Raw genomic sequence first — 49,103 nt, forward strand, 5'->3', positions numbered from 1 at the left:
TTGAGAGGCGGCGATTTGGGACGGATTTTAATAGACAGCCACATTTGGCTAGATAAATAGTGATCATTAGCTGGGAAGAGGTAATTGAATATCTGAGGTATTCGCTTTAGTTAGGCGTTGTTATCAGTTTGTCTAGTTCTTGCCACAATTCATCACACAGCCCTTGACGGTAAGCTGATGCGCGAAATACATCGTGCTCTCGACAGTACATGATAAACATTTTGGTATTCTGATCTTTAATGCTGTTTTTTACATTTGATAGGCGGTCACACACTTTTACGATTAACGCCAGTTCCGTTACGCCAGTCACATTTGCCATTTTTTGGTAGGTTTTCTTTTTTCGCTCCCGACGTGTTTCGCCTTTTTCGTCTGTAACAACGGCTACACAATCTGCAATTAATTTTCCAAACTGCGCTTCAATATCTTCAATAGTAACAGACGTATCTTCCACCACATCGTGAAGATAAGCGATGATTTCAGCGTCCTCTCCAAATGCTTTTGCTTTGGAAGCGACCTCATCTAAATGATAAGAATAGGGATGCTTTCCATACCGTTGATTACCATGGGATTTCACAGCAAACTCCCTAGCTTTAACTTGTTCGTAGGTCATTAATAAATTCTCCAGTTAAAGTTAGATATGCAAACTGCGCCGCTTTAGCGATTTCGATATATTATTGTTTATTCAGTTAAATAGTGTTGAATTTAGTATAAAGCTATTTCACTTTAGAAATATAGCCTTATTGAGAAGTAAAATTTTTGTAAGGGCGAATTTGTTTAACAGATAAAAAGGTAAAGAAGCAGTCTCACAAGTTAAAATAAGTTGCTTCGTTACCTATATGTATTTATTGCCAAATGACACTTGGAACGACGAGTTTTAAGCCGTTAGTTTAGGCAAAAGACTTTCTACCCATGGCACAACTTCCGCTTCCGGCTCTAAAGTCTCCATCACATCAACTATCAACAAATCCGCAACCGCTTGCCCTTGCAGTTCAACAAGCACTTCAAATATTTGTTTGCCTGCCCCACAAAAACTATCACTGTAACTGCTATCTCCAAGCCCTACTACCGCAAAGGGTTTTTGCTCCATCAATGGCATAGTATCTTTCAAATCCATGATTAAAAATTCTAAATTTGGCGGTAAATCGCCTTGGCCGGTTGTAGAACTGATAAAAAGAACCGACTTGGTTTCTTTAAAATTATCTAAGGTACCGTCAATAAAAAGTTCTACGCTGTGTCCCTTTTCGGCAATCATTTCCTCCACTTGCTCTGCAACGTGCTGAGCGTTACCGTATACAGAACCCACAAAAATTCCCACATCTACCATCGTAAAACGTTCCTCAGATTGATTAACTGGCGCTTAGACCAGTTAGTTGTTGTAGTTGATTGAGGTCTAGGCCCCATTGTTCAATTAACCCTGCCATTCTTATATCAAATTGACAGCAAATTTTCAGCGAATTTTGTGTAATTGGATGAGTAAAGGTCATTTCACTGCAGGTCAAACCCAAACCAACAAAAGCATATTGCTGCCGTATAAACGCATTTTGTTTACCGTCGCCATGGGAAGTGTCGCCCACAATAGGATGCCGTATATGAGCCATATGTCTTCGTAACTGGTGTTTACGTCCCGTCAAAGGATGCAATTTAACAAGGGAATAGCGAGCAGTTTGATAACGCCCTACAGCGAAGGGTAATTCAAACTGCTGGATACATTCATACTCCGTCACGGCATCTTGTGCTGGTTTATCTTGGCGTGCTTTTTTGTCAGCTATTTTGTCCAATTTTTCTTTTAGCGGATAATCAATGCTGCCGCGATCAGGACAATAGCCACGCACAATTGCAAAGTAAGTTTTAGCAATGTGCTTGTTGCTGAATTGCTCAGTTAGTGATCGGGCAACCTCAGAGGATAAAGCGAACAGCAACACGCCAGAGGTGGGTTTATCAAGACGGTGAACGGGAAAAACATGTTGTCCTAGCTGGTCACGCAGAATTTGCATAGCAAACTGTGTTTCGTGACGGTCAATCATACTCCGATGAACGAGTAGACCGGCGGGTTTATCGATTGCCACTAGATATTCATCTTGATATAAAATGGTTAGTGTCATATTTACGGCTGACCTACATTGAATAATAAATCGATTTTATTTATCGCGTTAATTACCAAAGGATAATCTTCTTGTGCCAGCGTGTTTTGTAGCACGGGTGAAATGGCCAATGCATTAGGCAACATCTGCCCCCTGTTAATTAATTCTTTCATTTTAGGAATAAAGACAAACTGCAACCACTGTTCGATTCTGAGTGTGTCAATGGCGAAAGGTAATTCACTTTTTAATGCTTCTGGAGAAGGTTGCCTAGCCGACCACAATTGCTCACTTCGCATTACGACTTCCAAATCGTTTAGTCGGTTTAATAATTCATTATGGGAGATTGTCATTACTCTTTATTCAATATTACCTTAAACGAGATTCTTTTGAGACGCTTATTTATGCCTGATTTCTTTTTAATAGCCACACAAAAAGATATACTCTGCCACTTCACATTTAGCACTTTCAACATATTACCTTAAACTGATTATGAGCAAGCACGAAATTTCTTCTATTAGTGAATTTTTACTTCACGCAGGTACTGATTATCGCGTGTTCGATATGGGAAGAACCATTCGAGAAGTTCCAAGCCAACAATTCTTAGAGCAAGAAAACGGCCAAATTAAACCGCCTTTCACACGGGCGCAGCACGCTTGGTTTGGGATCGTTTTTTGGGATAAAACTCGCTCCGAACAACAATATATTTGGTTTGTAAAGCTACCCACTGATGAAAATGGGTTAATTGTTTCAGCCTGCCGCAATCACTTTTTACAGATAATTGTTGATGCTTTAGGGGCTGAATTAGAAAACGCCGATAAGAAAAATGGTCAGCTACCAGATAACCCCTACTCTTTTATTCCTAATCAAAATCAAATCGCCGATTTCAATAGTAAAAGTAGAGGTGTTTTATCCTTAGGTAAATCGCAATATTTTGAAGCTGCTAAAGCCTACATTAACTCACCAATGGTAATTGATTGGCAGAGCATCGCACTGCAAGGTTTAACAGATCTAGTTGCCGATATAGATGCAGCGGAAATACATAACAGTATATGTCGACATTTTTCTCACTTCCCGGAACAAGTACAATGTCAGTTACTCATCAGTATGGAAAATTACCCCTTACCTGACACTTGTATGCACACCATTTTATCGTGGATGAACCAACATTCAGAAGATGAAGTTAAATGGCAACATGGCCTGCGTTCTCTATCTCAGACGGCTGATTCAGACAAGGTGTTGGCACTACTTACCCAGACCTTGGAAAGTAACCTGTCGAAGAGACACAATATATTGGTGATTATTTCAGGCCGCCTTTGGCACTACCTGTCAACACCGGAACTGTTACTTAAGTTTTTCGAAAAAGTGGCAGAAGCAGATCCCAATTTCGACTTATTCTTGGGAATTTTTCAAGATTTAGTGCAACTACCGGATTTACGAGAACAGGTTTTAGCCATGTTACGCAACCCAAGTAAATCTGACACATTATCTGCCGCCGTTGGCCGTTTATTTTCAGCCCATAAAAGCTAGGACTAATGAATGAATTTTAATCTTACCGATATATTGGTCCTTTTTATTATTGCTGCAATTGTTTTTCAGTTTTGGCGAATACGTGGAATATCAGAGCAAGCTAAAGCGTATTTAGATAAGTACTGCGAAACGAATGGCCTGCAATTAATTAGTATTGCCCGTAGTAAAACTAAAGTAATTTTTCACAAAGCCAAGCTCGATTGGTACACCGAGTTTTCGTTTGAATTTTCCAGCACAGGTGAAGAACGGTATTTAGGATTACTTAAAATGCGCGGTATCAACATAGATGGAGTCGAACTACCTGCTTATAGAATAAGTTAAGTCATCTGCCTTATTCTTCATTCATTTATAATTGGAAGGTTTTGTAGAGATACCTTCAAGTTATTCTTAGCTCGGCATTTGGGTTTGTTGTTGATGATTATCTACCATTATCTTGTGTAGTGCTTGTCGAAACCAACTTAGCGCTGAATCTTGTTCCGTGTTTTGATGCCAATACATATGAGTAGATATAGGTGGCATATCGAAAGGAAGCGTCACAGTCACTAAATCGTCATCCACCAATTGAGCTCCGAAAGAGCTAGGTAAGGTAAGTAAAAACGGCGAACCTTTTAAAATTTCTTTTGCTGCATAGTAGTTTTGACAACGAACCGATACGGTGCGGGTAAACCCTTGCTGATGTAGCATAAAATCTTCTAACACCGCCCCCGTTGGACGATGGGAAACGCTAATATGTTGCGCCTTAAAATACTGCTCATGTGTAATGGGCAGTTTTGCACAGCCCGCATTTTTCAGTAAAAAGTGAGATCTGTCCATTAAAACAATAAATTTATCGTTGCGAACATTTTCATGGCGGATTGGCGGTTTCAGCGGCAAGGCAATATCAAAAGCTAAATCAAACTGCCCCGAAGTTAATCCCTTAGCCAGCTGGTTTCGTTCTACTTTAACACTCGCAAATGTGATATTCGGCGCTTTCTCAAACAGCACTTTGGCGATACTTGGTAAGATGGTTGGTTCAAGGGCATCGTGCATAGCAACACGGAAATGATGTTTGCTCGTTAAGGGATCAAATTCTCCCCACTGTTGCAAAATTTGTCGTAGGCGGCTTAGATTATCAATGATTAACGGTGCCATGCGTTTACAAGCAGGAGTGGGTACCATTTTATTTTGACTGCGCTCAAATAAGGGGTCTTGCAGACAATCCCTTAGTCGCTTTACCGCATGGCTCACCGCAGAAGGAGTGATATTCATCCTCTCTGCGGTTTTAGTCATATTTTGTTCCAGATATAAACTCTCAAATACTTTCAGTAAGTTTAAATCTAGTCGTTGAATTTGTTTTATTTCCGCCACAAAACACCATGAATATTATTCATACAAGCCGTTAAGTATATTTCATTTCATTCAGATAACAACTATGGTTATGCTAGATGTTAAGTTAATTATTCGGAGACCATTATGCATTTCGAACACAGTCAAAAGGCACAAGATTATCTTTCTCAGGTGAAAGCCTTTATGCAAGAGCATGTTTATCCCATAGAGAGCAAAATCTACGCTGAAATGGAAGAAATGAATCCCGCTGGCGATTGGAAGAACTGGAAGCTTCACCCCGAAGTCGAAAAATTAAAGATCAAAGCTCGTGAGCAAGGATTATGGAACCTGTTCTTACCCGACGAAAAGTTAGGCAAAGGACTAAGCTGCATAGAATACGCCCCTTTAGCGGAAGAAATGGGGCGCGTTCCGTTCTCCCCTGAAATTTTTAACTGTAATGCCCCAGACACTGGCAATATGGAAGTACTTTATCATTTTGGTTCTGAAGCCCAAAAACAACAATGGTTAACGCCTTTATTAGCTGGTGAAATCCGCTCTGTTTTTGGTATGACTGAGCCTGAAGTTGCATCTTCGGATGCAACCAATATGGCTGCAACCATAGAGCTGGACGGCGATGAAGTTGTGATTAATGGCAAAAAGTGGTGGAGCACGGGATTAGGTCACCCTAATGCTAAAGTGACTATCTTTATGGGGTTATCTAATCCTGAAAATGAACGACATGCGCAGCACAGCATGGTGTTAGTGCCCCTTGACAGTAAAGGCATCGAAATTAAACGTATGTTAACCGCCTATGGCGACTACGATGCACCTTATGGTCACGGTGAAATGCACTTTACCAATGTTCGCGTACCTAAAGAAAATATCATTATGGGCTTGGGTAAAGGCTTTGCCATTGCCCAAGGTAGACTTGGTCCTGGCCGCATACATCACTGCATGCGTGCAATCGGTATGGCCGAAAAAGCCCTTGAACTAGCAATATTACGTGGACAGGCACGTCAAGCCTTTGGCAAACCACTGATAAAGTTAGGCGGTAATCAAGAACGCATTGCAGAAGCACGCATGGCAATAGATCAAGCTCGCCTGCTAACGTTAAACGCAGCGTGGAAAATAGATGCAGTAGGAGTAAAGAATGCCATGACAGAAATCTCGGCGATAAAAGTAGTTGTGCCTAGAATGCTGCAAAATGTGGTTGATATGGCTATCCAGTTCCATGGTGGCGCGGGTATGTGCAGTGACTTCCCTCTCGCCCGATTTGCCGCAGGCGCGCGTTCACTGAGGCTTGCAGATGGCCCAGACGAAGTCCATCAGGGTATGGTGACTCGCATAGAGCTGAAAAAGTATGTAAACAAGTAAGCTTACCTGAAACTTTGAACAACGATTTAGTAGGATAAAATTTGACAGCCATTTATTTAATTAGACATGGCCAAGCTTCTTTTGGCCAGCAAAATTACGATAAGCTTTCGGATATCGGACATCAGCAAGCTAAGCTGTTAGGTCATTCACTGCAGACTCGGATTGGCAAATTTGATAACGTTTTTTTAGGCAGCATGTTGCGGCATAAACAAACCTTGCAAAATTGCTTATCCGCGATGTCTTCCGTTGTTGATGAATCAAACTGGAATATCGATGCCAATTGGAACGAATACGATCATAACGACATCATTGCCCAAATGGGGCCAGAATTTGCTGATGCACCTTCCGTTAAAAACTGGATATTAGCCCAGCAAAATCCCAAAGTAGCCTTTGAGCAATTATTCAATAATGCCATGAACCGCTGGATGTCAGGTCAACATTGTAACGAATATGTTGAGTCATGGCAGCAATACCTGAATCGTGTAAAAGGGGCGCTAGAAAATGTGTTAGACAAAGCAAAAGGTGCCAAAAAAGTAGCTATTTTCACCTCTGGCGGCCCCATTTCAGTGATTAGTCAATACTTGTTAGGGGTTCCCGCTGACAATGTAATGCAAGTAAATTGGACCTTAGTCAATTGTGGTATAACTAAATTAATTCATACCCAATCTAGAGTGTTTCTATCTACCTTAAACGATCACAGTCATTTCGAAGGTGAACATAAATCTTTGATTACCTATAAATAACTTTTCAAACATGAAACTTAAAAGCGTAGCCCAATGATGAGCAGAAAAAACATATTAATTACCGGAGCCAGCTCAGGCTTGGGTAAAGGGATGGCCATTGAATTTGCTAAAATGAACAGAAACTTAGCCCTATGTGCTCGGCGCATTGAGCGTTTGGATGAGTTGAAACTAGAATTGCTCAGCATCAACCCTGAGATTAAAGTATCCATTAAATCTTTAGATGTAGATGACCATGAGCAAGTATTCAACGTATTTAACGAATTCCATCAAGAGTTTGGCCAGCTAGACCGGGTTATCGTAAATGCGGGCATGGGAAAAGGTGCTCCAATTGGTACAGGGTATTTCTACGCCAATAAGCAGACAGCCATCACTAATTTTGTATCCGCTATCGCCCAGTGTGAAGCGGCAATGACAATATTTAGGCAACAAAATGCAGGTCATTTAGTCACAATATCATCCATAAGTGCCCTTCGCGGGGCAAGAAGAGCTATGAACGTTTATGCCGCCACAAAGGCCGGACTAACGTCGCTTAGCGAAGGAATGAGAATTGATGTCATGGATACCCCTATTAAGGTCTCTACTGTACACCCGGGTTTTATTCGCAGTGAAATTAACGAAAAAGTGAAAAAAGTCCCCTTTATTGTAGATACCGAAACAGGCTGCAAGGCAATGGTAAAAGCTATCGAAAAAGAAGGGGCAAACAGCTATGTGCCAAGCTGGCCTTGGGCAGTCATCCGGCCAATTCTGAGTATAGCTCCACTGAACTGGTTAAAGAAAATGAGTTGAGGCTTTAGCTAAAGCCCTCCCCTTTTACACTAGCTAAACTCAACCTATACTGGCTGTGGTGTATATTTTTAATTTGGGTATACAGGTATTAGTTAATCATCTCTATTGTCTTTTTTCGGAATGTACTTATAACCATTTATCATAGCGGAAACCAACGCCGTTTTCTCTCTACGCTCGGCAACTATCACCCCAACGATATGCAACGGGATCAAGAATAACAAGGTATAAAAAGCATAAACATGTGCAGTGATAAATGGTTTTCGAATATCGCGCATCTCTAAGTAGGCCTGATCATCAACATTTTCTTTAGAATAAGGCTCAATGAGATCAAGTTTACTGCTATCAATGGCAATACTTTTCGCAAAATATTGGCCGAACGGTGGATAATAAATATCCGTACCGGCGATTATTAAACCGCTGATCATTTGAATGCACATTGACAATAATAATGCCCCCACCATCAACTTTCCGAGAGGGTTGTGCCCCTTGTATTTTTTATGGGGTTGCTGTTTGAATTCAGCCAACTCTTGGCTAAAACCTTTAGTAAAGGGTAAGGTTTTTTTCCAGCGCTCGTAACCTTTGCCGAAAAAGCCCATCACTAGCCTTAACAACAAATTGATCGCAAACACATACCCGGTAATGACATGCAGGGTTTTAAGTAGAATTTTACCATCAACACTTACGCCCAACGTTTTCGCATTAAAAATTATTAAGCCTAACCCCAGTAGTATTGTAATTGCTAAAACATTTATCCAATGAAAGAGTCTTAAATACCGACTCCATACATACACTTGTTGGTATTGGTTGTTCATGTTTTCCCCAAAGTATTTGTCAAATAAGCTACTTATTAGAATAAACGATAACGCAGTTGAAAAATATTCCTCCAATCAAAACTAGGCAGCACAAAGCAGATTTCATTGATCAAGGTCATTAATTGGTCGTTTAACAGTATTAACCTTGGTATCTTTATGGTTATATTATCTACCCACACTTATCATTTCTAAGCGAAAGTGTGTTTTGGCTTGAATGATAAATACACAAAGGAATGGGACCAAATGAAATATAAAGATTATGACGTTCTTATTGTTGGAGGTGGCGGGGCTGGTTTGCGAGCAAGTATTGCCGCAGCTCAACAGGCACAGCAAACAGGCTGTGATCTTAGTATTGGTTTAGTATCCAAAGTGTATCCTATGCGTTCCCATACCGTTGCAGCGGAGGGAGGCGCTGCAGCAGTCACCCGTGACGATGATAGTTTTGCTGCACATATTGAAGACACAGTCGCAGGGGGAGATTGGTTAGCTGAGCAATCAGTTGTTGATTACTTTGTAAGGCATGCCCATCAAGAACTCGTGCAAATGGAACAGTGGGGCTGTCCTTGGAGCCGCAAAAACGATGGTTCTGTGCAAGTTCGTCGTTTTGGCGGCATGAAAATAGAGCGCACTTGGTTCGCCGCCGATAAAACCGGTTTCCACATGTTACATACATTATTTCAAACGTCGTTGCGTTATGATGCGATTCAGCGTCTTGATGAGTTTTTTGTGCTCGACTTGTTAGTCAATAATGGACAAATCTCTGGCATTGTAGCGTTAGAGATAGCCACAGGTGAATTACACCTTATTCGTGCCAAATCCGTTATTTTAGCCACCGGTGGAGCCGGCAGACTATTTCGTTTCAATACTAACGGTGGCATTGTCACTGGCGATGGTATGGCACTAGCCTTCCGCCAAGGTGTGGCACTGCGCGATATGGAATTTGTACAATATCATCCCACCGGACTGCCAGGTTCAGGAATATTAATAACCGAAGCCTCCCGGGGGGAAGGTGGCTTAATGCTCAACAATCAGGGCTATCGGTACTTACAAGATTACGGTTTGGGACCCGAAACACCCGTGGGTGAACCTAAAAATAAATATATGGAGCTGGGACCCAGAGACAAACTGTCACAGGCGTTTTGGCAAGAACAGCAGGCTGGACGGACTGGTCGTTTCGGTGACAGCGATGTGGTCTATTTAGATTTGCGACACTTAGGAAAAGCTTATTTACACGAACGTCTTCCGTTTATTTGTGAGCTGGCAAAATCCTATGTCAATGTAGATCCCGTCAAAGAACCCATACCTGTGCGTCCGGCTGTGCATTACACCATGGGCGGAATCACCACTAACGCTCAGTGCGAAACATCGATAAAAGGACTGTTTGCCGCTGGGGAATGTGCTTCTGTTGGCCTCCACGGAGCAAACCGTTTAGGTTCCAATTCCCTCAGTGAACTATTGGTGTTTGGCCGTTTAGCAGGCGAACAAGCCGTTATATTCAGTCAACAGCAAGAACTCACGCCAAAAGCTGATCTAGAAGAGCATTTTCAAGCGCAACAACAACGTATAAACACATTGCGCAATCAACAAGGTCGAGAAAATTGGGTCGCTATTAAACGGCAGTTAATTAAATCCATGGAGGAGGGTTGCGGAATCTATCGTGAACAAGCTGGAATGCAAAGTACGTTGAATACCATACGTGAGCTTAAAATTCGCTATCAACAGATTAGCTTAAAGGATAAAAGCTTAGGATATAACACCGAGCTTTTACAATGTATTGAGGTGGGATTTGGTCTAGATGTGGCGGAAGCAACCTGCTTAGCGGCATTGCAGCGCCGGGAATCCAGAGGTGCCCACCAGCGCCTTGATGAAGGGTGTACAACCCGCGACGATGAACAATTTCTACAACATAGTTTGGTTTACCATCAAGCCAATGGTGATGCACATCTCAGTTGGCAGCCCGTTGATATATCCTTGTTACCGCCGGCGACCAGGGCATACGGCGATGCAGGCAAAGGAGTTTCATCATGAAAACAATTCACATCACTCGCTATCTGCCTGAATCCTCAGAGATCCCCTTCGTTCAACAATTTGACATCCCTGCAGATGACAGCACATCGGTACTCGATGCACTCAATTATATTAAGGAAGAGTTAGATCCTTCATTAAGTTTTCGGTGGTCTTGTAGGATGGCTATCTGTGGATCATGTGGGCTTATGGTTAATGGAAAGCCAAAACTGGGCTGTAAGACCTTTTTACGTGACTACCAAGAGAATATAACCCTCCAGCCTCTAGCTCATTTACCTGTAGAGCGGGATCTAATTGTGGATATGGATGTGTTTTTAACCCATCTTGAAGCAGTAAAGCCTTATCTTATTAGTGACGATAGTCTATCTACTGAACCGAATAAACAGACGCCTACGCAAATGGCCAAATACCAACAATTTTCTGACTGTATCAATTGTGGATTGTGTTATTCCGCCTGCCCACAATTTGGCCTAAACCCTGAATTTTTAGGTCCCGCAGCCATCACATTGGCACATCGTTATAACTTAGATAGCCGGGATCACGGAAAAGCCCAGCGAATGCCTTTATTAAATACTGAAGAAGGCGCATGGAGCTGCACGTTTGTGGGTTTTTGTTCTGAGGTCTGTCCGAAAAAAGTGGATCCTGCCGCGGCAGTCAATCAATCCAAAGTTGAATCAGCTAAAGATATGATTATCCAATTATTTAAGGGGAATTTATGACTTACCGCACTACGCTTTCTCGAACCTGGTGGTTAAAACACAATGCGTTTAAAGCGTATATGTTACGCGAGGCGACTGTTTTACCCCTGACATTTTTTATTTTGTGTTTAGTCTCGGGAGTTTATTGTTTGTGGCAAGGTGAAAGTCAATGGAACCACTGGCAAACTGCAATGGGGCAACCTTGGGTATTAGCAGTAAACCTTTTAGCCTTCTTTGCTAGCTTATTTCACGCATGGACTTTCTTTCAGTTATTTCCCAGAGTCATGCCAATACGTATGGGTCACATAAGCGTGCCAGCCAATGTGTTGATAGCGGGACAGTGGGCAGCCGTACTATCGGTAATGGTGTTATTTTCTTGGTTATTTTGGGGGAAGCTATGAATGATCGAACAACCGAAAACATGACTATCAAACCTAAAAAAAACCACCGCAGCAGTGAACCTGTTTGGTGGGCCTTGTTTAGCGCTGGAGGGGTTTGTTTTGCTGTATTTATCCCCACAGCAATACTGTTTTTTGGTTTTCTACAACCCCTAGGACTGATCGACTTTAGCTATTCGCAAGCTCATAATTGGTTTTTTGGTTTTTGGGGACTGATGTTTAGCGGTGCCTTTATTATTTTACCTGGGTTTCATGCTGCCCACCGTATTCGCCATGGGTTACACGATTTGAAAGTACAACGACATGGACTCATTAAAGTGATTTGTTATGGGCTCGCTGGATTGATTAGCCTGCTAACTTTAGGCATTTGGTTTACCGGTATAATTAGCTGATGCACCGCTTATGGATTCACAGCTGCGATAATATTTTCCAGTATTAACATCACCAAGAACAACAAACTAAACCTGCGTGTATATTGAAATGCGTTAGGCGCAAACCACAAGGGCCAGACTTCTTTTCGAAAGCCGGCGGGCATCTCTGCTGGCCTCTCATGATTAAAAACCTTAAGTGTTTGGATGAGAGTGGGTAAAGTTAAAAGTAAAACGACAATACTGAGACCAATATACCCTTCAAAATAAATATAGGTGGCTAACAAATACTGAGATAACAACATCACTTGCACGGCTTTTCTAGCGTGACTAGCACCTAGCAATACTGGTAATGAATAGATCCCCTTGCTTTTATCCATATGGATTTTATCGATATGTTTGCCAAAAATAACAGCCGTAGGTGCCAAGGCATATAAAGTACCAATGAACATGGCAGCTAGGCTCCACTGCCCACTGCTAACATAATAAGAACCACCTACCATTAGCGGCCCCCACACAACCAATACCGACAGTTCACCTAAGGCAAGTTTCTTCAATGGCCAGGTATAAAACAGCACAAAAAATGCGCCTGCTAGCATTAACCACAATACATCAACACCTCTTATATAAATGATAAGGGCCCCGCATAGAAGGGCTAACGCACCAGTAGCTATGATGTAGTGCAGCAACTGCTTTTTAGTTAAAAGTCCACTTTCAAGCACATGAGTACCATATTGAGTGCGGAAGTAATTTCCTTTATCTACCCCTCTTGCAGAGTCAGTATAGTCATTTAGCAAGTTATTGGTGGCATGGGCTAACACTAAACCTAAAATACATAACACAGCTAAACCCAAATCTACTGTAGCAGTACTCAATGCCAACAAAATGCCGATAATGGCCGAGGTAAAACTCATGATAGTGACAGAGAAACGACTCGCCACCAGCCATTTAGTTAATAGGTTTAACCCATCCCAACACGTTTTATCAATCTGAGGCACGGTTTTGAGAGCTTGGATCCATATAGCTTGCGACATTGTCATCTCTTTTTGTGTTGTGAGTTTGATAAAATTAAGCAGCGCAGAGAGGCAAATCGAAACTGCTCGTTACAAAAGTACAAAACGGAAAAAAGTACCCTTTGAGTATCTAAATTTTATAGCAGAAAAACAACCCCAGAATAGCTATCAATTTAGTGTTCGCTGAAATAACCCAACCGCCTGCTGATACATTTGTAGTGCTAATGCACCGTCGTAACGATCACCTTCGTCTCGCATAAACGCGTGCACACCGTTGACTTCACTCCATTGATAATTAATCCCAGTGGCTAAGCATTGCTTGTATATGGTTAATCTGCCTTCTTTAGGTACATGGGGATCTTGCTTGCCCCAAATAAAGTGAATTTCGCCTTTAATGTCTGCCATTCTAGCCAGGCTTTGTTGTTCCGGCTCCGCAGCCAATGCATTGTTATGGATATCCGTAGCATACAAACAAAATGCGGCTTTTATGGCGGGGTTGAGTGCAGCGCGATACGCTAGATGCCCACCGATACATACACCCATAGCGCCTATTTCGTTGGAACAATAGGTGGCTGTCCTAATAAAATCAATCATAGCCTCTGTATCCGTATCGTGGTCAAGTAAAGATTTTTGGCTCTTATCTTGATTACCTTTATCTTTACCAAGATCGTCGTACTCTAAAACGGTTCCAAGGGGATTCAACTCATGAAAAATCTCAGGAACGATAACGACAAAACCGTGACACGCCATTATGGCTGCAGATCGGCTGATGGGTGCCGTTTGCTGAAAAATCTCTGAATAGAAAATAATGGACGGATACACGCCCTCGTCACATGGACGATAAAGATAACACCGCATTGTGCCCGTTGCGGTGTGTAAATCGACGGTTTCTTTTTGTATTTGCATGATCAATGACAACCTTATTTTTTAACTCGGTTATGTTGAGTGTGTTTTCAGGGCGGCTTTTATGTGGCCCACTTACGCGACTTATTCGCTATGACGGACGATAATCAGAATAGTCTATCTAAATGACTGCAATCATAACGTTATTTTTTATAGAAGTACTAAATTCGACTTCCATTATGATCAAAACTCACGTATAAAATGTATACATTTTTAAAATTGTATACATTTATGTTGAAAAAAATCATCAACGACAGTTCATTATCTGCCGTCATCGCTGGCTTTATTGCTGTATTAGTTGGGTTTGCCAGCGCCATGGCAATCGTCTTTCAAGCTGCCATTGCATCAGGGGCAAACAATCAACAACTGGAATCCTGGGTGTGGGCTTTAGGGGTAGGCATGGGGTTCAGTACACTAGGACTATCTCTTTGGTACAAACGCCCATTGATTATTGCTTGGTCTACCCCTGGTGCCGCATTACTTGCAACTGCCGTTATGAATAATGATATAGCCACCGCTACCGGAACGTTTCTAACGGTGGGTGTCTTGATTACCTTAGTCGGCGTAACCGGTATTTTCAGTAAACTGGTTAGACTCATTCCAATATCAATAGCATCCGCCATGCTAGCGGGTATTTTAGTGCAGTTTGGTCTTGGATTGTTTGGCGCTATCGAGCAACAACCGGCATTAATTATCACCATGTTAGTGGTCTACTTGCTGGCTAAACGATTTATTCCGAGGTATGCGATCCCTTTAGTGTTACTAACCGGATTAACGTTTTGCATTTTCAATCAAACCATTCAAACCCAGAACCTTTCATTTGAATTTGCAACACCTGAATGGGTATCTCCTACTTTTTCATTGGCTTCAATAATCGGCGTTGGCTTACCATTATTTATTGTGACCATGACCTCTCAAAACTTACCTGGGGTGGCCATATTGAAGAGCAGCGGATATGAGCAACAACCAATTTCGCCGCTCCTTACCACGACGGGAATCACCACGCTTCTATTTGCTCCTTTTGGTGGTTTCACTTTTAGTATCGCCGCCATCACCGCCGCTATTTGTACCAATGAGGAGTCTCACCCTTCTCCAGATAAACGTTACGTCGCAGGTATTTCTGCGGGTGCCTTCAACATATTAGCGGGAGTTTTTGGGACTGCGGTTGTGGGCTTATTTGCAGCTTTTCCACAGGCACTAATTGCCGGTTTGGCAGGGATAGCACTGCTAGCAGCCATAGCCGCTAGTCTAAAAACAGCCTTGGATTATGATCGAGAAAGAGAAGCTGCCGTTCTTACCTTTTTAATGACTGCTTCAGGTATAAGCTTTTTCGGTATAGCTTCTGCGTTTTGGGGCATTTTGGTGGGAATGTTAGCTTTGCATCTAAGTAAAAGAGTGTAATTAAGATGTCAAAACAACAAGCACAGATACTCTACAATCAAATTAAATTGGATATACAGGAAAACAAGTTGCCCATTGGACAGGCACTCAAACAAGAAATGCTTTCACAGCGCTATAATATCAGCCGTATTCCCATAAGAGATGTGCTACAACGATTAAAAAATGAAGGTTGGCTAACCACCTGTGGCAAGCGAGGGGTGATGATCCCGATGCTTAACGCCACCGAAGCAGAAGATTTATATTTAATGCGCAAATATCTCGAACCGCTGATTTTGGAATATGCTATCCCCAACATTAACCAACAAGTAATTGGTAAGGCGACGGACTATTTACACATAATTGACTCGCAAGAAGAACTGAGTATCGAAGAACACGGAGAGCTGAATTGGCAATTCCATTCCTGTCTTTATGAGCAAGCAAACCGACCTACTCTGTTTAGTACAATCGCTAGTTTGCATCAATTGTGTGGCAGGTATATTGGTTATCATAACCAACAGCTGAATTACTTGAAAACCAGTCAACAAGACCACTACAACATACTCAAAGCAATAGAGAACAAAAATACCGAGCATGCTAAAAACCTTTTAGAAACCCACATAAGCGATGCAGGAAAAACTCTAGTGAGGTTTTTGTTGGCGGAATCAAAAAATGAAAATTAAATACATAAGTTTGATTACCAATGAATATTGGTGATACAGGTGTCAATAGACTATTTCATAAACGAACGTAGCCTAGTTGCTTACCTTACAAAAGCAAGACAATAGCAAGATACGCACCGTCTGCATCACTTTCAGTTTTTGAATTTCACACACAATGCGCCGTTGACGGCTAATCAACGCCTTTAAATATTTGTCGGTGTTTTTTACAAAAATTTCAAGGGTAATATTTTTTCATCATTAAAAACAAACACCTACCTAAATGGTTCGGTTCTTGCCTACTCGAATTAGATATTTGTAAATCAAAAATAATAATAAGGAACTAAAATGCTTAAATATATTAAAAATGTCCTTTTTGCTGGATTAATACTATCTAGTACGGCTGCCAATGCAGTGTTAATTGATTTTAATACAGTTATTCCTGATGAAGTAATACTCGTTAACTTCAATTCAACTGGTTTGGATTGGGTTTATGCAGGCCCAGTAGCACCAGAAGAATTCGGTCCAGGTAGCATCTATGCTCCTAGTTATCGGGCTAGTGAAGGATGGCGTTTTGCCACTCAGGTAGATTGGTCAATCCGTCCAGATTGGACAGACTTTGTTATAGGCAGTGCTGCTGTTACTCCCGTCGCTAGCTACAGCGATCATTCTACTTACCGGTTTGCATCTGAATACTGGAGTAACTTTAGTCATGTTGATCTCAATGATGCAGCAGCAGGCCGTATTACTAATGGATTAGATATTGGTTCACTCGATGGTGTTTGGGAAACCTTTTATGTTCGTGATACTGCGCAGGTTACTGTACCGGAGCCTTCAACAATTGCTCTGATGGCACTTAGTTTGTTTGGATTGATTATCACAAGACGTCGACGTTAAATAAATATCATCACGCTAATTGATAGCCCGCATTTCGCGGGCTTTTTTGTGGTATATCATTACTTAATTAGCATGGACAGCCACAGCAAAATTAGGGAATTAGCATGGACAGCCACACAATTAGCATGGACATCCACAGAAGAATTAGCATGGACAGGCACTAATAATCAATTGGCATGGACAGCCACAAATCAATTGGCATGGACAGCCACAGACCTGACCTTACGAAAAACAACTACCTAAAATGATGCCTGTCCATTTAAGTCACATGTAAGTCATATTATTCAGTTTTACTAGGCTCACTTTAGCCGTCCTCATAACCATCAACGTCGGCTGTGAAATAAATTTGTTGTGTTATATTTATAGAAACCATTTCAAATAAAGAATCCCTATGTTGAAAACTTTGATGACGTTGATTTTTGGCATGCAGGTAACTTTGAGCGCCGCCCAAATGACTGCGCATACAAATACAACTACTTTGGATATCACACTATTTGAAGACTTAAATCAGCATATTGTGACAGATGATATCAATGTGTTTTCTTGGAATGTATCGGGAGATGCATTTTTTAAGGAACCCTATCTATTTAAGGCTTTGGTAGAAAAATCAAAAGCAAATTTATTGTTGCTAGATGAAGTTTCTAATCAAACCACTAAGTCTCAACTACAAAAGGTATTACCAAATTCCAATATTACTACTGAAAATAATTGGTTCATTAGTATTGGGTTAAGTGGCGGAAGGCAAAGAAACGTTATAGCAAGCCGCTTACCTATCGAAGTTTTGCCTGAATTTTCTAGGATAGTGCCTTACCCAGAATCTGAAAAATTACGGTTGAAAAAGCGGATCATAAAAGCTGGTGAGATAAAGTATTCAAGTCAGTTAGATTCTGGCATCCCAGTAAATGGGGCTATTGTTAGTGATGGAGATAAACGATTATTGGTTGTTTCTCTTGACCTAGAATGCTGTGGTAGCGATCCGAGTAGCTGGGAAGAAGATAAGCGCAGAATTGAAGCCAAGGAAATAAGAAATATCATAAGAAGCGTGATTGCGCGAATTCAAATTGATGCCATTATTATAGCGGGTGATTTTAACTTGGTTAGTACGGTTAAGCCGCTAATTATCGTGTCGGGCCCCTATGAAAAGCCACACTTCGGTCTTATTGCGGCAGATCTCATGCATATTGATGGTAAGCAAACATGGACTTGGGACGGACGCGGAACGCAATTCCCATCAAGAGTAATGGATTTCGTCATTTATAGTCCAAAAGCGTTAAAGTTGGATAAAGGATATATTTTTGATCCAGAAGACATCTCACCCCAAGAGCGGAAGAATTTGGGGATCCCAGTAAAAGGCTTTTCCAAAGTATCAGAACATTTACCGATAATTACTAAATTTAGTTGGGTTAACTAGTGTTGGACAGCCACAAACTAGACTACAAGGTTAACCACATCAACTATGCTTAAGTATTCTTAATTCAAGGAATGAATTATGCCATTGCCACGGAAGCGCCAAATCAGTCTTTCAGACACCCCTTATTATCATTGTATATCCCGCTGTGTTCGTCGGGCTTTTTTGTGCGGCGAAGATAAACTGACTGGAAAAAGTTATGAACACCGTCGCCAGTGGGTAGAAGACAGATTGTTATTTTTGACCACGGTCTTTGCCATTGAAGTGTGTGCATATGCGGTAATGAGTAATCATACTCATGTGGTGTTACATGTTAATTCTGACAAAGCAAAACATTGGACGGATAAAGAGGTTGCTCAGCGCTGGCATAAGCTTCACAAAGGGACTCTGCTTTCACAGAAGTTCACATCTAAGCAAGCTACTGAGCTGATTGAGGCAGAGCTCAGTGAGGCTGAACACATGACACTCCAATCCACTTTATCCGTCTATCGAAGTCGATTAATCGATATCAGCTGGTTTATGCGAGAATTGAATGAGCCTATTGCCCGACAAGCAAACCAGGAAGATAACTGTACGGGGCATTTTTGGGAAGGGCGATTCAAGTCACAAGCCCTGTTGGATGAGCATGCTTTAGCTGCATGTATGGTGTACGTAGATTTAAATCCAATACGGGCCAAAATGGCAACCACCCCAGAATCATCTAACCACACCAGTATAAAGCGTCGCATTCATGATTTTAAGAACGGTTATCAACCCTCTACCTTAATGCCCTTTGTCGGTAACTCAATGCAGAAACAATCGCTAGGGTTAACTTTCGATTTAGTCGACTATCTAAAATTAGTGGACCTATCGGGTCGCAGAATCAATCCTGAACAACGAGGTGCAATTGATATGTATGAATCGCCCATATTGCAACGCTTAGGATTCAACGAACACACCTGGCAAGATATGTTTTTAACCTTTGAAACAATTTTTAGTGTGGCAGCCGGACAAACAGACACTTTAAAGCACTACAAACGAAAGCGTCGGCAAACGAGTTCATTGGGTTAACGCCTCCTCTTAAAATCACTTTTCATCTCAGGCATCTTTTTGCACAAAAGGCAGGCCTAGCCTCGCGCTAAATTCATTTTAAAAACACTTACCCAACGCAGATATCGAATCTCTGCATGCATTTATCTAAAATAACAGCCGATTATAGTTTTTTGTTGGTACTCACTAAAAAATATTAAGTTGTTATCACCACAACCTAAAAAGATGCCTGTCCATATCATATCATATTAGTACATATTAGAGTAAAGATGCCTGTCCATATTAGGACCTTTGGGTTAACGCCCTTCTGAATCACTTTTCATTTCAAGCATTTTTTCACAAGAAGCAGGTTTAGCCTCGTACTAAATTCATTTCAAAAGCACTTACCCAACGCAGATATCGAATCGCTGCATGCATTTATCTAAAATAACAGCCGATTATAGTTTTTTGTTGGTACTCACTAAAAAATATTAAGTTTTTATCACCACAACCTAAAAAGATGCCTGTCCATATTAGAAAGGTAGATTTCGTTAAGAAACCTATAAACATCTCATAAGTAATTTATTGTTCGTTTTTAGTTTTAAAGTCTCGGGTCGCTAGGTGAATACTTTCAAAAATAGATGACAGTACTTTTGACGCGCCTTCCATTCGGTTGACTGCTAACTGCGAGCTTTCGCTCAAGCCAACAATTTCCGAGATATCATTATTCACGTTGGTGTTTTGACCTTGTTGCAACTCAACAGCAGCTTGCACTTGCAAGTTCAAATCGTGAATTTTGCTAAAAGATTGACTTAAAGCATCAATAATTTCTAACGAAGACTGTGTTTGTTGAAGTCCATCAGCGGCTTGAATTTTACCTTCAGCCATGGCAGAAACAGCTTCATCCGCTGCATTTTGTAGCTTGTGTACATTTTGTGATATAAGTTGCGTCGATTGCTGAGTTTTCGTTGCCAAAGTACGTACTTCGTCGGCCACAACCGCAAAACCTCTGCCCGCACCACCAGCTCTAGCAGCTTCAATAGCAGCGTTTAATGCCAGCAAATTGGTTTGATCGGCAATACTATTAATCACATTTACCACATCGCCTATGTCATCAGAGTCTTTTTTCAGTGTCGATATAATATCCGACGCATAATTAGTCGCGTCCATCACGCTTTGGCTAATCGTCACGTTTTGTTTAAACACCATTCGACCTTGGTCAGCTTCCTTAGTAGATGCAGCAACAAATTCTGATGCTTTTTTAATGGCTCCATCAATTTCAATTCCAGTTTGAGTTAATTGCTCAACACGGTCACTGGTTTTTTGAGTCAAATCAACTTGGCTCTTCAGACCATGTTTTACGGTTTGAAACGCCTCAACCAAGTCATTGATGATTTCACCGAGTTCTTTCAATTCGCCAAGAATGCGACTTAACATTTTGCTCAAGTCATTTTGAATGAGCTTTACATTATCAGTTACCCGACCAATTTGATCTCGAGTAGTACTTTCAATCTGACCGGTGAAATCCCCCGCTGCAATTTGTTTTGAAACATCCGTTAAGCGATTTAACGGTGTAAGCACGCTGGCATTAATAAACCAAGACACCGCTAAAATACAGATTAAAATCGTTACGATTATGATCACATTGGTATAAATAAACACTGAACTGGCGCGGGATTCAATTTGCTTTTTCAAACCTAAAACGTATTGATTAGTTGCTTCAACTGCGTTATTTAAGCTCTTAGTTGGTGCTCTATCTATGCCTTTTACACTGTTGTCCGCAACGGCAATATCGAAGCCTGAAGTTAAGAAGGAATCATAACCAGACTCATATGCCAGCAGCATTTTAGGGTAGCTCACCGAAAAGTCTTTAACATGACTGTATGCAGGATGTTGCTCTGACATATTGTTTAAAATATTACTGTATTGGGCGACAATAGTTTGTCCATTTTGAACAAACCTTCCCCAATATTTTTCAAGCTGCTCTGGGTCTTTGCCTCTTATTAAGGTGTTTTTCCATTCTTGAACTTGTGTTTTAAAGCGCACATTTAACGCAGAGACTTCGGTAATATTAGTTACTTCTCGATTAACGGTGGCAGAATACTCCTGAGTAACCGAGTTTAATGAAGACAGCCCAATATATACTGCGACTAAAATTATCAATAAAATAGAACAAATCAAAAAAAGCAGCTTGTTTCGTATATTTAGATAAAAGAATTCAAACACTAGCGACTACCTTGAGCTGTAGGATGAGAAAAATGCATTTATGCAATGCAATAAACAAGTACATATTGCCGGCCGGTAAGCCTATGCTGTTAAGATGACATTTTTGTTACACTACGACCCAAAGTGAGTATTTTAAACTAGTTTCCACCGATCTCTTTAATATCATTGGCAAATAAAGTTTCCAAATCGGCCCGCCCTTTTTTACTTAGTTCAATTAACTCATCTAAATTAGAATCAGCCTCAATCACTTCCTTAAGGATTTTTTCATCATGTTTTTCGAATATGTCACACATATGTGTAGCCTGTTTTTTGTCAAAACCAAAATCCTCTAAGACGAACTCAGCTGCACGCAATCCAGACCAAAAGAGTTCCCTAACAAATCGCAAATTTTCTACCTTAGATAAACGCATTACCGCGTTACGATTGCGTGCTCTAACCACCATCTTCACATGGGGAAATTGTTCACTTACCAGAGCGACGATTTTGAAGGTGTCTTCGACATTGTCCACCGCAATTAATAGAATGGAGGCCTTTTCAATGCCCGATACCTTCAATAAATCTAATCGAGTAGCGTCACCATAAAACACTTTATTACCGAATTTTTTGACAAACGCAATGTGCTCTGCATCTTTGTCTAAGGCAGTGAAAGGAATTTTATTGGCAGCCAAAATACGCCCTGTCACCTGACCGAACCGCCCAAAACCGGCTATTAGTACTCTCGGCTCATCTGTATCTCTTTGTGAGTCGTACACTGCAGGGCAGTTTTGGCTATTAAACCAAATACTATGTAATATCACTAATGGAGAGGTTAACGCCATTGACACCCCAACAACCAAGGTGACTTGGTTGGCCAGTGTTGGCTCAAGAATATTTGCACCACTGGCTGCCCCCATGACCACAAAAGCAAACTCTCCCCCTTGAGACAGCATAAGAGCAATGCGCACTGAGTCTGTATTGGTTTGTTTTGAAAACTTAAGAATGCTGAAAATAATCAGTGTCTTGATAGCAAGAAGTGCTAATGCAGCGGCAATAATGAATAACGGATTATGGAAAAACAAAGCCAAGTCTAAATTCATACCAATAGCGATAAAAAACAACCCTAACAACAATCCTTTGAAGGGTTCAATTTCCGCCTCTAATTGATGTTTAAAACTTGAATTGGCAAGCAGTATACCAGCAACAAATGCCCCCATACCCATCGATAATCCAGCTTCTTGCATCCCCAAGGCTGTAGCAATAACAATTAACAAGGCTGCGGAAGTCATAATTTCAGCATTTCCCCAATGGGAAATCAGTCGTAGAAATGGGTTGATCAGAAACTTTCCAATAATTAGTACCGTTACAATTGCAGACACGCTTATCCACCAGGCTGGCGAGTCGACATCAGGAACAGTGGAAAGACTTTGTACTAACAGCAAAATGGGGATAACGGCTAAATCTTGCATCAACAAGATTGAAAACCCTTTTTGACCTGGTGGGGTCTTTAAAATTTTTTGATTTTCCATTAATTGAATGGCAAAAGCAGTAGAGGAAAGTGCCACGGCCAAGCCAATCACTATGGCTGCTGTCCAGTCAGTACCAACAATATACTTAACTGAAATCGCGATAAAACAGGCGCTCAAAAATAACTGCCCGCCCCCCGTAAAAACAATCTGATCACGCATTTTTAAGAGTTTTTTAGGTTCTAATTCTAGGCCGATGATGAACAACAAAAATACAACGCCAAGCTCCGCAAAATGTAAAATGGTTTCAGGTGCAGACACCCAATCCATAATCGATGGTCCTATTATCATACCGGCGACTAAGTACCCCAGAATTGCCCCCAACTTCAAACGTTTGAAAATGGGTACAGCAACCACTGCCGCAGCCAGAAAAATCATTGTTGAACCTAACAAACTCATAAATATTCTCTCTTGGATTTGCGCATGGCAAAGGTTTTAATTTTTCTACAACTATTCCATCGTGTAAACAACTTGTGTTGGTATAGGAGCAACAATATAAATTGTACAAAAAATAAACAAATATGTTTTTTTGTACTAATATTGTTCTTATGCTTTAGAAACAACTCGACAGCAAAAGGGTACTTTAGATGAAAAGACAATACTACATAAGTGATGACTTGAATGACCTAAGTGTTATCCAAAGTGAACTTGAAGATAAAGGATTGAGTGCACCTCAATTACATGTGTTAAGTGAAAATGATGCTGAAGTTGAAAAACACCATTTACATGCCATTGAGTCCGTGTTGAAAAAAGATATTGTACGTTCTACAGAAATGGGAGCAATAATAGGTGTAATCGGCGCAACCTTAGTTTTACTGCTAGCGTATAGCATGAATTGGCACCTTACCGCGGCAGGCTGGATCCCTTTTGGCTTTCTTGCAGTAGTCATATTAGGGTTTTGCACTTGGGAAGGAGGCCTAATTGGTATTCAACTGCCTAATTATCAGTTCAGACAGTTTCAAAAACTGCTAAAACAAGGGAAACACATCTTTTTTGTGGATGCCTCCGAGCAACAGTTAGAGATTGTCGAACTTGTAGCCAGTCAACACACCAACCTTAAGCTCGCAGGAAGCGGCGAATCACCACCAGAATGGGTAGTCAAAAGCCAAGATAAATTTAATAATTTTATGAAAGTCATGCCCTAAGGCATTTCCTCTCACATGACGCAGAAAACTGCGCCATGTGAAGTGTTATCTTAACCCTAACTCCACATCTCGAATAATGAAATTACCATTGTATACAGGATGCGGCTCCCCACTTTGTTCAATGGCAAAATACGACTGCTCTTCCGACGTTAACCCCTGATAACCACCAATCACTTGGTATAACCAAGCTTCGGTATCAAATGCCAATTCATGCTGCTGATAATATTCGAGAGCAGTTAAACGCTCACCAGTATCAATAACCTGACAGAAATATCCCTCTACGGCTTTCTTGAGCTTGTCTTCAGCAAACTCGACTTCACTTTGTTTTTCTACATGAATTTGATGGGCAGCTCGCTCGGGTTGATAAGACTTCTGCGGTCGGTTTAAGGTCTTTATTGCACTCACTAGTTTTTGTAAATCTTGCTCATGTTCAACCCGCGTCACATCGACAGCAGCAGCTTTTATTACAGCTTCCGCCTGATTAAACAACATAGGTACTTGAGTTAATCCACAATAGTTGACTGGCACAAAACTAGGCGAGTGCTCCATGTGCAACAAAAAGCCTTTAAGTAAGCGAGTACGACCACGTAACTCTCTAAAACGGCCTAGCAATGACAATAATCGAGCTTGTACTATCGATAGTTCTTGGGTTACTCGGGAGAAACTGTGTTGCAAGGTCACTATCAATAAATGGCGTAATTCTCGATTACTAGCGGCAATCTCACTGAGTTCATCAAATTGGAACATTTCCAATTCTCCTAATAACTCGGAAACTTGAGACTGTGCCAATTGATTTTCACGTATCTTAGCATCAATAGAAGAGACATAACCGAATTCATTGTTAATGCGGCTAAACAACACACGTACATTGTTTTCTAACGACTCCGTTAGGGCATAAACATGTTCTGTTAAATCAGAAAGATGGGCGTTCGCCTCGGTAAATCGTTGATGTTGCAATGCTTCTTTATAATGATCAGCAAGGGTTTTAAGCCCTTTTAAGGCTGAACCAATATTGGCATCTATTTGGCGATTACGTTCGTCATGGAGACTTCCTTCGAGTAACTGCCTTACCACATTTTTCAAACGTAAATCAGCGTCAGCATCTGGCCGCCATAAAATACCCATTTGCACTAAACTATCAATAACTTTGGGACTAAATTTCGACTCGTCCACCGTGCCAGATAAATACACCTGCATCAGAAGATCAGCATGTCGACTTAACGCATTAAGCAGCTTAACTCCGGCTTGATGTAAATTCTGATTCATATCAGACTTCCCTGCTGCACAGCACTATCAGCTTGCTCAGACAAGGATAACGACTCTGTTTCATCGATAAACTTAATTACTTCATATAGATATTCCACTTTCCCAGTGGCAATAAATATCTGTTTGTCCTGGTTAGGTCGCAACATATAGCCCAAATCAGTAAGACGCTTAAATACCTGTTTAATCTGACCATCAACCGAAACACTGGTGGAACCAAAGAGTTTGTAATGGGAAATTTTGGCTAACTGTTCGGCAAATGCTGGGGTATCTTCAATGGTCAATTGAATTTCTGCCAAGCGCAAAGCGGTACCTTGGGTTACAGGTACATCAGTGCCGCTGGCTTGCTGAACCAACAATAACCATTCAACTAAAGGAACCAAGTGACTAGAGATGTCCTGAAATTGACTGGTTAGCACTTTACGCTCGTTATCGCCAAGCGTTTGATAGGCAGCGTAAAACACCTCTCCTTCAGCGGCACTGGCCAAAGTACGATTTAACATATTCAACTGCCCTTCAATTTTATCGCTATTGCCTGATGTTTTCAGAAAGCGCCACCCATCTTCATCACTAATTTGACAAATAAAAGCCCCCGATAACAAACTCTCTAGAATACGCCCTTGTTCACTAATCATAGGTTAACTCCTTGCTCAGTTTGTTTGCGCTTTTGAATACGCTCGGCAATAGCACTGACTTTAGGCTGAACCACTTGCAGTTTTCGCGTGGTTTTATCAATCAAATAGCGATTATCAAACAACGTCAATACTTCAGATTCCGGGTTAGGGAATGCCCCCACCACACTAATATTATTGTTCTGACAGGCATCAAATATTTTCTTCACATTACTATGATGCAAGGTGCCTAGCTCATCAATGGGCCAGTGAATAGTTGCATCTGCATTCCCTCGTAACAAACGCGTAAAGGCCAGTAAAAATTTACATAAAATTAAGTAGGCCATACCATGACTAGAAGATTCATTTAACTGGCGATCCGTGCGAATCACCAAATTCGAATTACCTTCTTTAATGTGCAGCTCAATATCTAATAACTTACTGATCCCGCCACTCAACGCTGCCCGTCCAAGAATGTCTAACACCTTACGCATGCTCTGGGCATACTCATCATCAGGAAGTTCAACCGCACCACTTTTCATCCATGCCTGGTAGAGCTTATTAAACTGGGCTAACTCAGGCCAAAACTCCAACTCTGAAATACGCGAGCGAATTTTCACCGCTGAATCAGATACACCATCGAGGAACAACTCTTCATCAACTTCTTTACTGATCCGCTTACTTTGGCTGGCGATACGTTTATCAATATCTTCCAAGACATTGTAATATTGGGTTAAATCTGCGCCAAAAATGCGCCCTTGTTCACGCAAACCATGGAGTTTTTGCGGTACAACTTCGTTTAATAGCTGCGCCAAATGGTTCACCATTCTTCGATGATCGATGTTTCGAATACCTTGATCATTGACTACCGCACATTCATCTCTAGAACGTTCCCAAATATCAGCTAAACCTGTTCCCGATTGGGCCGCAATAAGTTGGTCAAAGTGCTCCACATATACCTTGATGTCGCCCAACAAACGATCACGAGTTTGCAATAATTCTTGTCCCTCAGATATACGCTGGGCAATGTTAACGGTATCCGGTTTAGCAGACATATTGGTCTGACTATTTTGCTCCGTTTTCACCAGTTTAAGTTTACCTAAACTACGATTTATATTTAGCACGTCAGTATGCTGCTCTCTTGCAGTGCGAAGATCTTGTTCCAGTTGTATTTGCTGATCTTTGCTTTTTTGGCGCTGTTCTTTGAAATCAGCTTGTTTTTGGTTTAACAAACGTTCCGCTTTACTTGCCGCTTTTTTCGCCGTTGTTAGACTTTGCTGCCATGTAACTTTGTAGCCGACAAAATAAGTTTCATACCAACGCTGGTAGTCTTTCACTTTGTGACGATGGGTGTCTGTGTAAGTGATGTCTTTTTGCAATTGTTTTATGCGCTTTTGCAACGTACCAATATCGTCAACATCAACCCCTCGATTATTCAGCTCATCTTCTTTCCATTGCTCGATTTTTTGTTTGTCTTCTGCAGCAATGTCTTTGGCTTTTTTGATATGGCTGTCTACAACCGCAATATTAGATTGAATATCTTGGATCAGCTGTTGCCAGTGGAATTGATGTTCTGTTTCCGCTTCTCGCTGCTGATCTTTCACCTCGGCAATGGCTTCAGCCTGTTGCGTTTTGCACTTAGCCTGCTCACTTTGAATACTGCTCAAGCGTTTTTTATTCTGTTGCTTTCGCTGTGACAATGCGTGGGCATACTCTTGTTGAACCTGATCTTTGTCTTGTTGTGCTCGCCTACGGGTTGCTTCGGCCGTTTTGCAGGCACTTTCCGTTTTCGCTTGTGCCAGTTCTTTGTTACGAACTTCTTCACTGGCCTTGGCTAAATCAAGCTCTGCTTCATTCTGTTTAGCATTGGCTTTATCAAGAAGCTGTTGAACATCACTGAGTTTTTGTTGAAGTTGATTTTCAGTTTCTGCGAACTCCGACATATCAACGGCATGTAAATCCAGTTTAATCCCAAAAATGCTGTTGGCGTCTTCATGCAATGATGGTTTTAAATCTTTGCGCTTAAATAACTCGGGATGCAATACCTTACCAATATTGTCTTGCCAGTCAGGTCGCTCTTTGCGTAAAAACTCCAGTAAACTGTTTTCTCCCGGATACAAAATCCCTTCGATTTTGTCTAATTGATGCTGTGCCTCTAATTGACTCCGGCGGGCGTCTTCCAGTATGCCATTGGCTTTGTTGCGCTCCTGACTTGCCAGCACAAACTCTTGTTGCGCTTTGCGATGTTTCTCGCGGGCTGCATCTTCCGCGATACCCGCCTCTTTTAAAGTCGCATCAAGAATATCTAACTGACTTTGCTCAAACTCGTCGAACCCTGCATTTTTAAGCGCTGCGGTTATTTCTGTATACTGGGTTTTAAGCTCGTCAGCTCTTTGCCGATACTCAGACTCCACGCTACTAAGCTGGCCTTGATAGTCATCTTTGATTTGCTGTAATTTTTGCTGTTCCTGGGATTTTTGTTCAGACAGTTTATCTTGTAATTGGTTTTTTTCTTCAGAGTAACCTTCAAGCTCTTCATTCAATTTTTCACTGATCTGGGCGATGCGCTTATTAAAACTGGCTTCAACATCTTGGTGTTTTTCAGTGAGCAAAGCATAGCGGGTTGAAGAGGTTTCTAATTCACTTTCCCACTGGGGTAATTGTTGCAAATTACTTTGTAGGGTTTCAATATCTTGGGATTGCCAATCATCGTATTCGTTTTCTATTTGTTCTAAATCAGACTCTAACTTTTCCGAGTCTGCTTTGGCCACAGACAAATTCTGATTCAACTCATCCCTTTCATGTGTCCAATCTGACTCGCGCTTTTTACTCGCCAGTTGCAGTTCATCTAATTCACGCTCAAATTCAACCACATTGGCTGCCAATGCGCTGCTGTCGAGTGAAAATTGCTGTTGCAGTTCACTCAGGCGATACTCCGTTTGATTAAGTTGGTGATCCGCTTGTTCCAATTTTGCGAACTCAGGACGTATGGCATCGAACTCTTTAATCAGATGGCACTCTTTAATCCAATCTTCTACCCGGTTTCGACTTAAACTCGAACTCGGCGGCTGTACGCCATCTTCTTCTAAAATAGCGGCAATCATGGCTTTGATGGTTTCCATCTTGCCTTCTTTAGAGTGCACGGCTTTGGCTAGTTTTTCGATGTGTCTGAGGTGATTGGCCTGCTCACACAAGCTGAATATTCTCGCATAGCCTAACAATTCTCGACTATTGGTGCTGTCGTTTAAAACCCCTCTGTCGTTTTGTAAAACGGCTTTAAACTCTTTGGTATTGAGTAAATTCGTCACCAAAATATTCGCCCGCTTTAAACTACGAGCCAATTCATTCATGGTAACGCTACTGTGCTCGCCTGCTTTGTTTTTGTATAAATAATCATCAAGCTCGAAAGGTTTACCAATAAACCGATAATTTACGCCATTTCCAGACGAAGCCAGAACAACCTGGCACAAATCGCCTTCGTTACGCGCGTATTCATAAACAATAAAACTAGATTCTCTGGGTAAATACCACTTCTCGAAACTATCTCGAGTAGAAGGTACAACTCGACTTGGATATTCCCCGTAAAAAACCGGAATCAATCGTTGCAAGGTGGTTTTACCAGACGCGTTGGTGCCACATATATTGGTATGACCGTTTAATTTTAATTCCACAACACCTGGCAGGTGAGTGTCGATGAGAATAATGCGATGTAACCCAGGCATAAACATCCTAATTTATTATTATGATTGAGACAGCTAACTCGGGATTCAAATGCTTAAATGAAGGTAACTTGGAGAAGCAGGTGTAGAATTCCGTACAACCGCTGATTTTAGCGAGGTTTAATTCAATTTAACACCCTAAATATCAGTATTTATGAGCCAGCGGCAGATTAAAATTAGTGGATAAGCACAACTCTTTTGTAACTTTTTGATTTGGCCTCGGGATTCACCGCATTTTAACGCTTTATGGGAACTTCAATTACCCATTTCAGGTCAAAAGCAAAAAATATTAACTATTTGCACAAAAAAACGTGAAAACCCGTTCTTATCTTCTAGGATTAAAGTAACCATATTAAAAGGATTTAAATTGAACTATGTTTGGACTATTGAAAACAAATCCGATTAAAAAGCTTCGCAAGCAATATGATGAAAAACTCACCCAGTCGATGCAAGCCAAGCACGATGGTAATATGCAAGACTACGCAAAATTCAATGGCGAAGCAGAAGCATTGTTTGCAAAAATTGAGCAATATGAGATGAATTCAAAACCTTAACTTCCAAAATAATATTGTCTTAAGATCACACCAATACAATTTTTATATTTTCAATAAAAATGATTCCGGTATAATGCTCAAAAAATAATAGCCAAACCAGATTTTACGATTGCTCTGATTTTCATGGATTTGGCCAGCCAGATGCACTGACAAATAACATTGAGGAAAGGGAATTGATTGAAGTATTCATTCTCGCAATCGCTCTGAGTATGGATGCCTTTGCAGTATCTATAGGTTTGGGAGCAAAATGCCGTTCTGATGCTAACAACTTAGCTTATAAAACCGCTTTTTACTTTGGTTTGTTTCAAGGAATAATGCCGTTATTTGGTTACTTTAGTGGTAAAGGGTTGTCTTCATGGGTAAATGACTATGCACCATGGATAGCCTTCATGTTGTTGATATTAATCGGCGGCAAAATGATTTATGAGTCATTTGTTGAAAACATTGAAGATGACATTTCTCGCATCACGCACCGGATTTTACTCACGTTAGCCATTGCTACCAGTATTGATGCGATGGCAGCAGGTTATGCAATTACCTTAATGGATGTCAGTGTTTTTAGCGCCTGTTTAGTTATCGGTTTAACCACCTTTGGCTTTAGTTGGCTGGGTGTCAAAATCGGTGGAAAAAGTGGAACCATGCTTGAAAGTAAGGCCGAGCTTTTAGGTGGTATTGTACTCATCCTCATTGGTTTTAAACTCTTGTTATAAAACTAGCCTTTTTAACTTAGCATTAGGGTGTTATTAATTGATTGGCTAAAGCCTTCATTTCGACCGTTTTGAATAAATGCGCATTTCTCTCCTATTGTTTACTGGCAAACACAGCATCCAATTGTCAATTTGAGCTCGCTATATAGCCTTTTCGTAGGATGGCGATACTTGTATTGTTGCACACCATGAGACGTTTCAGGTAGAAAATGCTTCTTCGTACTCTAACTCTATATTTAAGGTCTTAGCAGATTCCCCCCCCAAAAATATATAACCGTTAGTTTTGAACTGGTTTCTCATTTTTTTCATATTTAGCTGTTCGATTACAGCCTAAAAAAAGATGAGTTTGTTTTAGACTAAAGTGCAATCACCTCTTGCCGTAGGCAAAGGTATAATAGCGGCGAATTTATATACGATATCTATAATTTACTATGGCGGTTTCAAACTCAAGGTTAAGTATGTTTAGAATAGTTTTTTGCTGGTTGTTATTAGTTATATCAACCACTGTTTTTGCACAAAGTGACGATGCGCCAGCAGAACCCTTAGATCCGGCCTATGAAGGTGTACATGGCATGGTGGTTTTTAATCATGCCTCTTCGTTGTTTGTATCCAATCTTCCAACCTATAGAAAGCCCCATAATGTTCAGTTAATTTATAAACTTACTCCCAAGAATCCGGCTTTAATTTATTTAACCAGAGATGCAGATTTGGTTACCATCAAACCAGTACCTTTCAATATTCAAAGGTTGATCAGGGGTGAATCGATAACGGTTAAGGCCGATGTGTATATTGGTCATTTTGAGCAAGGCGGCAGTTTGACCTATGAACAAATGGATATCACCTTTAGCGAACAAAAATACGTACGGGTTCTAGAAAAACTGGACGAACCAAATAATCGCCAAACCTACGACAAAGTTGAGCTAGGTTATAATAGTCGCGCATTGATCCACCAAATCCAAGGCGCTCCTAGCTATGACCATCTAATTTTATTGTTTGAAAATATCAGTTGCATTACAGATGTGAATGGGAAAAGTAGTGTTCCACCTGAAGATATGCTGAATTATCGACTGAGTTTTTGTGGCTCCATGAAACCGATTTTTTATCAAACAGAACCCTTTTCAGAAAAAGCTGCAGAAAGCCCCGTTAACCCTTAAAAGTTCGCGGTGATTTAAGTCAAGTACCGAAGCATACTCTGAGCCGCAATTGCACAGCTCAGGATAATTCCTTCTAGTAATTAGCGATGATTAGACTTGTGCTCTAGGGTAATCAGTGTAGCCATGGCCATCGTGGGTATAGAAGGTTTTTGGGTTAGGGGTCGCCAGATCTAACCCGAGTTTAAAGCGGCTGGGTAAATCGGGGTTAGCAATAAAGGCGGAACCAAAGGCAACGGCGGCGACCTTCCCGTTCATTACATCATCCTCAGCTTCGGTATAATCATAACCCATATTACTAATGATATTTCCCTGATAAAGCTTGCTTGCAACGGATAACACATCCCCTTGCTGTTTTTGCAGGAAATCAGCTCGCATGACATGGAAATAAGCCAGTTCATACTCATTTAACCTTTTCGCTAAATAAGCAGTTAAGCCCTCAGGATCACTGTCTCGCATACTGTTGGAACTATTCATCGGCGAGACTCGCAAGCCAACATTGCCACTGTCCCAAACATTGATTACACCCTCGAGAATTTCAAATAATAAGCGACTACGGTTTTCCAAACTCCCCCCGTAATTATCGTCACGGATGTTAGCACTATCACGCAAAAACTCATCAATCAGATAGCCATTAGCGCCATGGATCTCAATGCCATCAAAGTTAGCGGCTTTGGCGTTGATTGCCGCTTTTACAAAGCCTTCTACTATTGCAGGTATATCAGCGCGATTTAGGGCTTGAGGGATCACATATTCCTTTTTTCCCTCAGGAGTATGAACACTGCCATTAATGGCTAACGCACTTGGTGCCACAGGCGTGTTGCCGTCATTCAAAATAGGATGACAAGCTCTGCCGCCATGCCAAAGCTGCAAAACAATTTTCCCGCCGTTTTGATGCACTCTTTCGGTGACCTTTTTCCAGGCTGCAACTTGTTCATTGGAGTGAATGCCTGGCTCTCGATAAAATGCAGAATTGCCGGGCATGACCATAGTCGCTTCAGCAATAATCAGCCCAGCTTCAGCTCGTTGCCCATAATAGGTAGCCATGAGTTCAGTTGGCACATTATCTTCAGTCGCCCTGCATCTTGTTAATGGTGCCATTATTACCCGGTTTTTTAACTGAATATTGCCTAGTTTTAATGGCTCAAATAGTGCCGACATAGTTTTCCCTTAATTATTAAATACATATAGGAACGTATAGTGAATAGTATTGGATTTAAAAAAAGGAATTCAAGTGCAGCAGGCAAGTTCTTTATGCCTCTGGTATTTGCAATTTGAGAAAATTCATTACATTGTTATTAGGTAACTAAGGAGGCGAGCGTAAACTCATGAGTTTAGTTGACTATTCAAAACATTTTGGCGACAAGATCCAAGGTTCACGAAAAAACACATTGCTACTGAGTCTTGTTACTAAACCAAGACAAGATCCGCCAATGTCAGAGCAAGACCGCGAACAATCTTACCTTTTAGCCAGTATGAGCAAGCAGCACAGTTCATCAGTCTGTGGATTCCTGGGCGATTCGGAACACAACAAAGGTCTGTTACTGGCAAACATTGCATATAATTCTAAAAAGAAGGTGCTATTCATTCGCTCCGAGGAAATACACCAGCTATCACCATCTAATCTAGCCAAACTCATTGCCGATAGCCAGCAACATAATGCAATTATCTATTTTGACCAAGCTGACGACTTAATTAGCAATAATATTACCTATCGCAATAGCCACGAAGAAATAGACCTTGATTTAGTCTTTAGGGTAATCGAAAAATATCAAGGTCTAATTATCTTTTCGTTAACTGAACTTGTTAATGCTGAGCGACTTAGAGCTAGACACTTCCGCGTCCTAGAAAGCCATTAAACTTTGTAGCCAGGGGCCAACTGTGTATTTTCAACGCCAGTTAGCACGTCTAAATTAGCTAAGGCTAATTGACAACCTTGGCCTCTAAATTTATGCCCTTGAGAGCAGTCTACTTGCCACTGTCTGAGTAAATAAGCGGCCAATGCAGATCGCACTTTCACCCTTAACTTACCTTCCACCATGGCATAATCTAATTCGATAGCTTTGGGAAATTGGATACTAGGGTGTGCCACTAAAACCAATTCAATTTGATTATTCCACTGACCATCAAATTTGCGGCTTTCAAGGGTATTAATGTCTTGGGCTAAGGGATTAACAAAGGTAAATCGAGTACACACAAAATCTCTAAAGCTTTGATGTTTCCTGTCGTAGGCTCGCACGTGCCAACGATGTCCATTGTTAACGATTGCATGGGGCACAATGACTCTGGTTGACTCACCAGAACTAATTGAAACATAGCCACATTCAATGGGTTGCTTCATATGAATAGCACGCATTAATGCAGCAATAATATTCTGGTCTGGATGAATTAACCGAACCGCATCAAAACATTGCTCGGATGGTTGTACACCGTTAGAAATACCATTACCAAAACCACGGCTCAATGAGGTTAAAATCACTTCGGGATCATGTTTGAATACCGGTTTGAAATCATTTGTACGGTGATAGTTTTTGGTTTGATGAACTAGGATTAGATTTTTCGGCGCAAGGGCTTTGTAAGCACTGAAGTCACGAGTTGAAGCTGCTAAACCTGTTTTAAAGCGTTGAATTAAATCAGTGCGCGCTACATGCCCAAAATACTGTAAGCTAAAATCTATGAACGCTAAACGCTCTTTTTGACCATGATTCATCGTATCTAATTCATTTTCCATGCTGATATTCCCAGACTGTTTTTCCAACTATATGGGCTTTAAAACCCAAATACAATCATTTTGATGGCATCAATTTGATTTTTTCCGGAGTTTTTTGACAAAAAAACAATTAAAACGAAAAAAATAGAAACTTTTTTAAACTTTTTGGTGGGTTTGCGCGTCGTACTTAATGACAGCGTAGTGAACTGTCGAATCTCCCTGGGCCGTAAGCAGAATATGCTAACGGCTTTTTTATGAATTAAGCAAAAATGAATTACGATTGAAGTCGTTTCGAAACGTAGGATAGGCAGAGATTTAAGTGCTCAGCGATTAAATCAAAATGTGAAAAATCACCTTCTGTAAAGTAACCCACATTATCAAAAATTTGCCCGCTTATTATTCCCACTACTTTGGAATTAACTTTGACAGGAGACAAACATAACACACCACGTTCGATAAACTGCTCTGATTCAAAGGTCAAGTAGTCTCGCCATTTTAAGTCTTTAAAGTTTTCGACAAATATACTTTCATTTTGATCCACAGCATAACGCATAATGTTCTGTGAGTCGGCCAACGCAAAAGTATAGTGAAAGCGCACAGGCTCGCCATCGCTGTCGACACTCTGTCTGCACTCAATTTGTTGTTTGTCTTGACTAAATCCCCAAAAGCTACAGCGGTGAAAATGAAATATTTGCGACATGATTTGCAAAGTATGAGTTAGAAACTCATTCATACTGCGACTCGTTTTAGTTAAAGTATTTAACGATTTAATGCCAATAATGAGTTGTTCTTCAATGGTCAAATTTGCTAGCTCGACGGGACTTGGTAAACCGCCAAAATCTTGGGGCTTAGGTAAAGGTTTGATATAACTTTCCAACTCCGTAGCATTATACGAACCCAGCAATTCAACGGCGAGTTTACGAGTAGACTCGATTCGCAATTTTAGTTTATGTTCATCCACATTGATTAGTGAACTTACATCTTTGATTAACTGATCAAACTTCGCCTTATTTTTAGGAGGAGAGCCAATCGCTTCACTGAGTTGATTCGATAAGCTAATAATATTCATCTCTTTAGTCCGGCTTTGGGGCTGATTCAACGATTTAATCAGTAACTCTCCCAAGTTCCAGGTCCGTGCCAGCCCTACACTCAATTCGCGAAATTTTATGCCTGCTGTAGATGCGCAGAATTGCTCAAACGCCAATTTAGGCATACCCGATTTTTGAATTAATTGACGCGTTAAAGGGTTACCTGTACTCCAAAATGAGGTCTCTCCGATGTTGTACATCATCGCAGCTAAATATACCTCTTCTTGGGTACTTTCATCGTAGTCTGGCACCATCATTTTCGCCAACAGACCAGCAAAAAAAGCATTGGCCATGAGTTTCATGAGGCGGTCATAGACCGATGGGGAAAGGTGTTTGCTATTCAATAAACCTTCCAATACCTTAGCGGTTAAACAAATATTTTTGACTGATTGAATGCCCAAAAAAATGGCAGCGCGGGAGACGGTTGTCACACGTTTTACCGGGGAGCGACTCGAACTGTTCGCTACTTTTAACAGGCTTGATGACAAAGCCTGATCATGTAATATCACTTTACTAAGACTGGGAATTGAAGATCTATCATCATTTGAGAATTTATCTAAAATACCAGCAATTGATGTAATTGCTGGTAATTCCTCTTTGGCAAGCAAGGCAACCCACTGATCTGACGTCAGCTTTGACTTTTCACGCATATATACTTCCAACCAGCAAACCGAAGCGGAAACACCTTGTCCAAACGATTGCTAAAACACCTATTAAGTCATCAATTACTTAATTACATTTTCATTACTGTTTTATTACCTCAAGGAGTATATCAGTGAAACTTGAATTGTCTGCACCTTTGTTTTCTGCTGTTTTGACAATGTTATTTATAAACAACAGGTTGATTAACCATGAATGCGTGGTTGCACATAATTGAGCAATGGTTAAATACATCTTAAAAATAGGCAAAATTACCACTTTTTAGTCAAAAGCCTTGTACATCAAACAACATAAAGCAGCTATCATATTGATATTATTGTATTTTCCATCTGGAATAAATGTTGCTCTATACAAGTGTCGCTTCTATAAAAATCAACTTAGTGACAATTGTTAGAAAACCCCTAACAAAATAATAATGTAAATACCCACCCATATTGTGGTTGCGGTAAAAAGGAGAATACAGATGTTTACTTTTTTATGTGGCTTAATCATTTTTTGTTTATGGCTAATTCCCATAGTGGCAATTGCCACATCAAATCGTACTAATGGAGGTGAAAAAGCGGCATGGTTATTAGCTGTGATTTTCATTTCTTGGTTTGCCTGGATATTTTATCTATTGCTGGCACCACTAAAATCTCCCCGCTACCAAGCCTAATTTACCCTTAGACCTATACCTCTATTTTTGTAGCAATAAACCACTCGACTAACCTTTTCCCCTTTCTCAAGGTTAGTCGAACCCATTATTAGGCAAATAATCATTTTCCCATTACCAACGGTTAACCGAAAACCATTTTCCAGCAGATATTCTCCACTGAGTACTGTCCATATCATCTTCGGTTAAAAAGTATCAATCTGACTTAGATCAATAAAAAGCACATATTGTCGACAATATAGAGATTATATGTTGAATTAATCACCCATTAGGTCTATATTGTCGACATTAAAGGCAATATGAAGATAATCTTTTGGTTAAATTTTTATCAGAATCACCGGTTACATCTGCGGATAAGACGTTTTTTCAGCTCCGTAAAGATATTGTTGAGGGTAATATTCAACCCGGTAGCAAACTAAGTGAAACTGAGTTGTCGACAAAATATGCTGTAAGCCGAGCGGTAGTGCGTGAAGCCATTAATCGCCTAGAAACCTGTCACTTAGTAGAGCGCAGAGCAAATGTGGGTGCCAGAGTTGTAACCCTAACACCTGAAGGCTTAATTCAGTTGTATCAAGTTCGCGAGTCACTGGAAGGAATGGCGGCGCGTTTGGCAGCTACCAATATGACCGATGAAGAAGTCAACGAACTTGAAACTTTACTGAGTGAGCATTTTCAAGAAGTTAAAGAAGGTCAGTCATATTACCAAGAGGCGGGCGACGTAGATTTTCACTACCGAATTATTGTTGGTAGTAAAAATGAGCATCTGATTTCCATGCTAATTAATGGCATTTATCACTTGGTGCGCATGTATCGAGTGCAATTAGGGATGGCCGGACCAAGAGTATCTACCGCTTTTGATGAACATAAACACATTGTCCAGGCGATTGCGAATCGCGATGGCGAATTAGCTGAGATGCTAATGCGTCGACATATATTGTATTCCAAAAATAATATTGAAAAGAAATTGCAGTAACGTAATTAACCTGAAATTGGGAATAATAAGCACTTATGCAACATGCTGTATTGCCATTTCAAGTTAACAAACTTCACCGATTGTTAAACAGAGGAAATTATGACTCCAGGCAAAAGATTTAGACAAGCATTGATTGAAAATAAACCGCTACAAATTGTCGGTACCATCAACGCATATTCGGCCATGATGGCAAAGCAAATTGGCCATAAGGCGATTTACTTATCTGGTGGTGGTGTAGCTAACGCTTCATACGGCTTACCCGACCTAGGCATGACCTCCTTAAATGACGTAATTGTTGATGTACAACGTATTACCTCGGCGTGCGACTTGCCATTATTGGTCGATATCGATACTGGTTGGGGTGGCGCGTTCAACATAGCTAAAACCGTACGAGATATGGAAAAAGCGGGAGCAGCGGCTGTGCATATGGAAGATCAGGTGGCGCAAAAACGTTGCGGACACAGACCAAATAAAGAAATCGTATCCATTGAAGAAATGGCTGATCGTATCACGGCAGCAGTGGATGCTCGTACTGACCCTGATTTCTTCATTATGGCGCGTACCGATGCATTTGCTCAAGAAGGTTTAGAAGCGGCAATTGAGCGTGCTAAAGCTTATGTAGCAGCAGGCGCAGATGGCATTTTCGCGGAAGCAATACAGACGGAAGAACATTACCGAGCCTTCTCTGAAGCCTTAGATGTACCTATTTTGGCGAATATTACCGAGTTTGGTAAAACTGAATTGTGGAACAAAGAGCAACTTGCTGAATGGGGCGCTGACATGGTGCTTTACCCATTAAGTGCATTTAGAGCGATGAATAAAGCAGCAGAAACAGTCTACACGGCAATTCTAAAAGATGGCGACCAAAAAGCGGTGGTAGACAGCATGCAAACCCGCATGGATCTGTATGACTATCTCGGCTACCACGATTACGAGCAAAAGTTAGATAGTCTTTTCTCGCAAGGTAAGAATAAATAACCCTTCATTTTTTAATACATAAAACAGGACTCTATCATGGTTGACAAAAAACTAAGTGGTGCCGGCCTTCGCGGTCAAAGCGCAGGTGAAACCGCATTGTGCACAGTTGGTAAATCAGGCTCTGGTTTAACCTATCGCGGCTACGATGTATCTGATTTAGCAGACAATGCCACCTTTGAAGAAGTTGCATATTTGTTATTTAAAGGGGAATTACCCACCGAAGCACAATTGCAAGAATATAACGCGCAATTGTTCGCGAAGCGTGATTTGCCAGACGCCTTAAAAGAAGTATTAAAACTAATTCCTGCCGATACTCATCCGATGGACGTAATGCGCACAGGTTGTTCTTTCTTAGGTAACTTAGAACCTGAAGAAGATTTTAGCCAACAACAAGAAAGTGCAGACAGACTACTCGCGGCCTTTCCAGCAATTATGTGTTATTGGTATCGCTATAGTCATGACAATGTTGAAATTGATTGTACCAGTGATCAAGATTCAATCGCCGGTCACTTCTTAAAGCTGTTAACCGATAAAGACCCGTCTGAACTGCATCGCCGCGTAATGGACGTGTCGTTAATTTTGTATGCAGAGCATGAATTCAATGCTTCTACTTTTACAGCAAGAGTTTGTGCCTCGACTTTATCTGACATGTTCTCATGTATTACCGGTGCAATTGGTACTTTACGTGGTCCATTGCACGGTGGTGCCAATGAAGCGGCTATGGATATGATTCAAAAATTCAGTTCACCAGACGATGCCAAAACTAAAATGGCAGAGATGTTGGCAAATAAAGAAAAGATCATGGGTTTCGGACATGCCATTTATCGTGAATCAGATCCTCGTAATGTCATCATCAAAGCTTGGTCAGAAAAACTTGGAAAAGAGTTTGGCGATTCAAGTTTGTATCACATCTCAGTGGCTTGTGAAGAGTTTATGTGGGACACCAAAAAGCTGTTTTGTAATGCCGACTTCTTCCATGCTTCGGCTTATCACTTCATGGGGATCCCAACTAAATTGTTTACCCCCATTTTTGTATGCTCTCGCTTAACAGGCTGGGCTGCACACGTGATGGAACAAAGATCGAATAACCGCATCATCAGACCTAGTGCGGACTACATCGGCGAAGAACCTCGCAAAGTGACCCCGATTAGTCAACGATAAAGCTTTCCGATTCCAGGCAATCAATAAGTGGGCATCTAATATGCCCACTCTACTCACGCAACAGCAAGGTAGAAAAATATGAATACGCAATATAGAAAACGCCTTCCTGGTTCTAAACTAGATTATTTCGATACCCAAGAAGCGGTAGACGCAATAAAGCCAGGCGCTTACGAGACACTCCCCTACACTTCCCGTGTATTGGCCGAAAATTTAGTTCGACGATGTGAGCCTGAAAAACTCAACGCTGCACTCGAACAAATCATCGAACGCAAACAAGATTTAGATTTTCCTTGGTATCCAGCTCGAGTGGTTTGTCACGATATTTTAGGGCAAACCGCATTAGTCGATTTAGCCGGACTACGCGATGCCATTGCTTTAAAAGGTGGCGATCCTTCCAAAGTTAACCCTGTGGTTCCGACGCAATTGATAGTGGACCATTCTTTAGCCGTAGAGCACGCAGGTTTTGAACCCGATGCGTTCGAACAAAACCGCGCCATTGAAGATCGCAGGAACGAAGATCGTTTTCACTTTATCAACTGGACTAAAACAGCCTTTAAAAATATTGATGTGATTCCGCCTGGAAACGGCATCATGCATCAAATTAATTTGGAAAAAATGTCTCCCGTTGTGCACGCCCGTGACGGCGTTGCTTTCCCCGATACCCTAGTAGGAACAGACAGCCATACTCCCCATGTTGACGCCTTAGGTGTAATTGCTTTGGGTGTAGGCGGATTAGAAGCCGAAAGTGTCATGTTAGGACGCGCTTCATATATGCGTCTTCCTGATATTATTGGTGTTGAGCTAACCGGTAAACGCCAGCCAGGCATCACGGCTACCGATATTGTGTTAGCCATTACTGAATTCTTACGTAAAGAACGCGTTGTATCGTCTTATTTAGAGTTCTTCGGCGAAGGCGCATCAGACTTAACCCTTGGCGATCGCGCTACTATCTCGAATATGACTCCTGAATTTGGCGCATCAGCTGCCATGTTCTATATCGATGATAAGACCATCGATTATCTCAAACTAACAGGCCGCGATGAGGCACAAGTTGAACTTGTGGAAAACTACGCCAAGCAAGCAGGTTTATGGGCTGACACCCTGACAAAAGCGAAATACGAGCGAGTATTAACCTTTAACTTGTCATCTGTTGGTCGCAATATCGCGGGACCTTCAAATCCTCACCGCCGGGTTTCTACCAGTGATTTAGCCGCTGAAGGTATTTCAGGCACGGTTGAACACGACGGTGATCTAATGCCAGATGGTGCGGTCATCATCGCTGCAATTACCAGTTGTACAAATACCAGTAACCCTAGAAACGTGATTGCTGCGGGTCTGGTGGCTAGAAATGCAAACAAGCTGGGACTGACTCGTAAACCTTGGGTGAAAACCTCATTAGCACCTGGCTCGAAAGCAGTGCAATTGTACTTAGAAGACTCTAATTTGCTGCCGGAATTAGAAAAATTAGGTTTCGGCATCGTCGGTTTTGCCTGTACAACTTGTAACGGTATGAGTGGTGCCTTAGATCCTAAAATTCAAAAAGAAGTTATCGACCGCGATTTATATTCTACAGCGGTACTATCTGGCAACCGCAACTTCGATGGCCGTATTCACCCTTACGCTAAACAAGCATTCTTGGCGTCTCCACCACTAGTGGTTGCATACGCAATTGCCGGTACTATTCGATTTGATATTGAAAAAGACGTATTAGGAACCGATGCCCAAGGTAATCCAATTACCTTAAAAGACTTATGGCCAACGGATGAAGAAATCGATGCCATAGTGGCTAAAAGCGTCAAACCGGAACAATTTAAGAAAGTCTATGATCCCATGTTTGATTTGACTGTGGATTATGGTGAAGACATTGATCCACTGTACGAATGGCGTCCTAAGAGTACTTATATCCGTCGTCCTCCTTATTGGGAAGGCGCGTTGGCAGCAGAGCGCACCATGAAAGGCATGCGAGCTTTAGCGGTACTTGGCGACAACATAACCACAGACCACCTTTCACCTTCCAATGCCATTTTAGCTGACAGTGCCGCTGGCGAATATTTGCTGTCAATGGATGTGCCAGAAGTGGATTTCAACTCCTATGCAACACACAGGGGCGACCATTTAACGGCGCAACGAGCAACCTTTGCTAACCCCAAATTGTTAAATGAAATGGTGATCGAAAACGGTGAAGTCAAACAGGGTTCACTGACTCGACTTGAGCCTGAAGGTCAAACCGTACGCATGTGGGAAGCAATAGAAACCTACATGCAACGCAAACAACCGCTAATTATTATAGCTGGAGCGGATTACGGGCAGGGTTCATCTCGTGACTGGGCTGCCAAAGGCGTGCGATTAGCCGGTGTTGAAGTGATAGTCGCTGAAGGCTTCGAGCGTATTCACCGTACCAACCTGATCGGTATGGGTGTGTTGCCCCTAGAGTTTGAAGCAGGCACTACACGGAAAACACTGAATATCGATGGTAGTGAGTTATTCGATGTGAAAGGCGAGCGTCAACCTGGTGCATCACTAACCTTAGTAATAACCAGAACGACAGGTGAAACAGTAGAAGTGCCCGTGAATTGTCGTTTAGACACAGCAGAAGAAGTGTCAATTTATGAAGCTGGTGGTGTGTTGCAACGTTTTGCTCAAGACTTTTTGGAGTCAGAAGGACAAGCTCAATGAGTCGCTTCCCTCAACAAATAAAGGTTCCCGCCACTTACATGCGCGGCGGGACTAGTAAGGGTGTATTTTTCAACCTTGCAGATCTGCCCCAACCGGCCCAATCAGCCGGTGCATATCGAGATGCTTTGTTGATGCGTACCATTGGCAGTCCAGATCCCTACGGTAAACAAACCGATGGCATGGGTGGCGCCACCTCTAGTACCAGTAAAACCGTGATAGTGTCTAAAAGCCAACAAGCAGACCACGATGTAGATTATTTGTTTGGCCAAGTTGCCATTGACAAAGCCTTTGTTGATTGGTCTGGAAATTGCGGTAATTTGTCTGCAGCCGTTGGCCCTTTTGCGATTCACGCAGGGTTAATTCCTGCTGAAAAGCTGGTTGAAAATGGTTTAGTCACCATCAAAATATGGCAGGTTAATATTCAAAAAACCATTATTGCCCATGTTCCAATGTGTGACGGCCAAGTGCAAGAGCTCGGCGACTTTGAGTTAGATGGAGTAACATTTCCAGCCGCTGAAATACCGGTTGAGTTTATTGATCCCGCCGATGGTGAAGGTGATATGTTCCCAACCGGAGAGGTGTCTGAAATATTGGATGTCCCAGGTGTGGGTAAACTGAATGCCACCCTTATCAACGCTGGTATTCCAACCATATTTTTGAATGCTCAAGAATTAGGTTATCAAGGTACCGAACTGCAAGACGCCATCAATAGTAATAGCGACGCGTTAATTAAATTCGAAACTATTCGTGCCCATGGCGCACTGAAAATGGGCTTAATTGATAACCTGGAACAAGCTGCACAACGACAACATACACCAAAAGTCGCTTTTGTTGCGCCACCAGCAGATTACTTGGCATCAAGCGGTAAAACCGTCGCTCAATCAGAAATAGATTTGTCGGTTCGCGCACTTTCCATGGGCAAACTACACCATGCAATGATGGGCACCGCTGCGGTAGCAATAGGTACAGCAGCAGCCATACCCGGTACTCTAGTGAATCTAGCCGCTGGCGGCGGAGAACTTGAGTCGGTATGTTTTGGTCATCCTTCAGGTACTCTGCGGGTTGGGGCAAAAGCGGTGCTTCAGGAAGGCAAATGGCAAGTTGAAAAAGCCGTTATGAGTCGCAGTGCCAGGATCTTAATGGAAGGCTGGATTAGAATACCTGAACCTAAGGTTTAGGCGAAAAAGATGTAAGAGATACAGCTTAAACGATGCATAAAAACGGCCACCAGTTGGCCGTTTTTTATTTCTTACAACCCCTGTAATAACTTGGCTTTGTTTATACACTCTGCGAACGTGGACAGGCATGCAACAAATATCATAAAAATATCATGGACACCCATGTTTACCACCCCAAACTTAACTAGCTTGGTTAGTCAATTATCGAGGAGTTTTAGGCATGCGAACCTGGACAGGCATGCATGCGAACGTGTGAACAAGTAACATCAAGTAACATGGACACCCACAAAAGTAACATGGACAGCCATAAAACAAATATCATGGACACCCATGTTTACCACCCCAAACTTAACTAGCTTAGTTAGTCAATTATCGAGGAGTTTTAGGTAAATAGGGATGATTTCAAACCAACAAAAATTGAATTAGACTTGCGCTAGTATCGATTACACCAAAATTTTAAAACTAAGATAGAAAGCCGTCGTTTTTTATGCGCCATTAAAAAATACCCAATAGCAATGCTTCGATAACCGCTCAACTGTTTAATCATAAAACATTTGACAATTTAGCGACCACTGATTCAATCTACTCCACTTCAATAGTAAACTAGACAATAGCTGCAAGCCCTTGCTGCACTGCAAACTTGGATGATTAATTTGTTTTTAATTGCAACAAAACTCAATAGCTGTCGACTCAATGTTTGAGTTCTTTTCCTATTCACTAAGCTTTAATCAACTTGGCTTGCTATTTTTAGTGGCGTTTTTTATCGGCTTGGCAAAAGCTGGGGTACATGGAATTTCAATGTTCGCAGTCCCTATTTTGGCGTTAATTTTTGGTGCTAAAACATCCACTGGTTTAATGTTACCAATGCTAATAATGGCAGACTTATTTGCAGTAAAATATTATCACCGCCATGCTAACTGGAGCTTCTTAATTAAATTATTTCCATCCGCTGCCATCGGAGTAATAGTTGCAACTTTAATCGGTAACAGCATTGATGATGAAATGTTTAAGCAAGTCATGGGGTATATCATAATAGCCAGCCTGGGCATTATGCTGTGGATGGAAACGAACAATAAAGAAAAAATACCTGACTATGCTTGGTTTGCAATTTTAATGGGCACGTTAGGTGGTTTTACAACCATGATTGGAAATTTGGCAGGTTCGGTAATGGCCCTGTATTTATTAAGTATGCGTCTACCTAAAAATGAATATATTGGTACTGCCGCATGGTTCTTTCTCATTATTAACTTATTTAAGGTGCCTTTTCATATTTGGTCGTGGGAGACCATTAGTGTAAACTCATTGGGTTTAAATTTATTAGGCTTACCCTTCATTGCATTTGGAATTTATACGGGTATTCAAATTGTCAAACGGGTACCAGACAAACAGTATCGTTGGTTGGTAATTGCCATGACGGGGTTAGCGGCTGGGTTTATGCTTATCTAACAACATCAACGCCAATTCTGTTTGTTTTTGCATGAAGTCATTGCGCTTGTAATGTTCCGTTGCCCAACCACTTAAAAAACGTTCAAAATCAGCCCAAGCCAAAGGATACAAAGCTCTCCACTGCTCTTCTAAGTGCTCAAAATTACAATTTATTTGATAGTGAGAAATCGCCTTTTTAAGGTGACCAAAGTAACTATCTAACAGCATGTCTGCGTGTTGGAATAACCCTTCTTGAAAAAAACAACTACCCAAAAAATATGCCAAATCTTTAACCCCTACCCCTCGTCCGACATATTGAAAGTCTACTGCGGCGATATCTGTTTGCTGAGCTGAAAAACAAAAATTAGCCAGCTTGGCATCGCCGTGTAAAAGAGTTTGATAGCTAGCCAAATTGAGTTGCTGGTCGAGTTCAGTGGCGGCATCTTTTAATCGGCCTTCGGGCATCTTTTGATATTCATCTGGACGAGTATTAAGATGCCAATAGGTACCCATTGGCCAAAGCTCGGGTGTAGCTTGATTTAAAAAACGAGCATGGAAATAGGCCAGCCAACGCACGCCTAGTTTGACTAGTTCTAAAGACGCGTCACTACATCGATAAGTAAAACCACTGGCGTCTAAATCTTCCATAATTAACCAGCGTAGTTGTTGACTTTCACCCGACGCAATGCACTTAGGAAGACGACAGTATTGGTCAGTTAGTCCACTATATTTATCATAAAAGGTTTGTTCATTTTGATAAGAATTTAATTTACGTTGATGAGAAAAAGAGGTATTCCAACCTCTTGGATGTTGAGAATGAGTATTGGGATTAACCACCTTTATTACATAATTGAGCCGCATAGACGGAACCCAATAGCGAGCGATTTCCCCATATCCACTCCATAAGGTCTGTATTGATTCTACTTTATGCAGATTTTCATCTTGAAAGTACCCTTTCAAGATTTCCAATAGTGCACTTTGATAACTTTGACTCATACTAGATTCAACACTTTAATTTGAGAGCAGACGTTGGCGCTTGAGCCCTAATGGTTGCACATCAGCAATATGCGTTCTACTCTTGGCGAATAAGAATTAAGGACAACGATATGACAACACCCTCAGTATTTCCACATTTATTAGCCCCTTTAGATCTCGGTTTCACCACATTAAAAAATCGCACCTTAATGGGTTCCATGCATCTTGGGCTGGAGGAAGAAAAAGGCGGCTTTGAAAAACTAGCCGCGTTTTACGCTAAGCGTGCTGAGGGTGGCGTAGGATTGATAGTAACAGGAGGCGTAAGCCCTAATATTGCGGGGTGGCTTGCTCCTTTCGCAGGACGTATTAGTAGCCGTCGACACGCCAAAAAACATAAGGTAGTGACTGATGCGGTGCATGCTCACGGGGGAAAGATTTGTATGCAGATACTCCATTCAGGTCGTTATGGTTACCATCCTTTGAATGTATCTGCCTCGGCAGTAAAAGCGCCTATTTCTCCTTTTAAACCAAGATCACTTTCATCAAAAGGTGTGTACAGCACCATCAAAGATTACGCCAACAGTGCCAGTTACGCCCAATTAGCAGGTTATGACGGTGTCGAAATTATGGGTTCAGAAGGCTACCTGATAAACCAGTTTTTCTGTGAACGCACCAACCATCGCGACGATGAATGGGGCGGAAGTCTCGAAAATAGAGCCCGTTTGGCTATCGAGACCGTAAAGCAAACTCGTCAAAAAGTGGGTGAAAACTTTATCATTATATATCGACTCTCAATGATCGATTTAGTCGAAGGCGGGGCTCCTTGGGAAGAGGTGGTGTATTTGGCCAAGGAAATAGAAAAAGCCGGGGCAAGCATAATCAATACTGGAATAGGTTGGCATGAAGCACGTATTCCCACAATTTCCACTTCTGTCCCTAGGGCAGCATTCACTTGGGTAACAAAACGTCTAAAATCCGAGGTCAACATTCCACTTATCACCACCAATCGCATAAATACCCCAGAAGTAGCAGAATCTGTTCTGGCAAATGGAGATGCGGATATGGTTTCCATGGCCAGACCTTTCTTAGCTGATCCAGACTTTGTAGCCAAAGCCATGAACAATGAATCCGACCAAATCAATACCTGTATTGCGTGTAATCAAGCCTGCTTAGACCATGCTTTTGCGCAAAAACGAGCAAGTTGCTTAGTGAATCCACAAGCATGTTATGAAACCGAGCTTATTTTCAATACTGTAGCAGAACCTAAAAAGCTTGCTGTGATTGGCGCGGGCCCTGCCGGCCTAGCCTTTGCCACTTATGCAGCAGAACGGGGACACCAGGTACATCTATTTGAAAAATCGTCTGAAATTGGCGGTCAATTTAACTATGCAAAGCAAATTCCTGGTAAGGAAGAGTTTTATGAGACCCTGCGCTATTACGCGCGAAGAATTGAAGTCTTAGGGGTGAACTTACACCTTAATACAACAGCTGATGCGATACTGCTAAAGGAGCAAGGCTTTAGGGAAATAGTCATGGCTACTGGCATCAAACCCCGCCAGTTGGATATTCCTGGCATTGAACATTCTACTGTCATGAGTTATTTGGACGTATTGCGGGATCACAAGCCAGTAGGAAAACGAGTAGCGATTATTGGCGCTGGAGGAATTGGCTTTGATGTGGCGGAATACTTGGTTGAACACGAACACCTCACCACTGACTTGGATAAATGGCTGACTCACTGGGGAATTGATAAAAGTTACGCCAACCCCGGTGCTTTGATGCCGCCAAAGATCACACCAACAGATAAAGAAGTCTATTTATTGCAACGAAAGGACACAAAAGTGGGCGCTGGTTTAGGTAAAACTACCGGTTGGATCCACCGCACCTCTCTTGCCCATCATAAAGTGAATATGATCAATTCGGTAAGCTATGACAAAATCGACGATGATGGATTGCATATCAAAATAAGCGAAAAGCCTAAACTGTTGGCAGTAGACAACATCATAATCTGTGCAGGACAACTTCCGTTCCGTGATTTAGAAAATAGTTTACTAGATGCCGGAATGACCGTGCATGTTATTGGTGGTGCCGATGTAGCCGCTGAATTAGATGCCAAACGCGCTATTAGACAAGGCGCAGAATTGGCGGCGATCATTTAAGTTTAAGTAATTCCTGTAGTCGGGTGCTTTAGCCCCGAGATTCTGTTAGACGTTTCCATGGCCTAAAGACCATGCTACAAGCACCTTCACACCTGTAGTCGGGTGCTTTAGCCCCGAGGTTCTGTCAGACATTTCCATGGCCTAAAGACCATGCTACAAGCACCTTCACACCTGTAGTCGGGTGCTTTAGCCCCGAAGCTCTGTTAGA

At 41.5% G+C, this 49,103-nt stretch carries 45 protein-coding genes; 28 read left to right on the forward strand and 17 right to left on the reverse strand.

What is annotated here, in order from left to right:
• Positions 1–106: 106 nt before the first annotated feature.
• The 4 genes from Q4574_RS20210 to Q4574_RS20225 all read right to left on the reverse strand — a co-directional run bounded on the left by Q4574_RS20210 (position 107) and on the right by Q4574_RS20225 (position 2,431).
• The gene (locus tag Q4574_RS20210; RefSeq protein WP_303477177.1) at positions 107–610 is read right to left on the reverse strand and encodes an HD domain-containing protein; all 504 of its coding nucleotides are present in this window, start codon (positions 608–610) and stop codon (positions 107–109) included.
• 264 nt (positions 611–874) lie between these two features.
• Positions 875–1,324, reverse strand: coding sequence for a flavodoxin domain-containing protein (locus Q4574_RS20215; RefSeq protein WP_303477180.1), 450 nt, complete (start codon positions 1,322–1,324; stop codon positions 875–877).
• A 22-nt stretch (positions 1,325–1,346) separates the two neighbouring features.
• Positions 1,347–2,102 (reverse strand): tRNA pseudouridine(65) synthase TruC, encoded by a 756-nt coding sequence (gene truC, locus Q4574_RS20220; RefSeq protein ID WP_303477184.1) that lies wholly within the window; start codon positions 2,100–2,102, stop codon positions 1,347–1,349.
• A gap of 2 nt (positions 2,103–2,104) precedes the next feature.
• Positions 2,105–2,431: a YqcC family protein gene (locus tag Q4574_RS20225; RefSeq protein ID WP_303477186.1), complete on the reverse strand. Its 327-nt coding sequence runs from the start codon at positions 2,429–2,431 to the stop codon at positions 2,105–2,107.
• 139 nt (positions 2,432–2,570) lie between these two features.
• Here Q4574_RS20225 and Q4574_RS20230 point away from each other — a divergent pair, with 139 nt between their 5' ends.
• Both Q4574_RS20230 and Q4574_RS20235 read left to right on the forward strand, forming a co-directional pair.
• A complete protein-coding gene (locus Q4574_RS20230; protein WP_303477188.1) occupies positions 2,571–3,608 on the forward strand; it encodes a DUF3549 family protein in 1,038 nt (345 codons plus the stop codon).
• A 9-nt stretch (positions 3,609–3,617) separates the two neighbouring features.
• Entirely contained in the window at positions 3,618–3,929 is a 312-nt protein-coding gene (locus Q4574_RS20235) for a DUF3301 domain-containing protein (protein WP_303477190.1), read from the forward strand.
• A 66-nt stretch (positions 3,930–3,995) separates the two neighbouring features.
• Here Q4574_RS20235 and Q4574_RS20240 read toward each other — a convergent pair whose 3' ends face one another.
• Positions 3,996–4,955 carry a LysR family transcriptional regulator gene (locus tag Q4574_RS20240; protein WP_303477193.1) on the reverse strand — a complete coding sequence of 320 codons (960 nt, stop codon included), beginning with the start codon at positions 4,953–4,955 and terminating at the stop codon, positions 3,996–3,998.
• A 105-nt stretch (positions 4,956–5,060) separates the two neighbouring features.
• Here Q4574_RS20240 and Q4574_RS20245 point away from each other — a divergent pair, with 105 nt between their 5' ends.
• Genes Q4574_RS20245 through Q4574_RS20255 form a run of 3 tightly spaced genes read left to right on the forward strand, consistent with a single transcriptional unit; the run spans position 5,061 to position 7,816 of the window.
• Positions 5,061–6,287: an acyl-CoA dehydrogenase family protein gene (locus Q4574_RS20245; RefSeq protein WP_303477196.1), complete on the forward strand. Its 1,227-nt coding sequence runs from the start codon at positions 5,061–5,063 to the stop codon at positions 6,285–6,287.
• A gap of 41 nt (positions 6,288–6,328) precedes the next feature.
• On the forward strand, positions 6,329–7,030 hold the full coding sequence (locus Q4574_RS20250; RefSeq protein ID WP_303477198.1) for a histidine phosphatase family protein: 702 nt from the start codon (positions 6,329–6,331) through the stop codon (positions 7,028–7,030).
• Positions 7,031–7,066: 36 nt separating this feature from the next.
• Positions 7,067–7,816, forward strand: a complete 750-nt coding sequence (locus tag Q4574_RS20255; RefSeq protein WP_303477201.1) for an SDR family oxidoreductase — start codon at positions 7,067–7,069, stop codon at positions 7,814–7,816.
• 92 nt (positions 7,817–7,908) lie between these two features.
• Here the strand turns inward: Q4574_RS20255 and Q4574_RS20260 are convergent, their stop codons facing one another.
• On the reverse strand, positions 7,909–8,628 hold the full coding sequence (locus tag Q4574_RS20260) for a cytochrome b/b6 domain-containing protein (RefSeq protein ID WP_303477203.1): 720 nt from the start codon (positions 8,626–8,628) through the stop codon (positions 7,909–7,911).
• Between the two features lie 243 nt (positions 8,629–8,871).
• On the opposite strand from Q4574_RS20260, the gene frdA reads away from it, so the two are divergent.
• From frdA to frdD, 4 genes are read left to right on the forward strand one after another with little or no spacing between them, the layout of a single operon-like run.
• Positions 8,872–10,656, forward strand: coding sequence for a fumarate reductase (quinol) flavoprotein subunit (frdA, locus tag Q4574_RS20265; protein ID WP_303477205.1), 1,785 nt, complete (start codon positions 8,872–8,874; stop codon positions 10,654–10,656).
• Entirely contained in the window at positions 10,653–11,372 is a 720-nt protein-coding gene (locus Q4574_RS20270) for a succinate dehydrogenase/fumarate reductase iron-sulfur subunit (RefSeq protein ID WP_303477208.1), read from the forward strand. Before frdA ends, Q4574_RS20270 begins: the two co-directional genes overlap by 4 nt.
• Positions 11,369–11,752 (forward strand): fumarate reductase subunit C, encoded by a 384-nt coding sequence (locus Q4574_RS20275; RefSeq protein WP_303477210.1) that lies wholly within the window; start codon positions 11,369–11,371, stop codon positions 11,750–11,752. The genes Q4574_RS20270 and Q4574_RS20275 overlap by 4 nt, the downstream gene beginning before the upstream one ends.
• The gene (frdD, locus tag Q4574_RS20280; RefSeq protein WP_303477212.1) at positions 11,749–12,141 is read left to right on the forward strand and encodes a fumarate reductase subunit FrdD; all 393 of its coding nucleotides are present in this window, start codon (positions 11,749–11,751) and stop codon (positions 12,139–12,141) included. The genes Q4574_RS20275 and frdD overlap by 4 nt, the downstream gene beginning before the upstream one ends.
• Before the next feature lie 8 nt (positions 12,142–12,149).
• On the opposite strand, the gene Q4574_RS20285 is transcribed toward frdD, so the two are convergent.
• Both Q4574_RS20285 and Q4574_RS20290 read right to left on the reverse strand, forming a co-directional pair.
• Complete coding sequence (locus Q4574_RS20285; RefSeq protein ID WP_303477214.1) at positions 12,150–13,151, reverse strand: prenyltransferase; 1,002 nt, start codon at positions 13,149–13,151, stop codon at positions 12,150–12,152.
• Between the two features lie 147 nt (positions 13,152–13,298).
• Positions 13,299–14,036, reverse strand: coding sequence for a dienelactone hydrolase family protein (locus Q4574_RS20290; RefSeq protein ID WP_303477216.1), 738 nt, complete (start codon positions 14,034–14,036; stop codon positions 13,299–13,301).
• 228 nt (positions 14,037–14,264) lie between these two features.
• On the opposite strand from Q4574_RS20290, the gene Q4574_RS20295 reads away from it, so the two are divergent.
• The 6 genes from Q4574_RS20295 to Q4574_RS20320 all read left to right on the forward strand — a co-directional run bounded on the left by Q4574_RS20295 (position 14,265) and on the right by Q4574_RS20320 (position 19,424).
• Positions 14,265–15,434 (forward strand): benzoate/H(+) symporter BenE family transporter, encoded by a 1,170-nt coding sequence (locus tag Q4574_RS20295; RefSeq protein WP_303477219.1) that lies wholly within the window; start codon positions 14,265–14,267, stop codon positions 15,432–15,434.
• Between the two features lie 5 nt (positions 15,435–15,439).
• Positions 15,440–16,093, forward strand: a complete 654-nt coding sequence (locus tag Q4574_RS20300) for a GntR family transcriptional regulator (protein WP_303477221.1) — start codon at positions 15,440–15,442, stop codon at positions 16,091–16,093.
• Between the two features lie 324 nt (positions 16,094–16,417).
• Positions 16,418–16,966, forward strand: coding sequence for a PEP-CTERM sorting domain-containing protein (locus Q4574_RS20305; protein ID WP_303477224.1), 549 nt, complete (start codon positions 16,418–16,420; stop codon positions 16,964–16,966).
• Between the two features lie 48 nt (positions 16,967–17,014).
• Complete coding sequence (locus tag Q4574_RS20310; protein ID WP_303477227.1) at positions 17,015–17,209, forward strand: hypothetical protein; 195 nt, start codon at positions 17,015–17,017, stop codon at positions 17,207–17,209.
• 148 nt (positions 17,210–17,357) lie between these two features.
• The gene (locus Q4574_RS20315; protein WP_303477230.1) at positions 17,358–18,377 is read left to right on the forward strand and encodes an endonuclease/exonuclease/phosphatase family protein; all 1,020 of its coding nucleotides are present in this window, start codon (positions 17,358–17,360) and stop codon (positions 18,375–18,377) included.
• Between the two features lie 78 nt (positions 18,378–18,455).
• The gene (locus tag Q4574_RS20320) at positions 18,456–19,424 is read left to right on the forward strand and encodes a transposase (RefSeq protein WP_303477233.1); all 969 of its coding nucleotides are present in this window, start codon (positions 18,456–18,458) and stop codon (positions 19,422–19,424) included.
• Positions 19,425–19,964: 540 nt separating this feature from the next.
• Here Q4574_RS20320 and Q4574_RS20325 read toward each other — a convergent pair.
• The gene (locus tag Q4574_RS20325; protein ID WP_303477236.1) at positions 19,965–21,563 is read right to left on the reverse strand and encodes a methyl-accepting chemotaxis protein; all 1,599 of its coding nucleotides are present in this window, start codon (positions 21,561–21,563) and stop codon (positions 19,965–19,967) included.
• A 182-nt stretch (positions 21,564–21,745) separates the two neighbouring features.
• The gene (locus Q4574_RS20330) at positions 21,746–23,509 is read right to left on the reverse strand and encodes a monovalent cation:proton antiporter-2 (CPA2) family protein (RefSeq protein ID WP_303477239.1); all 1,764 of its coding nucleotides are present in this window, start codon (positions 23,507–23,509) and stop codon (positions 21,746–21,748) included.
• A gap of 188 nt (positions 23,510–23,697) precedes the next feature.
• Between Q4574_RS20330 and Q4574_RS20335 the strand changes: the two genes are divergently transcribed.
• A complete protein-coding gene (locus Q4574_RS20335; RefSeq protein ID WP_303477241.1) occupies positions 23,698–24,255 on the forward strand; it encodes an NAD/FAD-utilizing enzyme in 558 nt (185 codons plus the stop codon).
• 45 nt (positions 24,256–24,300) lie between these two features.
• On the opposite strand, the gene Q4574_RS20340 is transcribed toward Q4574_RS20335, so the two are convergent.
• From Q4574_RS20340 to Q4574_RS20350, 3 genes are read right to left on the reverse strand one after another with little or no spacing between them, the layout of a single operon-like run.
• A complete protein-coding gene (locus Q4574_RS20340; protein ID WP_303477244.1) occupies positions 24,301–25,521 on the reverse strand; it encodes a phosphoenolpyruvate carboxylase in 1,221 nt (406 codons plus the stop codon).
• Positions 25,518–26,153, reverse strand: a complete 636-nt coding sequence (locus Q4574_RS20345) for a hypothetical protein (RefSeq protein ID WP_303477247.1) — start codon at positions 26,151–26,153, stop codon at positions 25,518–25,520. The genes Q4574_RS20340 and Q4574_RS20345 overlap by 4 nt, the downstream gene beginning before the upstream one ends.
• On the reverse strand, positions 26,150–29,851 hold the full coding sequence (locus Q4574_RS20350; protein ID WP_303477248.1) for an ATP-binding protein: 3,702 nt from the start codon (positions 29,849–29,851) through the stop codon (positions 26,150–26,152). The genes Q4574_RS20345 and Q4574_RS20350 overlap by 4 nt, the downstream gene beginning before the upstream one ends.
• 371 nt (positions 29,852–30,222) lie before the next feature.
• On the opposite strand from Q4574_RS20350, the gene Q4574_RS20355 reads away from it, so the two are divergent.
• From Q4574_RS20355 to Q4574_RS20365, 3 genes are all read left to right on the forward strand, one after another.
• A complete protein-coding gene (locus tag Q4574_RS20355) occupies positions 30,223–30,402 on the forward strand; it encodes a DUF6435 family protein (RefSeq protein ID WP_303477250.1) in 180 nt (59 codons plus the stop codon).
• Positions 30,403–30,575: 173 nt separating this feature from the next.
• Complete coding sequence (locus Q4574_RS20360) at positions 30,576–31,112, forward strand: manganese efflux pump MntP family protein (RefSeq protein ID WP_303477255.1); 537 nt, start codon at positions 30,576–30,578, stop codon at positions 31,110–31,112.
• A 455-nt stretch (positions 31,113–31,567) separates the two neighbouring features.
• The gene (locus tag Q4574_RS20365; protein ID WP_303477258.1) at positions 31,568–32,263 is read left to right on the forward strand and encodes a hypothetical protein; all 696 of its coding nucleotides are present in this window, start codon (positions 31,568–31,570) and stop codon (positions 32,261–32,263) included.
• Positions 32,264–32,353: 90 nt separating this feature from the next.
• On the opposite strand, the gene Q4574_RS20370 is transcribed toward Q4574_RS20365, so the two are convergent.
• Positions 32,354–33,421, reverse strand: a complete 1,068-nt coding sequence (locus Q4574_RS20370) for an alkene reductase (protein ID WP_303477261.1) — start codon at positions 33,419–33,421, stop codon at positions 32,354–32,356.
• A gap of 167 nt (positions 33,422–33,588) precedes the next feature.
• Here Q4574_RS20370 and Q4574_RS20375 point away from each other — a divergent pair, with 167 nt between their 5' ends.
• On the forward strand, positions 33,589–34,119 hold the full coding sequence (locus Q4574_RS20375) for a hypothetical protein (RefSeq protein ID WP_303477263.1): 531 nt from the start codon (positions 33,589–33,591) through the stop codon (positions 34,117–34,119).
• Here Q4574_RS20375 and Q4574_RS20380 read toward each other — a convergent pair.
• Positions 34,116–34,991 carry a WYL domain-containing protein gene (locus Q4574_RS20380; RefSeq protein WP_303477266.1) on the reverse strand — a complete coding sequence of 292 codons (876 nt, stop codon included), beginning with the start codon at positions 34,989–34,991 and terminating at the stop codon, positions 34,116–34,118. The genes Q4574_RS20375 and Q4574_RS20380 overlap by 4 nt on opposite strands.
• A 253-nt stretch (positions 34,992–35,244) precedes the next feature.
• Positions 35,245–36,708, reverse strand: a complete 1,464-nt coding sequence (locus Q4574_RS20385; protein ID WP_303477268.1) for an HDOD domain-containing protein — start codon at positions 36,706–36,708, stop codon at positions 35,245–35,247.
• A 473-nt stretch (positions 36,709–37,181) separates the two neighbouring features.
• Here Q4574_RS20385 and Q4574_RS20390 point away from each other — a divergent pair, with 473 nt between their 5' ends.
• The 7 genes from Q4574_RS20390 (at position 37,182) to Q4574_RS20420 (ending at position 45,782) form a co-directional block, all read left to right on the forward strand.
• Positions 37,182–37,373: a PLDc N-terminal domain-containing protein gene (locus Q4574_RS20390; protein ID WP_303477271.1), complete on the forward strand. Its 192-nt coding sequence runs from the start codon at positions 37,182–37,184 to the stop codon at positions 37,371–37,373.
• 310 nt (positions 37,374–37,683) lie between these two features.
• Positions 37,684–38,343, forward strand: coding sequence for a GntR family transcriptional regulator (locus Q4574_RS20395; RefSeq protein WP_303477274.1), 660 nt, complete (start codon positions 37,684–37,686; stop codon positions 38,341–38,343).
• A 99-nt stretch (positions 38,344–38,442) separates the two neighbouring features.
• Positions 38,443–39,321: a methylisocitrate lyase gene (gene prpB, locus Q4574_RS20400; RefSeq protein ID WP_303477277.1), complete on the forward strand. Its 879-nt coding sequence runs from the start codon at positions 38,443–38,445 to the stop codon at positions 39,319–39,321.
• Positions 39,322–39,357: 36 nt separating this feature from the next.
• Positions 39,358–40,482 carry a 2-methylcitrate synthase gene (gene prpC / locus Q4574_RS20405; protein WP_303477279.1) on the forward strand — a complete coding sequence of 375 codons (1,125 nt, stop codon included), beginning with the start codon at positions 39,358–39,360 and terminating at the stop codon, positions 40,480–40,482.
• Positions 40,483–40,560: 78 nt separating this feature from the next.
• A complete protein-coding gene (gene acnD / locus Q4574_RS20410; RefSeq protein WP_303477282.1) occupies positions 40,561–43,158 on the forward strand; it encodes a Fe/S-dependent 2-methylisocitrate dehydratase AcnD in 2,598 nt (865 codons plus the stop codon).
• Complete coding sequence (gene prpF / locus Q4574_RS20415; protein WP_303477284.1) at positions 43,155–44,336, forward strand: 2-methylaconitate cis-trans isomerase PrpF; 1,182 nt, start codon at positions 43,155–43,157, stop codon at positions 44,334–44,336. Before acnD ends, prpF begins: the two co-directional genes overlap by 4 nt.
• Positions 44,337–45,029: 693 nt before the next feature.
• Positions 45,030–45,782: a sulfite exporter TauE/SafE family protein gene (locus Q4574_RS20420; protein ID WP_303477287.1), complete on the forward strand. Its 753-nt coding sequence runs from the start codon at positions 45,030–45,032 to the stop codon at positions 45,780–45,782.
• On the opposite strand, the gene Q4574_RS20425 is transcribed toward Q4574_RS20420, so the two are convergent.
• Complete coding sequence (locus Q4574_RS20425) at positions 45,756–46,757, reverse strand: phosphotransferase (protein WP_303477289.1); 1,002 nt, start codon at positions 46,755–46,757, stop codon at positions 45,756–45,758. The genes Q4574_RS20420 and Q4574_RS20425 overlap by 27 nt on opposite strands.
• Before the next feature lie 110 nt (positions 46,758–46,867).
• Here Q4574_RS20425 and Q4574_RS20430 point away from each other — a divergent pair, with 110 nt between their 5' ends.
• On the forward strand, positions 46,868–48,895 hold the full coding sequence (locus Q4574_RS20430; RefSeq protein WP_303477291.1) for an NADPH-dependent 2,4-dienoyl-CoA reductase: 2,028 nt from the start codon (positions 46,868–46,870) through the stop codon (positions 48,893–48,895).
• Positions 48,896–49,103: the final 208 nt, after the last annotated feature.

Origin of the sequence: Aliiglaciecola sp. 3_MG-2023, assembly GCF_030548205.1 — a bacterium.
Classification (GTDB): domain Bacteria; phylum Pseudomonadota; class Gammaproteobacteria; order Enterobacterales; family Alteromonadaceae; genus Aliiglaciecola.

What these genes read in the sequence shown, in the direction of transcription:
- Q4574_RS20365 (WP_303477258.1), top strand. Translation starts at nt 31,568, where the DNA reads ATGTTTAGAATAGTTTTTTGCTGGTTGTTATTAGTTATATCAACCACT.
- Q4574_RS20300 (WP_303477221.1), top strand. Translation starts at nt 15,440, where the DNA reads ATGTCAAAACAACAAGCACAGATACTCTACAATCAAATTAAATTGGAT.
- Q4574_RS20260 (WP_303477203.1), bottom strand. Translation starts at nt 8,628, where the DNA reads ATGAACAACCAATACCAACAAGTGTATGTATGGAGTCGGTATTTAAGA.
- Q4574_RS20255 (WP_303477201.1), top strand. Translation starts at nt 7,067, where the DNA reads ATGAGCAGAAAAAACATATTAATTACCGGAGCCAGCTCAGGCTTGGGT.
- Q4574_RS20355 (WP_303477250.1), top strand. Translation starts at nt 30,223, where the DNA reads ATGTTTGGACTATTGAAAACAAATCCGATTAAAAAGCTTCGCAAGCAA.
- Q4574_RS20385 (WP_303477268.1), bottom strand. Translation starts at nt 36,708, where the DNA reads ATGCGTGAAAAGTCAAAGCTGACGTCAGATCAGTGGGTTGCCTTGCTT.
- truC (WP_303477184.1), bottom strand. Translation starts at nt 2,102, where the DNA reads ATGACACTAACCATTTTATATCAAGATGAATATCTAGTGGCAATCGAT.
- Q4574_RS20215 (WP_303477180.1), bottom strand. Translation starts at nt 1,324, where the DNA reads ATGGTAGATGTGGGAATTTTTGTGGGTTCTGTATACGGTAACGCTCAG.
- Q4574_RS20235 (WP_303477190.1), top strand. Translation starts at nt 3,618, where the DNA reads ATGAATTTTAATCTTACCGATATATTGGTCCTTTTTATTATTGCTGCA.
- Q4574_RS20210 (WP_303477177.1), bottom strand. Translation starts at nt 610, where the DNA reads ATGACCTACGAACAAGTTAAAGCTAGGGAGTTTGCTGTGAAATCCCAT.
- Q4574_RS20380 (WP_303477266.1), bottom strand. Translation starts at nt 34,991, where the DNA reads ATGGAAAATGAATTAGATACGATGAATCATGGTCAAAAAGAGCGTTTA.
- Q4574_RS20390 (WP_303477271.1), top strand. Translation starts at nt 37,182, where the DNA reads ATGTTTACTTTTTTATGTGGCTTAATCATTTTTTGTTTATGGCTAATT.
- Q4574_RS20270 (WP_303477208.1), top strand. Translation starts at nt 10,653, where the DNA reads ATGAAAACAATTCACATCACTCGCTATCTGCCTGAATCCTCAGAGATC.
- Q4574_RS20430 (WP_303477291.1), top strand. Translation starts at nt 46,868, where the DNA reads ATGACAACACCCTCAGTATTTCCACATTTATTAGCCCCTTTAGATCTC.
- Q4574_RS20320 (WP_303477233.1), top strand. Translation starts at nt 18,456, where the DNA reads ATGCCATTGCCACGGAAGCGCCAAATCAGTCTTTCAGACACCCCTTAT.
- Q4574_RS20295 (WP_303477219.1), top strand. Translation starts at nt 14,265, where the DNA reads ATGTTGAAAAAAATCATCAACGACAGTTCATTATCTGCCGTCATCGCT.
- Q4574_RS20425 (WP_303477289.1), bottom strand. Translation starts at nt 46,757, where the DNA reads ATGAGTCAAAGTTATCAAAGTGCACTATTGGAAATCTTGAAAGGGTAC.
- acnD (WP_303477282.1), top strand. Translation starts at nt 40,561, where the DNA reads ATGAATACGCAATATAGAAAACGCCTTCCTGGTTCTAAACTAGATTAT.
- Q4574_RS20290 (WP_303477216.1), bottom strand. Translation starts at nt 14,036, where the DNA reads ATGCAAATACAAAAAGAAACCGTCGATTTACACACCGCAACGGGCACA.
- Q4574_RS20275 (WP_303477210.1), top strand. Translation starts at nt 11,369, where the DNA reads ATGACTTACCGCACTACGCTTTCTCGAACCTGGTGGTTAAAACACAAT.
- Q4574_RS20420 (WP_303477287.1), top strand. Translation starts at nt 45,030, where the DNA reads ATGTTTGAGTTCTTTTCCTATTCACTAAGCTTTAATCAACTTGGCTTG.
- Q4574_RS20345 (WP_303477247.1), bottom strand. Translation starts at nt 26,153, where the DNA reads ATGATTAGTGAACAAGGGCGTATTCTAGAGAGTTTGTTATCGGGGGCT.
- Q4574_RS20230 (WP_303477188.1), top strand. Translation starts at nt 2,571, where the DNA reads ATGAGCAAGCACGAAATTTCTTCTATTAGTGAATTTTTACTTCACGCA.
- prpC (WP_303477279.1), top strand. Translation starts at nt 39,358, where the DNA reads ATGGTTGACAAAAAACTAAGTGGTGCCGGCCTTCGCGGTCAAAGCGCA.
- prpB (WP_303477277.1), top strand. Translation starts at nt 38,443, where the DNA reads ATGACTCCAGGCAAAAGATTTAGACAAGCATTGATTGAAAATAAACCG.
- Q4574_RS20315 (WP_303477230.1), top strand. Translation starts at nt 17,358, where the DNA reads ATGTTGAAAACTTTGATGACGTTGATTTTTGGCATGCAGGTAACTTTG.
- Q4574_RS20375 (WP_303477263.1), top strand. Translation starts at nt 33,589, where the DNA reads ATGAGTTTAGTTGACTATTCAAAACATTTTGGCGACAAGATCCAAGGT.
- Q4574_RS20305 (WP_303477224.1), top strand. Translation starts at nt 16,418, where the DNA reads ATGCTTAAATATATTAAAAATGTCCTTTTTGCTGGATTAATACTATCT.
- Q4574_RS20285 (WP_303477214.1), bottom strand. Translation starts at nt 13,151, where the DNA reads ATGTCGCAAGCTATATGGATCCAAGCTCTCAAAACCGTGCCTCAGATT.
- frdD (WP_303477212.1), top strand. Translation starts at nt 11,749, where the DNA reads ATGAATGATCGAACAACCGAAAACATGACTATCAAACCTAAAAAAAAC.
- prpF (WP_303477284.1), top strand. Translation starts at nt 43,155, where the DNA reads ATGAGTCGCTTCCCTCAACAAATAAAGGTTCCCGCCACTTACATGCGC.
- frdA (WP_303477205.1), top strand. Translation starts at nt 8,872, where the DNA reads ATGAAATATAAAGATTATGACGTTCTTATTGTTGGAGGTGGCGGGGCT.
- Q4574_RS20245 (WP_303477196.1), top strand. Translation starts at nt 5,061, where the DNA reads ATGCATTTCGAACACAGTCAAAAGGCACAAGATTATCTTTCTCAGGTG.
- Q4574_RS20330 (WP_303477239.1), bottom strand. Translation starts at nt 23,509, where the DNA reads ATGAGTTTGTTAGGTTCAACAATGATTTTTCTGGCTGCGGCAGTGGTT.
- Q4574_RS20350 (WP_303477248.1), bottom strand. Translation starts at nt 29,851, where the DNA reads ATGCCTGGGTTACATCGCATTATTCTCATCGACACTCACCTGCCAGGT.
- Q4574_RS20340 (WP_303477244.1), bottom strand. Translation starts at nt 25,521, where the DNA reads ATGAATCAGAATTTACATCAAGCCGGAGTTAAGCTGCTTAATGCGTTA.
- Q4574_RS20225 (WP_303477186.1), bottom strand. Translation starts at nt 2,431, where the DNA reads ATGACAATCTCCCATAATGAATTATTAAACCGACTAAACGATTTGGAA.
- Q4574_RS20370 (WP_303477261.1), bottom strand. Translation starts at nt 33,421, where the DNA reads ATGTCGGCACTATTTGAGCCATTAAAACTAGGCAATATTCAGTTAAAA.
- Q4574_RS20335 (WP_303477241.1), top strand. Translation starts at nt 23,698, where the DNA reads ATGAAAAGACAATACTACATAAGTGATGACTTGAATGACCTAAGTGTT.